This window comes from Streptomyces sp. NPDC093586 (genome assembly GCF_044764905.1).
In the GTDB taxonomy this organism is placed as follows: domain Bacteria; phylum Actinomycetota; class Actinomycetes; order Streptomycetales; family Streptomycetaceae; genus Streptomyces.
On record NZ_JBIWJA010000036.1, the window covers coordinates 1 to 55,137 of the forward strand.

At 73.5% G+C, this 55,137-nt stretch carries 53 protein-coding genes and 1 pseudogene (1 of these 54 only partly in view); 29 read left to right on the forward strand and 25 right to left on the reverse strand.

Annotated features, from left to right (window positions below; translation table 11 throughout):
* Positions 1 to 104: pseudogene (locus ACIRFH_RS28905) on the reverse strand (cyanate hydratase); the annotation flags it as partial.
* Between the two features lie 161 nt (positions 105 to 265).
* A complete protein-coding gene (locus tag ACIRFH_RS28910; protein WP_403526930.1) occupies positions 266 to 742 on the reverse strand; it encodes a MerR family transcriptional regulator in 477 nt (158 codons plus the stop codon).
* A gap of 156 nt (positions 743 to 898) precedes the next feature.
* On the opposite strand from ACIRFH_RS28910, the gene ACIRFH_RS28915 reads away from it, so the two are divergent.
* The 5 genes from ACIRFH_RS28915 to ACIRFH_RS28935 all read left to right on the forward strand — a co-directional run bounded on the left by ACIRFH_RS28915 (position 899) and on the right by ACIRFH_RS28935 (position 8,952).
* Positions 899 to 1,972 (forward strand): alkene reductase, encoded by a 1,074-nt coding sequence (locus ACIRFH_RS28915; protein ID WP_403526933.1) that lies wholly within the window; start codon positions 899 to 901, stop codon positions 1,970 to 1,972.
* Between the two features lie 486 nt (positions 1,973 to 2,458).
* Entirely contained in the window at positions 2,459 to 5,074 is a 2,616-nt protein-coding gene (gene lanKC / locus ACIRFH_RS28920; protein ID WP_403526936.1) for a class III lanthionine synthetase LanKC, read from the forward strand.
* A gap of 35 nt (positions 5,075 to 5,109) precedes the next feature.
* Complete coding sequence (locus tag ACIRFH_RS28925; RefSeq protein ID WP_003972313.1) at positions 5,110 to 5,238, forward strand: SapB/AmfS family lanthipeptide; 129 nt, start codon at positions 5,110 to 5,112, stop codon at positions 5,236 to 5,238.
* Between the two features lie 133 nt (positions 5,239 to 5,371).
* Positions 5,372 to 7,168, forward strand: coding sequence for an ABC transporter ATP-binding protein (locus tag ACIRFH_RS28930; RefSeq protein WP_403526939.1), 1,797 nt, complete (start codon positions 5,372 to 5,374; stop codon positions 7,166 to 7,168).
* The gene (locus ACIRFH_RS28935; RefSeq protein WP_403526942.1) at positions 7,165 to 8,952 is read left to right on the forward strand and encodes an ATP-binding cassette domain-containing protein; all 1,788 of its coding nucleotides are present in this window, start codon (positions 7,165 to 7,167) and stop codon (positions 8,950 to 8,952) included. The genes ACIRFH_RS28930 and ACIRFH_RS28935 overlap by 4 nt, the downstream gene beginning before the upstream one ends.
* Before the next feature lie 28 nt (positions 8,953 to 8,980).
* Here the strand turns inward: ACIRFH_RS28935 and ACIRFH_RS28940 are convergent, their stop codons facing one another.
* Both ACIRFH_RS28940 and ACIRFH_RS28945 read right to left on the reverse strand, forming a co-directional pair.
* Entirely contained in the window at positions 8,981 to 9,577 is a 597-nt protein-coding gene (locus tag ACIRFH_RS28940) for a LuxR C-terminal-related transcriptional regulator (RefSeq protein WP_403526945.1), read from the reverse strand.
* Positions 9,578 to 10,035: 458 nt separating this feature from the next.
* Entirely contained in the window at positions 10,036 to 10,272 is a 237-nt protein-coding gene (locus tag ACIRFH_RS28945; RefSeq protein WP_403526948.1) for a hypothetical protein, read from the reverse strand.
* Between the two features lie 165 nt (positions 10,273 to 10,437).
* Between ACIRFH_RS28945 and ACIRFH_RS28950 the strand changes: the two genes are divergently transcribed.
* The 3 genes from ACIRFH_RS28950 (at position 10,438) to ACIRFH_RS28960 (ending at position 12,498) form a co-directional block, all read left to right on the forward strand.
* Positions 10,438 to 10,524, forward strand: a complete 87-nt coding sequence (locus tag ACIRFH_RS28950) for a putative leader peptide (protein WP_350721800.1) — start codon at positions 10,438 to 10,440, stop codon at positions 10,522 to 10,524.
* A 207-nt stretch (positions 10,525 to 10,731) separates the two neighbouring features.
* Positions 10,732 to 11,286, forward strand: coding sequence for an NADPH-dependent FMN reductase (gene ssuE / locus ACIRFH_RS28955; protein ID WP_403526951.1), 555 nt, complete (start codon positions 10,732 to 10,734; stop codon positions 11,284 to 11,286).
* 39 nt (positions 11,287 to 11,325) lie between these two features.
* Entirely contained in the window at positions 11,326 to 12,498 is a 1,173-nt protein-coding gene (locus ACIRFH_RS28960) for an LLM class flavin-dependent oxidoreductase (protein WP_403526954.1), read from the forward strand.
* 35 nt (positions 12,499 to 12,533) lie between these two features.
* Here ACIRFH_RS28960 and ACIRFH_RS28965 read toward each other — a convergent pair whose 3' ends face one another.
* A complete protein-coding gene (locus ACIRFH_RS28965) occupies positions 12,534 to 12,959 on the reverse strand; it encodes a PPOX class F420-dependent oxidoreductase (RefSeq protein ID WP_403526961.1) in 426 nt (141 codons plus the stop codon).
* A gap of 83 nt (positions 12,960 to 13,042) precedes the next feature.
* Complete coding sequence (locus ACIRFH_RS28970) at positions 13,043 to 13,933, reverse strand: NAD(P)-dependent oxidoreductase (RefSeq protein ID WP_403526963.1); 891 nt, start codon at positions 13,931 to 13,933, stop codon at positions 13,043 to 13,045.
* Between the two features lie 131 nt (positions 13,934 to 14,064).
* Between ACIRFH_RS28970 and ACIRFH_RS28975 the strand changes: the two genes are divergently transcribed.
* Complete coding sequence (locus tag ACIRFH_RS28975) at positions 14,065 to 14,529, forward strand: type II toxin-antitoxin system PemK/MazF family toxin (RefSeq protein WP_403526966.1); 465 nt, start codon at positions 14,065 to 14,067, stop codon at positions 14,527 to 14,529.
* On the opposite strand, the gene ACIRFH_RS28980 is transcribed toward ACIRFH_RS28975, so the two are convergent.
* On the reverse strand, positions 14,514 to 15,353 hold the full coding sequence (locus tag ACIRFH_RS28980; protein ID WP_403526969.1) for a TIGR02452 family protein: 840 nt from the start codon (positions 15,351 to 15,353) through the stop codon (positions 14,514 to 14,516). The two genes, ACIRFH_RS28975 and ACIRFH_RS28980, sit on opposite strands and share 16 nt — an antisense overlap.
* Positions 15,354 to 15,641: 288 nt before the next feature.
* Here ACIRFH_RS28980 and egtA point away from each other — a divergent pair, with 288 nt between their 5' ends.
* The 4 genes from egtA to egtD are packed head-to-tail and all read left to right on the forward strand — an operon-like array spanning position 15,642 to position 20,090.
* Positions 15,642 to 16,943 (forward strand): ergothioneine biosynthesis glutamate--cysteine ligase EgtA, encoded by a 1,302-nt coding sequence (egtA, locus tag ACIRFH_RS28985; RefSeq protein WP_403526971.1) that lies wholly within the window; start codon positions 15,642 to 15,644, stop codon positions 16,941 to 16,943.
* Positions 16,940 to 18,319, forward strand: a complete 1,380-nt coding sequence (gene egtB, locus ACIRFH_RS28990; protein ID WP_403526974.1) for an ergothioneine biosynthesis protein EgtB — start codon at positions 16,940 to 16,942, stop codon at positions 18,317 to 18,319. Before egtA ends, egtB begins: the two co-directional genes overlap by 4 nt.
* Positions 18,319 to 19,131 (forward strand): ergothioneine biosynthesis protein EgtC, encoded by an 813-nt coding sequence (gene egtC / locus ACIRFH_RS28995; protein ID WP_403526977.1) that lies wholly within the window; start codon positions 18,319 to 18,321, stop codon positions 19,129 to 19,131. The genes egtB and egtC overlap by 1 nt, the downstream gene beginning before the upstream one ends.
* Positions 19,128 to 20,090, forward strand: coding sequence for an L-histidine N(alpha)-methyltransferase (gene egtD / locus ACIRFH_RS29000; protein WP_403526980.1), 963 nt, complete (start codon positions 19,128 to 19,130; stop codon positions 20,088 to 20,090). Before egtC ends, egtD begins: the two co-directional genes overlap by 4 nt.
* A 62-nt stretch (positions 20,091 to 20,152) precedes the next feature.
* On the opposite strand, the gene ACIRFH_RS29005 is transcribed toward egtD, so the two are convergent.
* Positions 20,153 to 21,418 (reverse strand): extracellular solute-binding protein, encoded by a 1,266-nt coding sequence (locus ACIRFH_RS29005; protein WP_403526983.1) that lies wholly within the window; start codon positions 21,416 to 21,418, stop codon positions 20,153 to 20,155.
* 277 nt (positions 21,419 to 21,695) lie between these two features.
* Between ACIRFH_RS29005 and ACIRFH_RS29010 the strand changes: the two genes are divergently transcribed.
* The gene (locus ACIRFH_RS29010; protein ID WP_403526986.1) at positions 21,696 to 21,911 is read left to right on the forward strand and encodes a dodecin; all 216 of its coding nucleotides are present in this window, start codon (positions 21,696 to 21,698) and stop codon (positions 21,909 to 21,911) included.
* Between the two features lie 258 nt (positions 21,912 to 22,169).
* Here ACIRFH_RS29010 and ACIRFH_RS29015 read toward each other — a convergent pair whose 3' ends face one another.
* Entirely contained in the window at positions 22,170 to 22,661 is a 492-nt protein-coding gene (locus ACIRFH_RS29015) for a hypothetical protein (RefSeq protein WP_403526989.1), read from the reverse strand.
* Positions 22,662 to 22,764: 103 nt separating this feature from the next.
* On the opposite strand from ACIRFH_RS29015, the gene rpmF reads away from it, so the two are divergent.
* The 3 genes from rpmF to ACIRFH_RS29030 are packed head-to-tail and all read left to right on the forward strand — an operon-like array spanning position 22,765 to position 26,428.
* A complete protein-coding gene (gene rpmF, locus ACIRFH_RS29020) occupies positions 22,765 to 22,935 on the forward strand; it encodes a 50S ribosomal protein L32 (protein WP_030896418.1) in 171 nt (56 codons plus the stop codon).
* A 60-nt stretch (positions 22,936 to 22,995) separates the two neighbouring features.
* Positions 22,996 to 24,015, forward strand: a complete 1,020-nt coding sequence (locus ACIRFH_RS29025; protein ID WP_403526992.1) for an LLM class flavin-dependent oxidoreductase — start codon at positions 22,996 to 22,998, stop codon at positions 24,013 to 24,015.
* 55 nt (positions 24,016 to 24,070) lie between these two features.
* Complete coding sequence (locus tag ACIRFH_RS29030) at positions 24,071 to 26,428, forward strand: ATP-binding cassette domain-containing protein (RefSeq protein WP_403526995.1); 2,358 nt, start codon at positions 24,071 to 24,073, stop codon at positions 26,426 to 26,428.
* Positions 26,429 to 26,468: 40 nt separating this feature from the next.
* Here ACIRFH_RS29030 and ACIRFH_RS29035 read toward each other — a convergent pair whose 3' ends face one another.
* From ACIRFH_RS29035 to ACIRFH_RS29050, 4 genes are all read right to left on the reverse strand, one after another.
* On the reverse strand, positions 26,469 to 27,332 hold the full coding sequence (locus tag ACIRFH_RS29035; RefSeq protein ID WP_403526998.1) for a DUF2382 domain-containing protein: 864 nt from the start codon (positions 27,330 to 27,332) through the stop codon (positions 26,469 to 26,471).
* A 208-nt stretch (positions 27,333 to 27,540) separates the two neighbouring features.
* On the reverse strand, positions 27,541 to 28,290 hold the full coding sequence (locus ACIRFH_RS29040) for a succinate dehydrogenase/fumarate reductase iron-sulfur subunit (RefSeq protein ID WP_403527001.1): 750 nt from the start codon (positions 28,288 to 28,290) through the stop codon (positions 27,541 to 27,543).
* Entirely contained in the window at positions 28,287 to 30,236 is a 1,950-nt protein-coding gene (locus ACIRFH_RS29045; RefSeq protein WP_403527004.1) for a fumarate reductase/succinate dehydrogenase flavoprotein subunit, read from the reverse strand. Before ACIRFH_RS29045 ends, ACIRFH_RS29040 begins: the two co-directional genes overlap by 4 nt.
* Before the next feature lies 1 nt (position 30,237).
* Complete coding sequence (locus tag ACIRFH_RS29050) at positions 30,238 to 30,909, reverse strand: succinate dehydrogenase (protein ID WP_403527123.1); 672 nt, start codon at positions 30,907 to 30,909, stop codon at positions 30,238 to 30,240.
* A gap of 131 nt (positions 30,910 to 31,040) precedes the next feature.
* Between ACIRFH_RS29050 and ACIRFH_RS29055 the strand changes: the two genes are divergently transcribed.
* Entirely contained in the window at positions 31,041 to 31,925 is an 885-nt protein-coding gene (locus tag ACIRFH_RS29055) for a LysR family transcriptional regulator (RefSeq protein ID WP_403527007.1), read from the forward strand.
* A gap of 177 nt (positions 31,926 to 32,102) precedes the next feature.
* Here the strand turns inward: ACIRFH_RS29055 and ACIRFH_RS29060 are convergent, their stop codons facing one another.
* From ACIRFH_RS29060 to ACIRFH_RS29070, 3 genes are all read right to left on the reverse strand, one after another.
* A complete protein-coding gene (locus ACIRFH_RS29060) occupies positions 32,103 to 34,247 on the reverse strand; it encodes a putative bifunctional diguanylate cyclase/phosphodiesterase (RefSeq protein ID WP_403527010.1) in 2,145 nt (714 codons plus the stop codon).
* Positions 34,244 to 35,056 (reverse strand): SAM-dependent methyltransferase, encoded by an 813-nt coding sequence (locus tag ACIRFH_RS29065; protein ID WP_403527013.1) that lies wholly within the window; start codon positions 35,054 to 35,056, stop codon positions 34,244 to 34,246. Before ACIRFH_RS29065 ends, ACIRFH_RS29060 begins: the two co-directional genes overlap by 4 nt.
* Positions 35,057 to 35,289: 233 nt before the next feature.
* Positions 35,290 to 36,228 carry an SCO0930 family lipoprotein gene (locus ACIRFH_RS29070; RefSeq protein WP_403527016.1) on the reverse strand — a complete coding sequence of 313 codons (939 nt, stop codon included), beginning with the start codon at positions 36,226 to 36,228 and terminating at the stop codon, positions 35,290 to 35,292.
* An 855-nt stretch (positions 36,229 to 37,083) separates the two neighbouring features.
* Between ACIRFH_RS29070 and ACIRFH_RS29075 the strand changes: the two genes are divergently transcribed.
* Both ACIRFH_RS29075 and ACIRFH_RS29080 read left to right on the forward strand, forming a co-directional pair.
* On the forward strand, positions 37,084 to 37,215 hold the full coding sequence (locus ACIRFH_RS29075; RefSeq protein WP_403527019.1) for a hypothetical protein: 132 nt from the start codon (positions 37,084 to 37,086) through the stop codon (positions 37,213 to 37,215).
* A gap of 16 nt (positions 37,216 to 37,231) precedes the next feature.
* Complete coding sequence (locus ACIRFH_RS29080; RefSeq protein ID WP_403527022.1) at positions 37,232 to 37,996, forward strand: hypothetical protein; 765 nt, start codon at positions 37,232 to 37,234, stop codon at positions 37,994 to 37,996.
* A gap of 168 nt (positions 37,997 to 38,164) precedes the next feature.
* Here ACIRFH_RS29080 and ACIRFH_RS29085 read toward each other — a convergent pair whose 3' ends face one another.
* A complete protein-coding gene (locus ACIRFH_RS29085; protein WP_403527025.1) occupies positions 38,165 to 38,659 on the reverse strand; it encodes a hypothetical protein in 495 nt (164 codons plus the stop codon).
* 332 nt (positions 38,660 to 38,991) lie between these two features.
* On the opposite strand from ACIRFH_RS29085, the gene ACIRFH_RS29090 reads away from it, so the two are divergent.
* Positions 38,992 to 39,657: a class F sortase gene (locus ACIRFH_RS29090; RefSeq protein WP_403527126.1), complete on the forward strand. Its 666-nt coding sequence runs from the start codon at positions 38,992 to 38,994 to the stop codon at positions 39,655 to 39,657.
* A gap of 30 nt (positions 39,658 to 39,687) precedes the next feature.
* On the opposite strand, the gene ACIRFH_RS29095 is transcribed toward ACIRFH_RS29090, so the two are convergent.
* Positions 39,688 to 40,530, reverse strand: a complete 843-nt coding sequence (locus ACIRFH_RS29095; protein WP_403527028.1) for a polysaccharide deacetylase family protein — start codon at positions 40,528 to 40,530, stop codon at positions 39,688 to 39,690.
* A 169-nt stretch (positions 40,531 to 40,699) separates the two neighbouring features.
* Here ACIRFH_RS29095 and ACIRFH_RS29100 point away from each other — a divergent pair, with 169 nt between their 5' ends.
* Both ACIRFH_RS29100 and ACIRFH_RS29105 read left to right on the forward strand, forming a co-directional pair.
* Complete coding sequence (locus tag ACIRFH_RS29100; protein WP_403527031.1) at positions 40,700 to 41,161, forward strand: universal stress protein; 462 nt, start codon at positions 40,700 to 40,702, stop codon at positions 41,159 to 41,161.
* A 102-nt stretch (positions 41,162 to 41,263) separates the two neighbouring features.
* Complete coding sequence (locus ACIRFH_RS29105) at positions 41,264 to 42,676, forward strand: amino acid permease (RefSeq protein WP_403527034.1); 1,413 nt, start codon at positions 41,264 to 41,266, stop codon at positions 42,674 to 42,676.
* On the opposite strand, the gene ACIRFH_RS29110 is transcribed toward ACIRFH_RS29105, so the two are convergent.
* Entirely contained in the window at positions 42,673 to 43,488 is an 816-nt protein-coding gene (locus ACIRFH_RS29110) for an alpha/beta fold hydrolase (RefSeq protein ID WP_403527037.1), read from the reverse strand. The genes ACIRFH_RS29105 and ACIRFH_RS29110 overlap by 4 nt on opposite strands.
* A 75-nt stretch (positions 43,489 to 43,563) precedes the next feature.
* On the opposite strand from ACIRFH_RS29110, the gene ACIRFH_RS29115 reads away from it, so the two are divergent.
* Positions 43,564 to 44,037 carry a MarR family winged helix-turn-helix transcriptional regulator gene (locus ACIRFH_RS29115; protein ID WP_403527129.1) on the forward strand — a complete coding sequence of 158 codons (474 nt, stop codon included), beginning with the start codon at positions 43,564 to 43,566 and terminating at the stop codon, positions 44,035 to 44,037.
* A gap of 22 nt (positions 44,038 to 44,059) precedes the next feature.
* Here ACIRFH_RS29115 and ACIRFH_RS29120 read toward each other — a convergent pair whose 3' ends face one another.
* Positions 44,060 to 45,226: a CapA family protein gene (locus tag ACIRFH_RS29120; protein WP_403527040.1), complete on the reverse strand. Its 1,167-nt coding sequence runs from the start codon at positions 45,224 to 45,226 to the stop codon at positions 44,060 to 44,062.
* A gap of 230 nt (positions 45,227 to 45,456) precedes the next feature.
* On the opposite strand from ACIRFH_RS29120, the gene ACIRFH_RS29125 reads away from it, so the two are divergent.
* From ACIRFH_RS29125 to ACIRFH_RS29135, 3 genes are all read left to right on the forward strand, one after another.
* Complete coding sequence (locus tag ACIRFH_RS29125; RefSeq protein WP_403527043.1) at positions 45,457 to 46,002, forward strand: sigma-70 family RNA polymerase sigma factor; 546 nt, start codon at positions 45,457 to 45,459, stop codon at positions 46,000 to 46,002.
* A gap of 141 nt (positions 46,003 to 46,143) precedes the next feature.
* On the forward strand, positions 46,144 to 46,659 hold the full coding sequence (locus tag ACIRFH_RS29130) for a hypothetical protein (protein WP_403527046.1): 516 nt from the start codon (positions 46,144 to 46,146) through the stop codon (positions 46,657 to 46,659).
* Positions 46,660 to 47,037: 378 nt separating this feature from the next.
* Positions 47,038 to 47,688: a zf-HC2 domain-containing protein gene (locus ACIRFH_RS29135; protein ID WP_403527049.1), complete on the forward strand. Its 651-nt coding sequence runs from the start codon at positions 47,038 to 47,040 to the stop codon at positions 47,686 to 47,688.
* Positions 47,689 to 47,701: 13 nt separating this feature from the next.
* On the opposite strand, the gene ACIRFH_RS29140 is transcribed toward ACIRFH_RS29135, so the two are convergent.
* Together ACIRFH_RS29140 and ACIRFH_RS29145 are read right to left on the reverse strand one after the other, a co-directional pair.
* On the reverse strand, positions 47,702 to 47,899 hold the full coding sequence (locus ACIRFH_RS29140) for a sigma factor-like helix-turn-helix DNA-binding protein (protein WP_403527052.1): 198 nt from the start codon (positions 47,897 to 47,899) through the stop codon (positions 47,702 to 47,704).
* 249 nt (positions 47,900 to 48,148) lie between these two features.
* Positions 48,149 to 50,233 carry a SpoIIE family protein phosphatase gene (locus ACIRFH_RS29145; protein WP_403527054.1) on the reverse strand — a complete coding sequence of 695 codons (2,085 nt, stop codon included), beginning with the start codon at positions 50,231 to 50,233 and terminating at the stop codon, positions 48,149 to 48,151.
* Positions 50,234 to 50,350: 117 nt separating this feature from the next.
* On the opposite strand from ACIRFH_RS29145, the gene ACIRFH_RS29150 reads away from it, so the two are divergent.
* The gene (locus tag ACIRFH_RS29150) at positions 50,351 to 51,772 is read left to right on the forward strand and encodes a lipase maturation factor family protein (RefSeq protein ID WP_403527057.1); all 1,422 of its coding nucleotides are present in this window, start codon (positions 50,351 to 50,353) and stop codon (positions 51,770 to 51,772) included.
* 148 nt (positions 51,773 to 51,920) lie between these two features.
* Here ACIRFH_RS29150 and ACIRFH_RS29155 read toward each other — a convergent pair whose 3' ends face one another.
* On the reverse strand, positions 51,921 to 52,403 hold the full coding sequence (locus tag ACIRFH_RS29155) for a GNAT family N-acetyltransferase (RefSeq protein WP_403527060.1): 483 nt from the start codon (positions 52,401 to 52,403) through the stop codon (positions 51,921 to 51,923).
* Positions 52,404 to 52,449: 46 nt separating this feature from the next.
* Complete coding sequence (locus ACIRFH_RS29160; RefSeq protein WP_403527063.1) at positions 52,450 to 52,626, reverse strand: hypothetical protein; 177 nt, start codon at positions 52,624 to 52,626, stop codon at positions 52,450 to 52,452.
* Between the two features lie 474 nt (positions 52,627 to 53,100).
* On the opposite strand from ACIRFH_RS29160, the gene ACIRFH_RS29165 reads away from it, so the two are divergent.
* A complete protein-coding gene (locus tag ACIRFH_RS29165; protein WP_403527066.1) occupies positions 53,101 to 53,544 on the forward strand; it encodes a hypothetical protein in 444 nt (147 codons plus the stop codon).
* A gap of 211 nt (positions 53,545 to 53,755) precedes the next feature.
* Here the strand turns inward: ACIRFH_RS29165 and ACIRFH_RS29170 are convergent, their stop codons facing one another.
* Positions 53,756 to 55,137, reverse strand: partial view of an SDR family NAD(P)-dependent oxidoreductase gene (locus tag ACIRFH_RS29170; RefSeq protein ID WP_403527069.1) — the 3' portion only. It continues 136 nt past the right edge of the window; only the last 1,382 of its 1,518 coding nucleotides appear in the window; its start codon lies beyond the right edge, outside the window; the stop codon is at positions 53,756 to 53,758.

A 55,137-nucleotide genomic window follows, 5' to 3' on the forward strand; every position in this document is an offset into this window, starting at 1 on the left:
CCGAGGACGGCGGCGGTGGTGAAGGCCACCGACAGGCCGGAGGCGTCGGCGATCTGCTGCCAGGAGAGGTTCTTGACGGTCTTGGCCTCCACGGCATCAGCGGCCGAGTCGTCGCGGGGCCCCGGGCCGCCAAGTCCCGTAAGCCGTACAGAGGTTCAATCTTTACAGCCGCCTCCGGAGCCCCCGGGTCCTCCGATCCCACGAATGACCAGAGCGGACCCGCCTCTTGGAGGCAGGACAACCTCTGGTGATCCGAGTCGAGGATTCATCTGCGTGGACGAGAAGTCGCAGACCGACGTGTCGGCGAGTGTCGCGTGCGGCACGACGAGTGCGGCGTGGAGTCCTGGAGCACCGCCGGTCCGTCCGCGGCAGGGGCCGGCCGCAGCAAGGACTCGCGGTGGGCCCGGGCCACGGCCGCCATCTCGTCGAGGGCGTCCCGGGCCCGCAGGAGCTCGTCGATCTGCGCCGTGATCCGCTCGCGTTCGCGGGCCAACCGCTCCAGTGCCGCGTCGGAGTTGCGCGTGCTCGGGGAGTCGGTGCACGGCAGGAGTTCGGCGATGGTGCGGCTGGAGAGGTCGGCCGCATACAGCCCCTGGACGAGGCGGACGCGGTCCACGTCCTGCTCCGTGTACTGCCGCTGTCCGCCCGGCGTGCGGGTGCTGGTGAGCAGTCCCTGCTGCTCGTAGTAGCGCAACGACCGCACACTCACCCCGGCACGTGCCGCGAGCTCCCCGATCCGCACGACTGTCTCCCCTGGTGATCCACAGCACCGCGGCTCCTGTGACGCGCCCCACACGGATTCGCGGTGTTCTCCGGTTGCATCTGACACGGATGTCAGGTCTTAGCGTACTCGTGTGCTCCGGCCGACGGAGCACACGAGCACATGAGGAGAATCGACATGCCCTCCCTGTTCAGCAGTTACCGCCTCGGCGGGCTCACTTTGCCCAACCGGACCGTCATGGCCCCCATGAGCCGCGTCCGGGCCGCCGACGGCGGCCTGGCCACCCCCTCGATGGCCACCTACTACGCGCAGCGTGCCACGGCCGGCCTGATCGTCACGGAGGGCGTCCAGCCCAGCCTCGTCGGGCAGTCCAACCCGGGCACGCCCGGCCTGTACACCGACGAACAGACGGATTCCTGGCGGCAGGTGACCGACGCCGTCCACGCCAACGGCGGACGCGTCTTCGCCCAGATCATGCACGGCGGCCGGGTCTCGCACCACGAGACCACGGGCCTGCAGCCGGTCGGCCCGTCGGCCGTGCCCGCCCCGGGCAGCGTGTTCACCCCGAGCGGTCCGCAGCCGATACCCGTGCCGCGGGCCCTGGAGACCGACGAGGTCCCCGAGCACGTCCTCTCCTTCGCGCTCGCCGCCCGCCGCGCCGTCGACGCGGGCTTCGACGGGGTCGAACTGCACGGCGCCACCGGCTACCTGATCTCCCAGTTCCTGTCGTCCAACGCCAACCTGCGCAACGACCGCTACGGCGGCTCGATCACCAACCGGATCCGCTTCGCCGTCGAGGCCGCCGCCGCCACCGTCGAGGCCGTGGGCGCCGCCCGTACGGGCATCCGCCTGTCGCCCGGGGGCGGTATCTGGGGGGTGACCGAGGACGACGCGGCCGAGCTGAACATCGCCCTTCTGACGGAGCTGGCCCGCCTCGACCTCGCCTACGTGCACCTGGAGGCCACCACCGACGAGGAAACCCTTCTCCGACTGCGCAAGACCTGGCCGGGCACCCTCATCATGAACCCCACCCTGCCCGGCGGCCCGAAGCAGACCGGGCGGGCGGAGGCCGACCACTGGCTGGACCTGGGCGCCGACCTGATCTCCTTCGGCCGCGGCTTCCTCGCCAACCCCGACCTGGTCGAACGCCTGCGCTCGAACCTGCCCGTCGCGCCCGCCGACGAGAACACCTTCTACCAGGGGGGCGACGCCGGGTACATCACCTACCCGACGTACCAGCACACGGCCTGAGCGTGTCACCGCGGGCGACGGAGGCGGCCCGGCTTCGCCCGCCCGGGCGCGGCCGGTGACGCCGGGCCGTCCGCGCCTGTCGGAGCGACGGCCCGTTCCACGCCGGAGCGCGACGCCACCGCCTCCGCCCGTCCGCCCGTCCGCCCGTCCGCCCGTCCGCCCGTCCGCCCGTCCGCCCGTCCGCCACCGAACTGCTCCCCAACGGTGAGGACATGCGCCACCACGACATCCCGCCCGGGCTTCTCACCGGCCCGTTCGAAGGAGCCCACGCCCCGTCCGGGCACGGTTCCGCGAGCGAGGACACCACACCCGCCCCCGCCGGCGCCGACAGCCGCCGGCGGGAGCGGTGGCGAGGGCCCCTCCGGACTCGGGGCCCTGAAGTTACCTGTGCGTTCCGCACGTCGGAGAGGTGACAGCGGTGACTGTCCCGGGTGCGGCGGTGCGTGGCAGCGTCTTCTTCGGCACCGACCGGTGGAGGGAGAGGGCGTGAACAAGGGCTACGCCGTGTACTGCGACGCGGACCCGCACTTCTACGACGCGCCGCACCGCACGGCCCCCGGCACCGCGGCGGCCGGTACCCGGTACGCGGCGGCCACCGAACCCGTCCCGGCCGGATGGCAGCGTGGTGAGAGCGGCGACTGGCTGGCGCTGCGGCCGCTGGACGCCGAACTGCCGGCACAGGGCTGGAAGATCCACGTCTCCGCCTGTCTGGACAACGCCGAGTCCGTGCTGGAGCGCGTACGGCGGTACTGCTTCGACCACGGTGTCGCCTTCAAGTTCGTCCCGAGCCGCTATCTGCTCCACCAGCGCAACGCCAAGTACGCCGACCGGGCGGGCAGCGGCAAGTTCATCACCGTGTACCCGGCGGACGAGGAGCGGTTCGAGCGCCTCGCGGGCGAGCTGAGCGACCTGCTGGCCGGCGAGCCAGGACCGCACATCCTGAGCGACCTCCGGCTCGGCGACGGCCCGGTGCACGTGCGCTACGGCAGCTTCACCCGGCGCAACTGCTACGACGAGGACGGCGAGCTGCGGCCGGCGGTCGCGGACCCCGACGGGGTGCTCGTCCCGGACCCGCGCGGCCCGGTGTTCCGGGTGCCCGAGTGGGTGAGCGTGCCGGAGTTCCTGCGGCCCCACCTCGAGGCGCGGGCCACGGTGACGCTGACCGGCATCCCCTACGCCGTCGAGTCGGCGCTGCACTTCTCCAACGGCGGCGGCGTCTACCGGGCGCGGGACACGCGCACCGGCGAGCTCGTGGTCCTCAAGGAGGCCCGTCCGCACGCGGGGCTGGCGGCCGACGGGGCGGACGCGGTGACGCGGCTGGAGCGCGAGCGCCGGGCCCTGGAGATGCTGTCCGGTCTGGACTGCACCCCCGAGGTGCGGGACACGTTCACCGTCGGGGAGCACCACTTCCTGGTCCTGGAGCACCTGGACGGCAAGCCGCTCAACACCTTCTTCGCCCGACGTCATCCCCTCATCGAGGCCGACCCCGGCGAGGAGCGGCTCGCCGAGTACACCGCGTGGGCCCTCGACGTCCACGCCCAGGTCGAGCGGGCCGTCACGCAGGTGCACGAGCGGGGCGTGGTCTTCAACGACCTGCACCTGTTCAACATCATGATCCGCGACGACGGGCGAGTGGCCCTGCTGGACTTCGAGGCCGCCCACCACGTCGACGAACCGGGCCGGCAGACCGTCGCCCATCCCGGGTTCGTGGCGCCGCCCGGTAGGCGGGGCCCGGCCGTGGACCGGTACGCGCTGGCCTGTCTGCGGCTGGCCCTGTTCCTGCCCCTGACCAGCCTGCTGGCGCTGGACCGGAGCAAGGCGGAACATCTCGCCGAGGTGGTGGCGCGGCAGTTCCCGGTGCCGCGGGCGTTCCTGGACGCGGCGGTCGCCGAGATCACCGGTGAGCCGGCCCGTTCGGCGGCGCGCCGGAGCGACAACGGCTTCGTCCCGGTGGAACCGGGCGACTGGCCCCGCAGCCGGGACTCGATGGCGGCGGCCATCCGCGCGTCGGCGACCCCGTCGCGCGACGACCGTCTGTTCCCCGGCGACGTCGCCCAGTTCGCCACCGCCGGCGGGGGCCTGTCGTTCGGCCACGGGGCGGCCGGCGTGCTCTACGCCCTCGCCGAGAGCGGGGCGGGACGCGACGAGGGCGGGGAGCAGTGGCTGCTGGAGCGGACGAAGGAGCCGCCGTCGGGCATGCCGCTGGGTTTCCACGACGGGATCGCGGGGACCGCTTGGACGCTGGACCGCCTCGGGCACCGGGCCAGGGCGCTCGACCTGACCGCGACCCTCCTCGAGCACCCCCTCGACGGGCTCGCCCCGGACCTGCACAGCGGCACGGCCGGCATCGGCCTGGCGCTGGACTCCCTGGCCGCCTCCACCGGGGACACGGCCCTGCGCGCCGCCGCCCTGCGGTGCGCCGAGCTGAGCGCCCGGAGCACACCGGCCGGCGCACCGGACCGGGGGTCCGGCCGCCGGGCCCGTGCCGGTCTGCTGCACGGCGCGACGGGCAGCGCCCTGCTGTTCCTGCGCCTGTACGAACGCACCGGGGACACCGCCCTGCTGGACCTCGCCGGTGACGCGCTGCGCCGGGACCTCGCGCGCTGCGTCCGTGGTGCGGGCGGCGCCCTCCAGGTGGACGAGGGCTGGCGCACCATGCCGTACCTGGGGGCCGGCAGCGTGGGCATCGGCATGGTGCTCGACGACTACCTGGCGCACCGCGCCGACGAGGAGTTCGAGCGGGCGCGGAGCGAGATCGTGCGCGCGGCGCAGGCCATGTTCTACGCCCAGCCCGGGCTCTACCGGGGTGTCGCCGGCATGGTGCTGTACCTGGGCCGGACGACGGCGCCCGGCCCGGGCACCGGACCGGAGGCCGTCCGGCGCCAGATCGACGCGCTGGCCTGGCACGCCATGTCCTACCGCGGCCTGCTCGCCTTCCCCGGCGAGCAGATGATGCGCCTGTCGATGGACCTGTCCACCGGGACGGCCGGCTGTCTGCTGGCCCTCGCGTCCGTGTGCGGCGACCGGCCCGCCGGTCTGCCGTTCCTCCCCCCGCCGCGGCCCGAGCCGCGGCCCACGAGCCGGCCCCACCAGGGGCCGTGAAGAAACACCCGTTGTCCGTACGAAGGGATGAGCACATGAACCTGTTCGACCTGCAGTCGATGGAGACCCCGAAGGAAGAGGCCATGGGGGACGTCGAGACCGGCAGCCGCGCCAGCCTCCTGCTCTGCGGCGACAGCAGCCTCAGCATCACGACCTGTAACTGACGTCCGAGGCGGCCCGTCGCGGTCACCGCGGCGGGCCGCACGGTCCGGTACCGGCGTCCCGGCCTCACCGCCGGGGCGCCGGTGCCGTGTCCCGCCGCCGCGTGCGGCGCCGACCTGGAGGAGGGGGCGGACGGTGGACACCACCCCGGCCCGGCGACGACGGAAGCGTCCGGTGCCCGGCGCGGATCCCGGCCGTGCGCCCGAACTGCTGGTGCTGGTCTGCTCGGTGGCCGCGGCGGCCGCTGCGGTCGCGCAGCCCCTGGTCCTCGGCCGGGCGCTGGACCTGCTGCTGTACGACGGGAGCGCCGGTCCCTGGCTCGCGGCGAGCGTGGTCCTGCTCGTCGGCGAGGTGCTCCTCGACGGCCTGACCGCGCTGCTCACCGGCCGGTGCACCGCCGGCTGGACGGCGTCGATCCGCTCCCACGCCCTCACCGGCCTGCTGCGCGCCGTACCGGAGGCGACGCGTCCGTACTCCGCGGGAGACGTCGCGACGCGGCTCACCCTCAACGCCTCCGACGCGGGTGGCGCACCGGCGGCCCGGGCCGCGCTGGCCGCCTCGCTGATCACCCCGGCCGGCGCGCTCGTCGCGCTGGCCTTCGTCGACGTGTGGGTCGCCGGGTGCGTCCTGGCCGGACTGCCCGCCCTGGCGCTGGTGCTGCGGGTCTTCGCACGCGACACGGGGGCCTCGGTGCGCGCCTACCAGCGTGTGCAGTCGGACATCGCGGGCCGGCTGCTGGAGGCCCTGGAGGGCGTGGAGACCATCGCCGCCGCCGGGACGGCGGACCGCGAACGCGAGCGGGTGCTCCGGCCGTTGGCGCGGCTCGGCGCGTTGGGCGAGCGCATGTGGGCCCTGCACGGGCGGGCGCTGGCCACCGGCGGTGTCCTCGTCCCGCTGCTGACGCTGGCGGCCACGGCCGTCGGCGGGCTCCGGCTGGGCGCGGGCGCCCTGAGCGTCGGCGAGCTGCTGGCCGTGTGCCGCTACGCGCAGCTGGCCGCCGGCTTCGGCAGTGCGGCCACGCTGCTCGGCGGGCTGGTCCGGGGCCGGACGGCGCGGGAGCGCACCACGACCCTGGAGCGGCTGCCCGCCCTGCCCCACGGCGACCGGACCCTGCCCCCCGGCGGCCCGGGCGTCCTCGCGCTGCGCGGCGTACGCGTCCTGCGGGAGGGGACGGAGGTGCTGCGGGCGGACGACGTGGTGGTGCCCGGTGGGGCGACGGCCGCGGTCGTGGGCCGCAGCGGCGCCGGCAAGTCCGTCCTGGCCGCCGTGGCGGGCCGGCTGATCGACCCCGACGAGGGAGAGGTCCTGCTGGACGGGGCCCCGCTGCGCTCCCTGACCCGTGCGAGCCTGCGCACCGAGGTCGGTTTCGCCTTCGCGCGTCCGGTGCTCGGTGACGGCACCGTGGCCGAGGCGGTCGCGGCCGGGGTACGCCCCGCGACGGAGCACCGGGTGCGGGAGGCGGTCCGCGTCGCGGGCGCCGACGCCTTCGTACGCCGGCTGCCGCGGACGTACGACACCCCGCTCGCCGACGTCCCGCTGTCCGGCGGGGAGTACCAACGCCTGGGGCTGGCCCGGGCGTTCGCCCACGCGGGCCGGCTGCTCGTGATGGACGACGCGACCTCCAGCCTCGACACCGCCACCGAGCACGCCGTGGACCGGGCGGTGCGCCACGCGCTCGAGGGCACCACCCGCCTGGTCGTGGCGCACCGCCCGTCGGTCGCGGCGCGGGCGGACCTGGTGATCTGGCTGGAGGACGGACGGGTGCGGGCGGTCGGCCCCCATCGGCGGCTCTGGGAACGGGCCGCCTACCGGGCGGTGTTCGCCACCGGCACGGACCCCGGTGCCACCGGCGCGGATCCCGTCGCCGGCGAGGCGGAGGCCGGGCCCGCGGGCGTCCGGGCCACCTCCCTGCACGGCGAGGTGCGGTCGTGACCGCCGCCGACGGCAGCCGGACGGTGTGGTCCGGCCGGGAACCCGGCCCGCTGCGCCGGGTCTGGCCGCACGCCCGGCACTTCCTGGCCGGGCGCAAGGGCGTCCTCGCACGGCTCGGGGCGTGGTCGGTGGCCGAGTCGGCGCAGACCTTCCTGGTCGGGTACGGCGTCGCCCGGGCCGTCGACCGGGGCTTCCTGGCCGGTGACACGGCCGCGGGGCTCGGCTGGCTCGCGGTCGCCGCCGTCGCCGTGCTGCTCGGGGCGCCCGTGGTCAGGGGAGTCTTCGCCCAACTGGCCGGCCTGACCGAGCCGTTGCGGGACCGTCTGGTGCGGCGGGCGGTCGTGCGGTCCATGGCGGACGCGCAGACCCGCCCCGGTGGCCGGGACCGTGCCGCCGTCTCGCGGCTCACGAACCAGGTCGAGATCGTGCGGGACAGCTTCGCCGGGCTCGTGCTGACCCTGCGCTCGTTCGTCTTCACCGCCGCGGGCGCGCTGCTCGGACTGTTCTCGCTGGATCCGGCGCTGCTGGTGGTGGTCGTACCGCCCCTCGCCGGGGGCCTGGCGCTGTTCCTGGTCACGCTGCGGCCCATGGCGGCGGCGCAGCGGCGGGCCCTGGCCGCCGACGAGGCGCTGGGCGACCACGCGGCGCGGACCCGGGGAGCGCTGCGCGACATCACCGCCTGCGGCACGCAGGAGGAGGTGGCGCACCGCGGTGAACGACTCGTCGCGGAGGCCGCCGCCGCCGCGCGCGTCCTCGCCCGCTGGGCCGCGGTGCGCACGCTGGCCCTCGGTGTCGCGGGCCAACTGCCGGTCCTGCTCCTGCTGGTGTGCGTGCCGTGGCTGCGCGGCAAGGGGGTCACCACCGGTGCGCTGCTGGGCGCCTTCACCTACCTCGCCCAGGCCCTGCTGCCCGCCCTGCACACCCTCATGACGGCGATCGGCGCGGCGGGGACGCGGTTGCTCGTGGTCCTGGACCGCTTCACCGGCACGGGACCGCGTGCGCCCCTGACCGGCACGGCGCCGGCCACGCCCACCCCGGACGCGGACCGGCGGACGGGGTCACCGGCACCCGCCGTGGAACTGCGGTCGGTGACGCTGTCCTACGGGGCGCGGGCGGAGCCGGTCCTCGACGGGCTCGACCTGCGCGTCGAGGACGGCGAGCACCTGGCCGTCGTCGGCCCCAGCGGCATCGGCAAGTCGACCCTCACCCGCCTGGTCGCCGGGACACTGGCTCCGAGCGGCGGTGTGGTCGAGGTGGCCGGCCGTGCGGTCACCGGCCGCGACCCGGCCGAACTCTCCGCCCTGCGCGTCCTGCTGCCCCAGCAGGCGTACGTCTTCACCGCGACGGTGCGGGACAACCTCACCTATCTGCGCCCGGACGCCTCCGAGGCCGGCATCCGGGCCGCCGTGCGCGAGCTCGGTGCCGACGCCCTCGTCGAGCGCCTGGGCGGGCTCGACGCGCCGCTCGCTCCGGGCGACCTCTCCGAAGGCGAGCGCCAACTGCTCGTGCTGGTACGGGCGTACCTGTCCACGGCTCGGCTGCTCCTGCTCGACGAGGCGACCTGTCACCTCGATCCGGCCGCCGAGGCACGGGCCGAGGAGGCTCTCGCCCGGCGTCCGGGGGCGCTGGTCGTGGTGGCCCACCGCATGTCGTCGGCGCTGCGGGCCGACCGCGTCCTCGTACTGGACGGTGTCGGTGCGGCCTGCGGGACGCACCGGGAACTCCTCGGCCGGTCGCCGCTCTACCGCGATCTGGTGGGGCACTGGGGCGAGACCCGGACGTGACCCCGGCACGCCCCCGTGCCCCGCCGCCTCACATCCAGCCGGCGCTCTGGACTATGCGTATGGCGTCCACCCGGTTGCGTGCGCCGACCTTCCGTATCGCACTGGCCATGTAGTTGCGGACCGTTCCCCGCGACAGGTGCAGGGCACCGGCGATCTCGGCGATGGAGGAGCCCTGCGCGGCCTGCGCCACCACGGCGAGCTCCCGGGCCGTCAGCGGCGTCCGGGACGCCTTGAGGAGGGGGACGGTGAGTCGCTCGTCGAGGAAACGTTCCCCCTTCGCGACGGCGTGCACGGCGGCTATCAGACGGTCGGACGGGGCGTTCTTGGCGACGAAACCGAGCGCTCCCGCGTCGAACGCCCTGCGCAGCACGCCCGGCCGTTCCGGATCCGCGAGGACGACCAGCCGGGCCCCGCACCGGTCCCAGTAGGGTGCGCGGCACAGCTCTTCGGTCCCGTCCAGACAGTCCCCGTCCACGACGCACGCGTCCACGGGTAAGTCGTCCTCGCCGGGTGCCTCGCCCCGGGAGGACATGGCCGAGACCTCGAGCCCGTCGGTGGACAGGAGTAGCTGCGCCAGTGCCGAACGCAGCAGCAGCGCGTCGTGCACCACGAGAACACGAACCATGTGCGACCCCCAAGGTCTCCCGGCCGTCCTCGCGGACCACCGGGCTCGTCCCCCAGTTTCCCCAGCCGTCTGCCCCAGGGTCCCGCCGAAGAAGCACGGAGTACGGCGCACCCGCGGGGCAACGACGTCAACACGCCGTTCTCGGCGGCGTCGGCCGCCGCTGCCGGAGCGGGCGAACAGGCCGGATCGCGCCCTCGGCCCGGGGACCGGTCACGGATCGGTCGCGGGCCGACCGCGGCGAGCTCCCCCAACTCACCGTCTGCTACGGGACGTTACGCTCCGAAAGCGGGAAGGGCAGGGGAAGGGGATACGGAAGGAACGTCTCCGCCCCGGGCCTCACAGGCCGAAAACCGCCGAAGTGAATGTGGCTCGAAAGACCAGCGTCCGGACCGCTCCGACTTGCCCCGCCCGGCCCTGTCCGGTCCGCGTCACGCCGTACCCGGACACCCACCGCGGCGCTACTCGGCGGCGTGCCCCCGCCGGCGCTCCCGCGCCCGCTCACCCGCCCGCCGGGCCGTGGCCATGAGCCGGTCCCGCCCCGAGGACAGCAGCAGGGCCAGGGGCGTCACGAACAGGGCGATCAGCAGTGCCGGGCCCCAGTCCATGCCGTCGCGCCGGTACCGCAGGATCAGCACGACGCAGGTATAGGTCAGCACGACGATCAACGCGTTCTTGAGCGGCCTGGACAGCGTCATGCAGGTTCGAGTACCCCGGGGGGCGGCCCCGCATGGCGCACGGGGCCGGACCGCCCTCACCGTTTCGGCGCCCATGTCACGCCCATGTGAAATCCCCCGGCCGGGAGCCGGTGACGGCCGGCCGTTCCTTGACGGCCGCGCGGACCGGCTGCCACGATCGCCGTCATGAAGCAGACGCGACCGGACCTCACGCGGCGACGCCACGTCGACCTCGCGCGTGTCTCCAGCGCCTGCTGTCGCCGCCCGGTCTGACGCTCCCACCGGCAGGTCCCCTCTCCCCGGCGGCGGCGCGGGACCCGCGGCGACCGCCGCCCTCCCGCGCGAGCCGTCCCCGCCGGCGCGCGTACGGCGAGCCGGCTCCCCGCCCGGGTCCACGCGCGCCGGCCCTCATGTCCCCTCCCGGACCCCCGCGTGCCCCGGTACGCGCAGATGTCCCGGCGTTCCCGAAAGAGGTCCCCCATGGCCACCGTCCTGTCCGTCTCCGGCAGCCCCTCCGCCTCCTCCCGCACCAACCGCCTGCTGCGCCACCTCGACGAGCGGCTCGTCGCGCAGGGCCACCGGGTGATCCCGCTCGACGTCCGCGCCATCCCCGCCGAGGCGCTGCTGGGCGCCGACTTCACGCACCCGGCCGTCGTCGAGGCCACCGAACTGTTCGCCGCCGCGGACGGCGTGGTCGTCGGCACCCCGGTCTACAAGGCCGCGTACTCCGGTGTGCTGAAGGCGCTGCTGGACCTGCTCCCCCAGTACGCGCTCACCGGCAAGACCGTGCTGCCGCTCGCGACCGGTGGCAGCGTCGCCCATGTGCTGGCCATCGACTACGCCCTGCGACCGGTGCTCACCTCGATGGGCGCGCGGCACATCGTCCAGGGCTGGTTCACCCTCGACCGGGACATCACCCGGCACGAGGACGGGTCCGTTTCGGTCGCCCCGGCCGCCGCCGAGGCGCTCGCCCAGGTGGTCGACCAGTTCTCGGCCGCCCTCGGGCACGCCCCGGTGCTCGCCGCGGCGAGCTGATCCCGGCCCCCTCCAAGACTCCCCCTGATCGGAAACAGCGTGGCCCTGACCTTCCACTGGTTCCTGCCCACCAACGGCGACAGCCGCGACGTCGTCGGCGGCGGCCACGGCACACCGGTCACCACGTCCGGCCGGGACCGGCCGCCGACGGTGGCGTATCTGAGCCAGATCGCCCGTGCCGCGGAGGACCTCGGTTTCACCGGCGCGCTCACCCCCACCGGTGCCTGGTGCGAGGACGCCTGGCTGACCACGGCCATGGTCAGCCGGCACACCGAGCGCCTGAAGTTCCTGGTGGCCTTCCGGCCCGGGTTCCTGTCGCCGACGCTCGCCGCGCAGATGGCCGCCACCTTCCAGCGGCAGACCGGCGGACGGCTGCTGCTGAACGTGGTCACCGGCGGCGAGAGCCGGGAGCAGCGTGCCTACGGCGACTTCCTCGACAAGGACGCCCGCTACCGCCGTACCGGCGAATTCCTGAGCGTCGTCCGGCGGTTGTGGGACGGCGGGAGCGTCGATCTGCACGGCGAGCACGTCCGGGTGGAGGACGCGAGGCTGGCCCGTGTGCCCGATCCGGTGCCCGAGGTCTACTTCGGCGGCTCCTCGCCCGCCGCGCTCGAGGTCGCCGCGCGGCACGTCGACGTCTACCTCACCTGGGGGGAGCCGCCCGCACAGGTCGCCGAGAAGATCGCCCGGGTGCGAAAGCTCGCCGCGAAGGAGGGCCGCACCCTGCGCTTCGGCATCCGGCTGCACGTCATCACCCGCGACACCTCGACGCAGGCCTGGGCGGAGGCGGAACGGCTGCTGTCCGGCTTCGACCCGGACACGGTACGGGCCGTGCAGGAGGGGCTGGCACGCAGCGAGTCGGAGGGGCAGCGGCGCATGCTCGCCCTGCACGGTGGCGCCCGCGACGGCCTGGAGATCCATCCCAACCTGTGGGCCGGCATCGGCCTGGTGCGCGGCGGCGCGGGCACCGCCCTGGTCGGCAGCCACGAGGAGGTCGCCGGGCGGATCGAGGAGTACGCGTCCCTGGGCATCGAGGAGTTCGTGCTCTCCGGCTACCCGCACCTGGAGGAGGCGTACTGGTTCGGCGAGGGCGTCCTGCCGCGGCTGGCCGCGCGGGGTGTGTGGCGGCACCCGTCCGACGGGCCGGCCGCTGCCCCTCCGGCGCGGGTGGCGCAGCCGGCACCGGCGGCGCGGGCGGCTTTCGCGAGCTGAGCCCGGCCGGTGCGGGGGACCGGCCGGGCCGGCCCTCAGCTCGACGCCTGGTCGCTGTCCTTGAGCGACCCCCAGCCGTGCCAGCGCTCGACCTCGATCCACGCGCTCACCCGGGCCCGCACCCGGTTCGGGTAGGGGTTGCCGGTGTAGTGCGTGGAGAGCCGGTCGATGTCGGCCAGGCCCTCGTCGTCGCGCATCTCGGCCACGCGGCCGATGAGGGTGACGTGCGTGTACCAGTCGTCGCCGTCCAGGACGGTGAGGGTCACGCGCGGGTCCCGGCGCAGGTGCTCGAGGCGTACGCGGCCCTCGTCGAGGTTGACCAGGACGCGGCCGTCGTCCTCCCACAGGTACCAGGTGGGTGTGGAGACGGGGCCGCCGTCCGAGCGGAGGGTGGCCATCACGCACGGGTTGGGGCGGCGCAGCAGGTCGACGGCCTCGGGCGGCAGCGGGGGCTTGGACATGGGGACTCCTTCGTGTCGTGGTCGTTCGGAGGCTGCTTCGACGGCGTTCCGTCACCTCCGCTCATCCGGTACCCCGGCTGCGCTCAGTCGGACGGCTTCTCGTCGAAACTGGCGTAGTAGGCCGCGGCCATGTCCTCGTCGCCGTGTCCCTGGGCCGCGGCGCGCTCCAGGCGTTCGGCGCTCGCGGCGGCGACGTCCAGGCGTACGCCGCCCCGCTCGCCCGCCTCGACGATCAGGCGGGCGTCCTTCGCGGCGGTGGTGACGGCGAACTGGGGCGGGGTGAGGGCGCCGTCGCGGATCAGGCCGGCCTTGGCGCGCAGGTAGCCCATGTCGAGGGGGCCGCCGGCGATGGCGTCGAAGAAGGCGTCGGGGTCCACGCCCAGCGCCTGCGACAGCGCCAGGACCTCGCCGACCGCGTTGGTGGTGGCGAGGACCCAGCTGTTGGCCACGAGCTTGAGCCGGGTGGCGCTGCCGGCGGCGCCGTCCTCGCCGGTCCACACCGTGCGGGAGCCGACCGCGTCGAAGACCGGCGTCACCGCGGCGCGCGCGTCGGCCGGGCCGGCGGCCAGGACGAGCAACTGGCCGGCCTCGGCGGGCTGGCGGGTGCCGAGCACGGGGGCGTCGAAGAAGACCAGGCCGTGCTCGCGGGCGAAGGCTGCCAGCTCGCCGACCGCGTCGAGGCCGGCGGTGGTCGACTGCACCCACGCGGTGCCGGCGCGCAGGCCGGGGGCGGCGCGGCGCATGACGTCCAGGGCGGCCGGGCCGTCGTGGAGCACGGTGAGGACGACGTCGGCGTCGCGCACCGCCTCCTCGGGGCTGCCGGCGACGTGCACGCCGTCGGCGGCCAGCGGCTCGGCCTTGTCCCGGCTGCGGTTCCAGGCGCGGACGGTGAGTCCGGCGCGGGCGAGGTTGCGCGCCATCGCGGCGCCCATGATGCCGGTGCCCAGGACGCTCACGGTGAGCTTGTCGGTCATGACGTCGGCTTCCTGTTCTCGTGCGCGTGATGGTGCTCGTACAAAGAGTGGCCGGGAACAGCCTGCCATCCGGCCGGGGTCCGCGCCGACCGGCCCGGCGGCTCCGGAAAGGCGTCGCGTACGGTACGGCCGTGGACTCCTTCACCCGCAGGACCGACGACAGCGACGTGTACGCCCCCGGCCGCCACGGCCCTTCCGCGACCACGCAGGCGGACCCGCGGGACGTGGGCCGGGTGCGTACCGAGTACGCACCCGCGTGCGACGGGGACCCGGATCCGGGCGAGATCGTCTGGACGTGGGTGCCGTACGAGGAGAACGACGGGCGCGGCAAGGACCGTCCCGTGCTCGTCGTCGCGCGGGAGGCGGCGGGCACGCTGCTCGCCGTGCGGCTCTCCAGCAAGCGGCACGACCACGACCGGGAGTGGGTGCCGATCGGGAGCGGGCCGTGGGACCGGTCGGGGCGGGATTCCTGGGTGGACGTGGACCGGGTGCTGCGGCTGCACGAGGCCGGTATGCGCCGGGAGGCGTGCGCGCTGGACCGGATGCGGTTCGACCGCGTACGGCAGCGGCTGCGGGAGCGCTACGGCTGGAGCTGACGCCCGCCCTCGACGGCTTCCGGGAAGGTCCGCTCGAACGCCGCGCGGACCGTGCCGCCCGGTGTGCGGTCCAGGATGCCGAACGTCACCCGTTCGAACGCGGAGGCGAACCGTCCGCCGGGTCCGAGCAGCGTCCGGAAGGCTCCCGCGACCTGGGCCGGGTCGTTGCGGAACACGCCGCAGCCCCAGGCGCCGAGCACCAGGTGCCGGTAGCCGTGGGCCACGGCCGTCTCCAGCACCCGTTCGGCGCGGGCGGCCAGCGCGGCGCCCAGCTCGCCGGCGCGCTCGGGTGCGGTGCGCAGCACCACGCCCGCGTTCGGCGCGGCGGCGGTGAGGAACCCGGCCGTGTACGGCTCCTCCAGCAGCCGTCCGCGGTCGTCGCGGAAGACCGGCACGGCGGGTGAGTGGATGACGCGGTCCGTGTAGAACGGGTCGCGGTGGGCCCGGTGGTGGTCGTAGAACGCGCGGGCCCGCAGCAGGCAGGTGTGGAGCGCGGAGGCCCGGCACAGGGCCTCCTCCTGGGCCTGGGCGCCGTTGAGGTACCCGCCGCCCGGATTGCGGGCGGAGGCGAAGTTCAGCACGGCGACCTCGCCGCCGAGCCGGCGGGCGGCCTCCAGGCTGCTCTCGCCCGTGACCTCGAAGACCGTGGCCACCGGGGCGTACGGCGGCACCCCGACCGGCCCCGGGCCGTGCATCCGGGTGCCCTCGCGGGCCGCCTCGACCGCCGCCGCGATCCGCACCTCGCGCCCGCCGGGCGTGCGGTAGGCCCCCGCCGTGACGATCTGCTCGGTCTGCTGCGCGATGCCACGCAGGCGCGCGCTCATGGCGCCACCCCCGTGGACGCCGTGACCGCGCGCCGCGCGGCCTCCCCCGTCGTGCTCATGCGGGAATCCTGGGTGATGCTGGTGATGCGGCGCAACGGCATTTCCCGGCCCGGGAAACAACGGGGAAAGTCCCCGGAAACGGTCGGGTCGTGAAGACAGCCGAGCGATAACGTCCCGATATGTACCCTTGTGCGGAGCGGCGCGAGGGTCTTGGGTGGGACGAGTGTGCCGACCCGGCCCACCACGAACGGGGTCGGCGACATGGTGGAATCTCAGGAGGATCCCGACATGTCCGAAGCGGTAGGTGGCTGTACGCGGCCACGCCCCACCGTCACGGAAGCCGAGGTCGAGGCGCTGGTCCACGGCATCTGTTTCAAGACCGGTCCGCCCGCGCGCCTCGGTGTCGAGGTGGAGTGGCTGATCCACGAGCCGCGCGAGCCGCGGCTCCCCGTGACGGACGAAAGACTCGACGCGGTCTACTCCGCCCTGCGGACCGCGCCCCTGAACTCGCCGCTCACCGTCGAGCCCGGGGGCCAGCTGGAACTGAGTTCGCTGCCCGCCGCCTCCCTGATGGAGTGCGTCGACACCGTCGCCGCCGATCTGGACGCCGTCCGGGCGGTCCTGCGGGAGGAGGATCTCGCCCTCGTCGGCCTCGGCCACGACCCCTGGCGCTCTCCCCGCCGGTTCCTGCGTCGGCCGCGCTACGACGCCATGGAGGCCTGTCTCGACCGCACCGGCCCCGCGGGCCGCTTCATGATGTGCGCCACCGCCTCCGTGCAGGTCTGCCTGGACGCGGGGCACGAGGAGCCCGGCCCGCTCGGTCACGTACGCCGCTGGTGGCTCGCCCACCAGCTGGGCGCGGTCCTGCTGGCCGCGTTCGCCAACTCCCCGCTGTCCGGCGGCAGGCCCACCGGCTGGCGGTCCACGCGGCAACTGCGGTGGACGCAGATCGGCACCGGCCGGGCGGGCGGCCCCCCGCTGGACGCCGACCCGCGCCGCGCCTGGGCCCGCCATGTGCTGGACGCCCCGGTGATGTGCGTACGCCGGGACCAGGGACGCTGGGACGTGCCGGAGGGCATGACCTTCCGGGAGTGGACCAGGACCCGGTCACCGCGGCCGCCGACCCGGGAGGACCTCGACTACCACCTCACCACCCTGTTCCCGCCGGTGAGACCGCGCGGGCATCTGGAGCTACGCATGATCGACGCCCAGCCCGGGGACGACGGCTGGATCGTTCCGCTCGCCGTGACGGCGGCGCTGTTCGACGACCAGGAGGCCTCCGAGACCGCCTACCGGGCCGTTAAGCCCCTCGCGGAGCGCACCTCCGGCCGGCCCGCCCCGCACAACCCGCTGTACCGGGACGCGGCCCGCGACGCCCTCACCGATCCGGAGCTGCGCGACGTGGCCGGCGTGTGCTTCACGGCGGCGCTCGCCGCGCTGCCCCGGCTCGGCGCCAGCACCGGGGTGACGGACGCCGTCGCGGCGTTCCTGGACCGCTACGTCGCCCGTGGCCGCTGCCCCGCCGACGACCTGCTGGACACGTACGACGGCACGGGCCACGGCCCGCACGGGAGGGAGACCCGCCCATGACCGACTCCGCCACGGACACCGCCGGCGGCCCGACCGCCGGCCGCACCGCCGAACCCGCCGCCGACTCCCGCGTGGACCCCGAGGCGCTCCGCGAGCGGGCCCTGGCCACGCTCGTCACGGCACGTGAGCGCACCACGCTGCTGACCAGCTGCGTGGAGGGCCCCGACCTGACCGCCCAGGTGTCGCCGCTGATGTCCCCGCTGGTGTGGGACCTCGCGCACATCGGCAACCAGGAGGAGCAGTGGCTGCTGCGCGCCGTCGGCGGCCAGGAGGCGATACGGCCCGAGATAGACAGCCTGTACGACGCCTTCGAGCATCCGCGCGCCGAACGCCCCTCGCTGCCGCTGCTGCCGCCGGACGAGGCCCGTCGGTACGCGGCGGACGTGCGCGGCCGGGCCCTGGACGTGCTGGAGCGCGCCGCGTTCGACGGGTCGCGGCTGACGGAGGCGGGCTTCGCCTTCGGGATGATCGCCCAGCACGAGCAGCAGCACGACGAGACGATGCTGATCACCCACCAGCTCCGCAGGGGTCCGCAGGTCCTGACCGCCCCGGACCCGGATCCCGCGCCGCTGTTCACCGGACCGGCGGAGGTCCTGGTGCCCGGCGGCCCGTTCACGATGGGCACCTCGGCCGAGCCGTGGGCCCTGGACAACGAACGGCCCGCGCACCGGCGCGAGGTGGCCCCCTTCCTCATCGACACCACGCCGGTGACGAACGCCGCGTACCAGGCATTCATCGAGGACGGCGGCTACGACGACCCGCGCTGGTGGGCCCCGGAGGGCTGGGAGCACATCCGCCGCCACTCCATCACCGCCCCGCTGTTCTGGCGCCGGGACGGCGGGCAGTGGCTGCGGCGGCGCTTCGGCGTCACCGAGGTGGTGCCGCCCGACGAGCCGGTGGTGCACGTGTGCTGGTACGAGGCCGACGCGTGGGCCCGCTGGGCCGGGCGGCGGCTGCCCACCGAGGCCGAGTGGGAGAAGGCCGCCCGGCACGACCCGGCCGGCGACCGCTCGACGCGCTATCCGTGGGGCGACGCGGACCCGGGCCCGGAGCACGCCAACCTCGGCCAGCGGCACCTGCGCCCGGCGCCCGCGGGCAGCTATCCGGCCGGCGAGTCCCCGCTCGGGGTGCGGCAGCTGATCGGTGACGTCTGGGAGTGGACGTCGAGCGACTTCGCCCCGTACCCCGGGTTCCGCGCGTTCCCCTACCGGGAGTACTCGGAGGTGTTCTTCGGACCGGACTACAAAGTGCTGCGCGGCGGTTCGTTCGCCGTGGACGCGGTGGCCTGCCGGGGGACGTTCCGCAACTGGGACTACCCGATCCGGCGGCAGATCTTCTCCGGGTTCCGCACCGCCCGCTCCGCGGAGGGCTCCTGATGTGCCGTCACCTGGCCTACGCGGGCCCCGCGGTGCCGCTCGGCCGGCTCCTGGTGGAGCCGGCGCACGCCCTGTACCGCCAGTCCTGGGCGCCCCGGTGCCAGCGGTACGGCACGGTCAACGCCGACGGGTTCGGCGTCGGATGGTACGCGGAGGACGACCCGGTGCCGGCGCGCTACCGCCGGGCCGGGCCGATCTGGGCCGACCAGTCCTTCGCCGACCTGGCCCGGGTGGTGCGGACCGGCGCGCTGCTGGCCGCCGTGCGGGACGCGACGCTGGCGGGCGCTGACGCGGAGGCCGCGGCGGCACCGTTCGCCGCGGGGCCCTGGCTGTTCAGCCACAACGGTGCCGTGGCGGGCTGGCCCGGCTCACTGGAGCGGGTGGCCCAGGCCCTGCCGGCAAGGGAGTTGCTGTCGCTGGAGGCCCGCAACGACTCGGCGCTCGTGTGGGCCCTGGTCCTGCACCGGCTGCGTGCCGGGGACGACATGGGCACGGCGCTGGCCGACACGGTGCTGGAGGTCGCCGCGGCCTCCCCCGCCTCCCGGCTCAACCTGCTGCTCACGGACGGCGGGACCATCGCGGCCACCGCCTGGGGCGACACCCTCTGGTACCTGGCCCGGCCCGGCGGCGGCACGGTCGTCGCCTCCGAACCGTACGACGACGATCCGCGCTGGCGAGAGGTCCCCGACCGCACCCTGCTCGCGGCGAGCGGCGCGGACGTGCTGCTGACCCCGATCGAGGAGCCGCGCGATCACGCCCTGGTGCCCGCGGCCACGGCCGCTTCCGTAACCGCGAAGGAGCCCCGCACGTGAGCCCGTTCCGCCTCACCCGCACGCTGCCCGAGGACGCCACGGACGCCGCCCTGCGCGCCGACGTCCTGACGGGCCTGACGGGTACGCCCAAATCGCTGCCGCCCAAGTGGTTCTACGACGCCCGGGGCAGCGAGCTGTTCGAGGAGATCACCGGGCTGCCCGAGTACTACCCCACCCGGGCCGAGCGGGAGATCCTCGCCGTCCGGGCCGGGGAGATCGCCGCCGCGACCGGCGCCCGCACCCTGGTCGAACTGGGTTCGGGCTCCTCGGAGAAGACGCGGCACCTGCTCGACGCGCTGACCGGGCTGGACGCGTACGTGCCGGTCGACGTCAGCGAGAGCGCCCTCACGCAGGCCGGGCGGGCGATCGTCGCCGAACGGCCGGGGCTGCGGGTGCACGCGCTGATCGCCGACTTCACCGCCGGGCTCACGCTCCCGGACACGCCGGGGCCCCGGCTGGTGGCGTTCCTCGGCGGCACGATCGGCAACCTGCTGCCCACCGAACGGGCCGCGTTCCTGGCGTCCGTCCGGGCGCTGCTCTCGCCCGGCGACGCGCTGCTGCTGGGCACGGACCTGGTCAAGGACGAGCGGGTGCTGGTGAGGGCGTACGACGACGCGGCCGGGGTGACGGCCGCGTTCGACAAGAACGTCCTCGCGGTGATCAACCGCGAACTGGGTGCCGACTTCGTGCCCGCGGCCTTCGACCACGTCGCGGTGTGGGACGCGGAGCGCGAGTGGATCGAGATGCGGCTGCGCTCGCGCACGGCGCAGACGGTGAAGGTCCAGGCGCTCGACCTGGCCGTGGACTTCGCCGCCGGGGAGGAGATGCGCACCGAGGTGTCCGCGAAGTTCCGCCGGGAGGGCGTGCGGGCGGAACTGTCCGCGGCCGGCCTGGACCTCACCCACTGGTGGACCGACGGCGAGGAACGCTTCGCGCTGTCGCTGAGCCGGGCGCGCTGATGCGGGCGCGCTGATGCGGGCGCGTCGAGCCGGAGACGCTGTTTCCGGGACCCGGTGCCGCGTCAGCGGGTGTCGGGGTCCAGGAGTTCGGTGATGCGGCCGGAGGCCCGTTCGGCCTCCGGCCGCGCCTCGGCGCCTTCGAGGACCTCGGTCATGTACTCCTTGATCGGGTTGTCCGCCTCGACGGCACCCCACAGCGGTGTACTGGGGGTCGCACGGCCCCGCGCGGCACCGGCGGCCATCGCCGCGACCCCTTCCTCGCCCGCGACGTCCGCGGCCAGCGACGCCTTGTTGGGGACGTAGTTCATGGTGCGGGCCAGATCGGTGTTCCACTTGGCCCCGGTGAGGGCCTCCACCACGGCGACGGCGCCGTCCCGGTCGTCGGTGTTCGCCGGGACGACGAGGTCGGAGCCGCCGGTGAACACGGCCCCGGGCCTGTCGGCGCTCTTGCCGGGCACGGGGAAGAAACCCAGCTTGTCCTCGAGAGCGGGGTTCTCGCGCAGGACGGACTGGACGAGCCCCGGAACCGCGATGATCTGGGCCACCCGGCCCTTGGCGAACACCCCGGCCTGCGGGGGGTGTTCCTCGTCGGCGTCGGCGGGTCCCTCGCCCAGGGCCTGCAGTTCACGGTAGAAGTCCATGCCGCGCAGGGCGGCCGGGCTGTCCAGCGCGCCCGTCCAGACGCCGCCGTTCTCCTCGGCGAGGTCGCCGCCCTCGTCCCAGATGAAGCCGGACAGCGTGTACCAGTCCTGTCCGGCCAGGTAGATGCCCTGGCCGGCGCCCCGGTCGAGTTTCCCGGTGACGGTGAGCCACTCCTCGCGGGTGCGCGGCGGCCGGGTGACGCCGGCCTGCTCGAACAGGTCCTTGCGGTAGATGACGACGCGGTTGGCGGCGTACCAGGGGATGCCGAACTGGCGGGACAGGTACTCCCCCGGTTCGGCGAGGCCGGGCAGCCAGTCGCGGATCCCCCAGTCCCGCATCGACTCGAGCGTCAGGTCCTCCAGCCGGCCGCTCTCGGCGTACTGCGGGACCTGGGTGTTGCCGACCTCGATGACGTCCGGCCGCCCGTCGCCGCCGTCGGACTCCAGCGCGGTCTGTGTCTTCTCGCCGATGCCGGTCCACTCCTGGATGCGGACGTCGAGGTCCAGACCGGGATGCTCACGCTCGAAGTCCTCGGTGAAACGCTTCAGGAAGTCCTCCGAGGCGCTGCCCTTCATCAGCCACACGGTGACGGCGCGCCGCCCGCTCCCGCCGTCCGAGGGCATCAGACCGCAGCCGCCGAGCAGGGAGGCGGAGACACAGAGGAGGGCGAGGATGCGACGTCTCACGAGGGGTCCTTCTGGTCGGACAGGTGTCGGTGACGGACCGGTCGGTCCCGCGCACGCGAAGGGAGACCCGACGTGGGGGGACGAGCGTGAGGCTCGTACGGGTGTCTGGGATTTTGGTATGGACCAATGCGAAGGTCAAGGGCGAGGCCCGGCCGGGAGGACGGCGGGCGGCCGGCGGGGACGCCGACGCCTCGCGCTCCGCCGTCGCGTGGGGCACGGTGGAGTGACGCGCGGCACGCGCGACACCGCCGTCCGTCCCGCGGAAGGGAGCACCCGCATGTCGAACCACACCTACCGGGTCACCGAGATCGTCGGCACCTCGCCCGACGGCGTCGACCAGGCCGTCCGCAACGGCATCTCCCGCGCCTCGCAGACCGTGCGCAACCTGGACTGGTTCGAGGTCACGCAGGTACGCGGCCAGATCGAGGACGGGGAGGTCGCCCACTGGCAGGTGGGCCTGAAGCTCGGCTTCCGCCTGGAGGACTCGGCCTGACGCCCCGGCGGGCCCGGACGCTGTCGGCGAACCCCTGAGCCGGGTGCCGGTCGGAGCCAACGCCCCAGCGACACGCCGCCCGCACGTTGCGCTGCTGAGACATTCGCTCCGGTCGAGAGGGACCGGAGGATCCACCTGACAGCCGCCGGGTGAATTCGCCGGCAGCATCGACCCGGACCGGGGCTCACGGAGAACGGACCGGGGCTCATGGAGAACGGGCAGGGGCCCGCGGAGAACGGACAGGGGCCGCCGGGATGGTCAGGTGCGCCCCTGCCGCTCCTGGGCATCCCTCAGCTCGGCCGACCGGGCGGCCCAGTCCGCGCGGACGACGGTGAACCCGGCCCGTTCGGCGTCGTCGCACACCAGCGCGTCGTCGTCCACCAGGACGCGGATCTCGCGGGTGCGGGCGAGCCGGCCGAGGACCTCCAGCTTGGTGCGGCGGGCGGGCCGGCGGTCGGTGTCGCGCCGCATGTGCACCCGCCCTTCGGGGAGCCCCTGCGCGGCCAGCCAGTCGAGCGTGTCACGACGGCAGCGCTCGGGCCGTCCGGTCAGGTAGACGATCTCGCACTCCCCGGCGCTCGCGCGCACCAGCGCGATGCCCTCCGGCAGCGGCGGGTCCTGGGGCGCGGCGGCGAAGAAGGCGTCCCAGTCACGCGGCCGGCGCTCCAGGAAACGCTGCCGGTGCGCGGTGTCGGCGAGGGTGTTGTCCAGGTCGAACACGGCCAGCGGAGGCCTGCTTCGGTCGGTCACGCCCCCACCCTAGAGCGCGGCCGCGACCGGCGGCACCCACCGCTTGTTAATGGGATCCATTTTCATGTAGCGTCCCGACGGTCACCGACCGAAGGGAAGCCCCATGGCCGTTCCGAAGCGGAAGATGTCCCGCAGCAACACCCGCCACCGCCGCGCCCAATGGAAGGCGGCCACGCCGGCGCTCGTGCCCGTCACCGTCGACGGCGTCCGCCACCTCGTACCGCAGCACCTGGTGCGGGCCTACGAGCGCGGACTGCTGCGGCCCGAGGGCTGACCGGGACCCGTCGCGCACCGGGCCCGGGAATCCTCGCGCCGCGCACGCGTTGAACCCCGTGTGAGCTCAGTGATCGCGACGACCCGCTTCTCCGTCCTCGACCGCTCCCGCATCCGCGAGGGCCGCACCGGCGCCGAGGCGCTGCGCGACACCGTGGCGCTGGCACGGGAGGCGGAGCGGCTCGGCTACCACCGGTTCTGGGTGGCGGAGCACCACGGCGTGCCCGGGGTGGCCGGCTCCGCGCCGACCGTGCTGGCCGCCGCCGTCGCCGGCGCCACGCACCGCATCCGGGTCGGCACCGGCGGCGTGATGCTGCCCAACCACCGGCCCCTGGTCGTCGCCGAGCAGTTCGGCGTGCTGGAGTCGCTGTTCCCGGGCCGGATCGACATGGGCCTCGGCCGGTCGGTGGGGTTCACCGACGGCGTACGCAGGGCGCTGGGCCGGGACAAGGACGACGCCGAGGACTTCGACGCGCAACTGGCCGAACTGCTCGGCTGGTTCCGGGGCACCTCCCCGACGGGTGCGCACGCCCGCCCCGCGGAGGGGCTGACCGTGCCGCCGTTCGTGCTGGCCATGGGCGAGGGAGCGGCCGTCGCCGCCCGTGCGGGCCTGCCGATGGTCATCGGAGACCTGCGCGACCGGGACCGGATGCGGCGCGGCATCGACCGCTACCGCGCCGCCTTCCGCCCCTCCGCGTGGAGCCGGGAGCCGTACGTCGTCGTCTCGGGCACCGTCGCCGTGGCCGGCACCCCCGAGGCCGCCCGGCGCCTCCTGCTCCCGGAGGCCTGGTCCATGGCCCACGCGCGCACCCGCGGCACCTTCCCGCCACTGCCGCCGGCCGAGGACGTCGAGGCCCGGACGATGACCGCCAAGGAGCGCGAGCTGTACGAGTCCGGTCTGAACGGCCACATCGCGGGTACCGAGGAACAGGTCGCCGGCGAACTGGAGACGCTCCTGACGGAGACGGGCGCCCAGGAGGTGCTGGTGACCACCAGCACCTACGACCGCGAGGCCCTGCTGGAGTCCTACCGGCGGCTCGCCCGCGTCACCGGCGCGGGGCCCCGGGCCACCCCGGCGTAGAATCGCTGGGTTTGTCCCGCCGGCCGTGACCGAAGACCCTACGGAGTTCCCCGCGATGCACAGCCCCCACGACCCGTACGTGCGCGTCCGCGGCGCCCGTGAGCACAACCTCAAGGGCGTGGACGTCGACGTCCCGCGGGACGTGGTGGCCGTGTTCACCGGTGTGTCCGGCTCCGGCAAGTCCTCGCTCGCCTTCGGCACCGTCTACGCGGAGGCGCAGCGGCGCTACTTCGAGTCGGTCGCGCCCTACGCCCGCCGGCTGATCCAGCAGGTCGGCGCCCCGAAGGTCGGCGAGATCACCGGGCTGCCGCCCGCCGTGTCGCTCCAGCAGCGCCGGGCGGCGCCGACGTCCCGTTCGTCGGTCGGGACGGTCACCAACCTGTCCAACTCCCTGCGGATGCTGTTCTCGCGCGCCGGCGACTACCCGCCGGGCGCCGCGCGGCTGGACTCCGACGCCTTCTCGCCCAACACGGCGGCCGGGGCGTGCCCCGAGTGCCACGGGCTCGGCCGGGTGCACCGTACGACCGAGGACCTGCTCGTCCCCGACCCGTCGCTGTCGGTCCGGGACGGCGCGATCGCCGCGTGGCCCGGCGCCTGGCAGGGCAAGAACCTGCGGGACGTCCTCGACGCGCTCGGCTACGACGTGGACCGGCCGTGGCGCGACCTGCCCGCCGAGCAGCGGGAGTGGATCCTGTTCACGGACGAGCAGCCCGTGGTCACCGTGCATCCGGTGCGGGAGGCCGGGCGCATCCAACGGCCGTACCAGGGCACGTATATGAGCGCCCGCCGGTATGTGATGAAGACGTTCTCGGACTCGAAGAGCCCGGCGCTGCGGGCGAAGGCCGAGCGGTTCCTCACCAGCGCGCCCTGCCCCGTCTGCGGCGGCGGCCGGCTGCGGCCGGAGGCCCTGGCGGTGACCGTCGGCGGCCGGACCATCGCCGAGCTGGCCGCGCTGCCGCTCACGGAGCTCGCCGCGCTGCTGCCGACGGGCGACGAGACGGCCCGGGTGCTCACCGCCGACCTGATCTCCCGCATCACGCCCGTGGTCGAGCTGGGTCTCGGCTATCTGAGCCTCGACCGCCCCGCGCCCACGCTCTCGGCGGGCGAGCTGCAGCGGCTGCGGCTGGCGACGCAGCTGCGCTCGGGGCTGTTCGGCGTCGTGTACGTCCTCGACGAGCCGTCCGCGGGCCTGCATCCGGCGGACACCGAGGCCCTGCTGGCGGTGCTGGAGCGGCTGAAGTCGGCGGGCAACTCGGTGTTCGTGGTGGAGCACCACCTCGAGGTGATGCGCGGCGCCGACTGGATCGTGGACGTCGGTCCGCGGGCCGGCGAGCACGGCGGGCGGGTGCTGTACAGCGGCCCGGTGGCCGGGCTGGCCGAGGTCGCGGAGTCGGCGACGGCCCGCCACCTCTTCGACCGCTCCCCCGCCCCGGCCCGCGCGGTGCGGAAGCCCCGGGGCACCCTGACGGTCGGTCCGGTCACCCGGCACAACCTGCGCGGGGTGAGCGCCGCGTTCCCGCTGGGTGTCCTCACGGCGGTGACCGGCGTGTCCGGGTCCGGGAAGTCGACGCTCATCGGCGCGATCACCCAGGAGACGCCGGGTGTGGAGCGGTTGGTCTCGGTGGACCAGAAGCCGATCGGCCGCACCCCGCGGTCCAACCTGGCGACGTACACGGGCCTGTTCGACGTCGTGCGGAAGGTGTTCGCGGCCACCGACGCGGCACGCGAGCGGGGGTACGGCGTCGGCCGGTTCTCCTTCAACGTGGCGGGAGGGCGCTGCGAGACCTGCCAGGGCGAGGGGTTCGTCAGCGTCGAGCTGCTGTTCCTGCCGAGCACGTACGCGCCGTGCCCGGACTGCGGCGGGGCACGCTACAACCCCGAGACGCTGGAAGTGACGTACCGGGAACGGAACATCGCCGAGGTGCTGGACCTGACGGTGGAGGCGGCGGCGGAGTTCTTCGCGGACACCCCGGCGGTGGCGCGCAGCCTGGCCGCGCTGCTCGACGTCGGGCTCGGCTATCTGCGGCTCGGCCAGCCCGCTACGGAGCTGTCCGGCGGGGAGGCGCAGCGCATCAAGCTGGCGAGCGAGCTGCAGCGGGGCCGCCGCGGCCACACCCTGTACCTGCTGGACGAACCGACGACCGGTCTGCATCCCGCCGACGTGGAGGTGCTGATGCGGCAGCTGCACGGTCTGGTCGACGCCGGGCACACGGTGATCGTGGTGGAGCACGACATGGCCGTGGTGGCGGGCGCCGACTGGGTGATCGACCTGGGACCGGGCGGCGGCGACGCGGGCGGGCGGATCGTCGCCGCGGGCCCGCCGGCCGAGGTGGCGCGGGTGCGGGGCAGCGCCACCGCGCCGTATCTGGCGCGGCTCGTGGCCGGCGGGACGGACGGCGGGACGCGCCGGTGAGATCGTTCACCGGTGCGCCCCGCCGGACGGTGGCCCGCGGTTACTCGCGGTTCCGCCGGATGTCCTCCTCGGTCATGCCCTCCGTCTCGGCCTCGATGCGCTCCTTGCGGACCTGCCCGCGCACGGTCTCGTCCTCGATGTGCTCCTCCGTGGTCATTCGTACGCGTTCGACCGGCACCGTCTCGGTCTCCACGACGGGGCGTTCCTCGTGCAGGGTGACCTCGTGCTCGGCCTCGCTGATCTCCGGACCGGAGAGCGCCTGGTCACGGTTGGCGTCCGTGATCGGTTCGCGCTCCACGCGCACCTCCTCGTGGCGCACCGGGACGGTCTGCTGGACCTCCTCGGTGACCACGTACTTGCGCAGCCTGGCCCGGCCGGCCTCGTGCCGCTCGACGCCGACGTGCATCCGCTCCTCCGAGCGGGTCATGGCGTCGTCGCCGCGCATGCCTCCGCGGTCCGCCGCGTCCTGGCGACCGGTGGTGCCCGCGGTGCCTGCCGCGCCCGCCATACCGGCCGTGCCCGCCGTGCCGGGGCCCGCGGCCCAGCGGCCGTCGTCGGTGCGCTCCGCCTCGGACAGCACGCTGTCCCAGTTGATGCCGTAGTAGTCGTAGAGCCGGTGCTCCTCGGACTCCGACAGATGGCCGCCCGCGTCGACGTCGACGTGGGGCGCGTCCTTGACCTGGTCCTTGCGGTACGGGACCTCGATGTGGTCCTCCACCAGCGAGGCGTCGCGGATGGGCACGAACGACTCGTGGGAGCCGAACATGCCGGTCTTGACGCTCACCCACTCGGGGCGCCCGGTCATGTCGTCGAAGAAAATGTGCTTGGCGTCGCCGATCTTGTTGCCGTCCCCGTCGTAGACCGGATGATCCAGGACGTCGGCCAGCTCTTCACGGGTGATCATCTGGCATCACCCTCCTTCCGGAGTGCCTGCAGTCCGTCTGTCCTCATCAACACTCCGAAAACAGGACATAAGGCATAAAGTGCGCGAACTTTTCGAATGCGCTTCCTCCTGGTGACCGTCCGGACGGGTCGGACATACGAGACGGGGCCGGGAGGAGCACCTCTCCCGGCCCCGTCCGTCCGCACCGATCGGCGAACGTCCGTCGCTGCTACCGCTTCGACACCTTGCGGGTCGCCCGCAGCCACTCCTTGTTCATGCTGGTGATGGAGAACAGCGGGATGCCCTTCGGGCAGGCCGTCGCGCACTCGCCCGCGAGCGTGCAGCCGCCGAAGCCCTCCTCGTCCATCTGCGCCACCATGTCCAGCACCCGCGTCTCCCGCTCGGGCGCCCCCTGCGGCAGGACGTTCAGGTGGTTGATCTTCGCCGACGTGAACAGCATCGCCGCCCCGTTCGGGCACGCGGCGACGCACGCGCCGCAGCCGATGCACTCGGCGTGCTCGAAGGCGAAGTCGGCGTCCGGCTTCGGCACCGGCGTGGCGTGCGCCTCCGGCGCGGCACCCGTGGGGGCGGTGATGTAGCCGCCGGCCTGGATGATGCGGTCGAAGGCCGAGCGGTCGACGACCAGGTCCTTCACGACCGGGAAGGCGGCGGCCCGCCACGGCTCGACGTCGATGGTGTCGCCGTCCTCGAAGGACCGCATGTGCAGCTGGCAGGTGGTGGTGCGCTCGGGGCCGTGGGCGTCGCCGTTGATGACCAGCGAGCAGGCGCCGCAGATGCCCTCGCGGCAGTCGTGGTCGAAGGCGACAGGCTCCTCACCCTTGAGGATCAGCTCCTCGTTGAGGGTGTCGAGCATCTCCAGGAAGGACATGTCCGGCGAGATCCCGTCCACCTCGTACGTGGACATGGCGCCTTCGGCGTCGGCGTTCTTCTGGCGCCAGACGCGCAGGGTGAGCTTCATGCGTAGCTCCGCTGGGTGGGGTGGACGTACTCGAAGACCAGGTCTTCCTTGTGCAGGGTCGGGGCCTCGCCCGTTCCCGTGAACTCCCAGGCGGCGGCGTAGGAGAACTCGTCGTCCTTGCGGGCGGCCTCGCCGTCCGGGGTCTGGGACTCCTCGCGGAAGTGGCCGCCGCAGGACTCGGAGCGGTGCAGCGCGTCGAGGCACATCAGCTCGGCGAGCTCCAGGTAGTCGACGATGCGGTTGGCCTTCTCCAGCGACTGGTTGAACTCCTCGCCGGTGCCGGGCACCTTGATGCGCCGCCAGAACTCCTCGCGGATCCGCGGGATGCGTTCCAGGGCCTTGCGCAGGCCGGATTCGTTCCGGGCCATGCCGCAGAACTCCCACATGAGTTCGCCCAGTTCGCGGTGGAAGGAGTCGGGGGTGCGGTCACCGTCGACGGACAGCAGCAGGTTGATCCGGTCCTCGGTCTCGGCCAGCACCTCCCGCACCACCGGGTGATCGTCGTCGACCTCGTCCTGGTGCGGGTTGCGGGCGAGGTAGTCGTTGATGGTGGCCGGGAGGACGAAGTAGCCGTCCGCCAGGCCCTGCATCAGCGCGGAGGCGCCGAGCCGGTTGGCGCCGTGGTCGGAGAAGTTGGCCTCACCGATCGCGAACAGGCCGGGGACGGTGGTCTGCAGGTCGTAGTCGACCCACAGTCCGCCCATCGTGTAGTGCACCGCGGGGTAGATCCGCATGGGCACCCGGTACGGGTCCTCGTCGGTGATCCGCTGGTACATGTCGAAGAGGTTGCCGTACTTGGCCTCGACGGCCTTGCGCCCCATGCGCTCGATGGCGTCGGCGAAGTCCAGGTACACGCCCTGGCCGCCGGGGCCCACTCCCCTGCCCTCGTCGCAGACGTTCTTCGCGGCGCGGGAGGCGATGTCGCGGGGCACCAGGTTGCCGAAGGACGGGTAGATGCGCTCCAGGTAGTAGTCGCGCTCGTCCTCGGGGATCTTGTTCGGCGGACGGTCGTCGCCCTTGGCCTTCGGCACCCAGATCCGGCCGTCGTTGCGCAGCGACTCGCTCATCAGCGTCAGTTTCGACTGGTGGTCGCCGGTGCGCGGGATGCAGGTCGGGTGGATCTGCGTGAAGCAGGGGTTGGCGAAGTACGCGCCGCGCCGGTGCGCCCGCCACACGGCGGTCGCGTTGGAGTTCATGGCGTTGGTCGACAGGTAGAAGACGTTGCCGTAGCCGCCGGAGGCGAGCACCACGGCGTCCGCGAAGTACGTGTCGATCTTCCCGGTGATCAGGTCCCGGGCGACGATGCCGCGCGCCCGCCCGTCCACGACGATCAGGTCGAGCATCTCGGTGCGCGGGTGCATCTCGATGTTGCCGGCCGCGATCTGCCGGGACAGCGCCTGGTAGGCGCCGAGCAGCAGCTGCTGGCCCGTCTGACCGCGGGCGTAGAACGTACGGGAGACCTGGACGCCGCCGAAGGAGCGGGTGTCGAGGAGGCCGCCGTACTCGCGGGCGAAGGGCACGCCCTGCGCCACGCACTGGTCGATGATCTCGACGGAGATCTGCGCGAGCCGGTGCACGTTGGACTCGCGGGAGCGGAAGTCGCCGCCCTTGACGGTGTCGTAGAACAGGCGGTGGACCGAGTCGCCGTCGTTGCGGTAGTTCTTCGCGGCGTTGATGCCGCCCTGCGCGGCGATGGAGTGAGCGCGGCGCGGGGAGTCCTGGTAGCAGAACTGGACGACGCGGTAGCCCTGTTCGGCGAGGGTCGCGCCGGCGGAGCCGCCCGCGAGGCCGGTGCCGACGACGATGACCGTCTGCTTGCGCCGGTTGGCGGGGTTGACCAGCTTCGCCTCGAAACGGCGCTTGTCCCAGCGCTCGTTGACGGGCCCCGCCGGGGCCTTGGTGTCGACGACCGGCTCTCCGGTCGTGTAGTCGGCGTAGGTTGTCATGTCAGCTCACCACTCCGGTCATGACGCCCACGGGCACGGCGATGAAGCCTGCCGTGAGCAGCAGCGCGAGGACGTTCGCGACGGTCTTCAGGGCGCGGTCGCGGCTGCGGCTGCCGGCACCGAGGGTCTGGGCGGCGGACCAGAAGCCGTGCCGGATGTGCAGGCCGAGGGCGAGCATCGCGACGATGTAGATCACGTTGCCGTACCAGGTGGAGAAGGTGTCCACGACGTTCTGGTAGGGCTTGCCCGTCTCGAAGCCGCCGGAGTGCACGGTGCCGGTGGTCAGGTCCAGGATGTGCCAGACGATGAACAGGCCGAGGATGATCCCGCCCCAGCGCATGGTGCGCGTCGCGTAGCTCGAACCCGGCTTCTTGTGCACGTACTTGCTGGGCCGAGCCTTGATGTCGCGGCGGCTGAGCTGGTACGCGGACGTGGCGTGGGCGACCACGGCGACGACCAGCACGACGCGGATCAGCCACAGCGTCCACTCGTAGTGCATGAACGGCTCGCCGACCGTGCGCAGCCAGTGGGCGTAGTGGTTGAACTCGCTCGTCCCGAAGAAGATCTTCAGGTTACCGATCATGTGGGCGACCAGGTAGAGCAGCATGACGAGACCGCTGACCGCCATCACTGTCTTCTTGCCGACGGACGAGTCCCACACGGTGCGCGCCATGGACGGCCGTCGGTCCGTCCGCGTTGCCAGAGCCATGCCACCGACGCTACGGGGGTGAGGGGCAATCGGTCCAAGACATGGTACGGCTTGTTTCCATAGGATCCGGCTATCGACCGTCGTATGCTTGCGGCATGCAGTTCCAGCAGCTCCAGTACTTCGTGGCGGTCGCCGAGACCCGCCACTTCACGCGGGCCGCGGAGAGCGTGCACGTGGCGCAGCCGTCGCTGTCGCAGCAGATCAAGGCGCTGGAGCGGGAGCTCGGCGCGGATCTGTTCCTGCGGGCGCGGGGCAACATCACGCTGACCGACGCCGGGGAGGCGCTGCTGCCGCTGGCCCGGCGCATCCTGGCCGACGCGGACACCGCGCGGCACGAGGTACTGGAGCTGGTGCAGCTGCGCAGCGGGCGGGTCCGGCTGGGTGCCACGCCGAGCCTGTGCACGGGGCTGCTCCCCGACGTGCTGCGGGCGTTCCACGACCGCTACCCCGGCGTCCGGCTGCTGATCGAGGAGAGCGGCTCGCACGACCTGGTACGGGAACTGGCCCGCGGCGCGCTCGACCTGGCGCTGGTGGTCCTGCCGCTGCCCACCGCGTCGCCGGCGCTGACCACGGTGGAGCTGCTGCGGGAGGACCTGGTGGTGGTGTCGTCGCCGGAGGCGCCCCGGCCGGGCGGCGGGCGGCGGGCGGTGCGGATCGCCGACCTGGAGGGCGAGCGACTGGTGATGTTCCGGCACGGCTACGACCTGCGGGAGCTGACGGTGGCCGCGTGCCGCTCCGCGGGGTTCGAGCCGGACCTCGCGGTGGAGGGCGGGGAGATGGACGCGGTACTGGGGTTCGTGCGGGCGGGGCTGGGCATGGCGGTCGTCCCCCGGATGGTGGCGGCGCGGTCGGGGCGCGGTCTACGGGTGACACCGCTGGCCCGCCCGGGCCTGCACCGGACCATCGCCCTGGCCCACCGCAGCGACGTGGCCCCGCCGAGGGCCGCGCGGGAGCTCCAGCGGATGCTGCTGGAGAGGTGAGGCCCGGCCCCGTACCGGGCCGGAGGCCGGGACGTCGCCGTCCCGGGCGCGGGACTCCGGACGCGCCTGGCCCCGGGAGTCCCGCTCGACCGCCACCGCGGCCCTCGTGCGCGTGGCGGCCGAGGTGGCCGGGGCCGCCCGCGACGGAGCGTAGGCGGCCCGGGGCCGGAGCCCGGTTCAGCCCGTGGCGTCCACCAGGGCCAGTTCGTGCAGGCGCTCCGGCGGGCCCGGGCGGGCGTAGTACCAGCCCTGGGCCGTGTCGCAGCCCAGGACGCGCAGCTGCTCGGCCTGGGCACCGGTCTCCACGCCCTCCACCGTGACGGTCAGGTCGAGGCTGTGGGCCAGGGCGACGATGCCCTCCACGATCTTGAGGTCGACCGGGTCCGCCGGGAACCGCTGCATGCTCTGCGTGAAGGAGCGGTCCAGCTTGAGGACGCTCACCGGCAGCCGGCGCAGGTTGGCGAGGTTGGAGTAGCCGGTGCCGAAGTCGTCCAGGGCGATGTCGACGCCCATCTCGGCCAGCCGGCGCAGTGGCTTCAGCAGGTCGTCGTCCGCGCCGATCAGCGCGGACTCCGTCACCTCCAGGCAGAGCGCGTCGGGTGCGACGCCGATGCGTTCCAGGATCTCGACGGTGTCCTGGACCAGCCCGGGGTGGGTGAGCTGGCAGGGCGAGAGGTTGACGTTGATGCGCAGCGGGCCCGCGGCGGTCGCCTCGCCGTACCGCTCCCGCCACGTACGCGCCTGCCGCACGGACTGCTCCAGCACCCAGCGGCCCAGCGGGACGATGAGCCCGGTGCGCTCGGCGAGCGGGATGAAGCGGTCCGGGCCGAGCACGCCGTGCTGCGGGTGCAGCCAGCGCACCAGGGCCTCGGCGCCGTGCACGCTGCCGTCGTCGAGGTGCACCAGCGGCTGGTACTCGATGAAGAACTCGCCCCGCTCCAGGGCCGCCGGCAGCGCGGTCGTCAGCCCGTGCCGGGTGATGACGCGGGCGTCGGCCTCGGGGTCGGCGAGCTCGAAGCGGTTGCCGCCCGCGGACTTGGCCCGGTACATGGTGATGTCGGCGCTGCGCAGCACCTCCGCCGGACTGCGTTCCCCGGCCGGACCCTCGACGATGCCGATGCTGCCGCGCACGGTCAGTTCACGGCCGTCGACGTTGATGGGGGCGAGCAGCGCGTTCATGATGCGCCCGGCGAGCTCGTCCACCTCGCGCCGGGTGTCCGGGCCGGTGGTCAGCGCCACGAACTCGTCGCCGCCGAGCCGGGCGACCATCTCGCCGGGCGCGGTGGCGCAGGCCTGGAGCCGGTCGGCGACCTCCACGAGCAGCCGGTCGCCGGCCGCGTGGCCGAGGCTGTCGTTGACGGTCTTGAAGCCGTCGAGGTCGAGGTAGCACAGGCCGAACCGCTGGCCCGGGCCCGCGCCGAGGGCCTTCTCCAGGCGCTCGAAGAAGAAACTGCGGTTGGGCAGGCCGGTGAGCGCGTCGTGGGTGGCCTCGTAGCGCAGCCGCAGGTTGAGCAGGCGGCGCTCGGTGGTGTCCTCCATCAGCGCGAGCTGGTACTGCGGGCTGCCGTCGGGGTCGCGCAGCAGGGAGACGGTCAGGTTGGTCCACAGGACCGTGCCGTCGGGCCGGTAGAAGGCCTTCTCGCAGTGGTAGGCCTCGCGTTCGCCGCTCACCAGCTCCTGGTAGAGCCGCCAGGTCTGCGGCGCGTCGTCGGGGTGGGTCCACTCCCTGACGTTGCGGCCGCGCAGCGAGAGGTCGGTCAGGCCGAACATGCGGGTCAGGGCGCCGTTGACCTGGAGGATGTTGCCGTCGAGGTCGGCGATGCCGATGCCTATGGCGGCGCCCTCGAAGACCGCGCGGAAGCGGGCCTCGCTGGCGTGCAGGGCCTCGGCCACCACGCCCTGCGCCTTCAGGGCGGCCTGCGCGATGGCCTCCTGCTCGGCGAGCGTGCGGTCGCGCAGCGCCCCGGCGAACCCGGCCGCCATGGCGTGCTGGAGTCGCGCCGAACGCGCCCGCAGGGCCTCGGGGTCGCCGTCCTCGCCGCAGTACAGCACCAGGTAGGCGTCCACGCAGTCCAGCGTGCGGGCGAGGGCGTCGGGGTCGGTGCAGTGCACGTCGACGAGTGCCGCGCCGACGGCCTTCGCCTCCTCGGTGTCCAGGCTCCGGGCCCGCAGCAGCTCGCTCAGCCGGCGGGCCAGCGGCATCAGTTCTTCCTCGAACTCGGGCCGGGTCGACGACGTCGAGGTCACCGGGAACACCGCGCGGCTCCAGATCGTCGCGAACCTGCGGAGTCTGTCCTCCGGCCCGCCCGGCTCCGCGGTCACGCCGTACGCCCCACGCCCGCGAAGCCGGAGAAGGCGTACGGGTCCTCGTCCTCCGGCGCCGTCTCGGGCCGCCAGCGCGGCATGGGAACCAGTCCGGGTTCCACCATGTCGTACCCCTCGAAGAACCGGGCGATCTCGTCGCGCGAACGCATGATCAGCGGATTGCGGATGTCCTTGTAGACGTCCACCGCGCCCCCGGCCCGTTCGGCGGGCAGCGGGATCCCCTCGTACGAGGCGTGCGTGAGGACGAGCAGGCTGCCGGGTGCGAGCGCGTCGCGCAGTTCGGCAACCGCCGCGTAGGGGTCGTCCGCGTCTTCCACGAAGTGCAGTATGGCAACGAGGAGGAGGGCCACCGGCCGATTCAGGTCGATCAGCCGCTCCACCTGGGGGCTGTCGAGGATGTCCCGCGGCTTGAGCAGGTCCGCGGCCACGACGTCCGCGTCCTCGGCGCCCGCCAGGACCGCCTGGCTGTGCGCGACCGCGACCGGGTCGTGGTCGACGTACACCACGCGGGCACCGGGCCGGGCCGCCCGGGCCACCTCGTGGACGTTGCCGAAGGTGGGGATGCCGGAGCCGATGTCCAGGAACTGGTCGATGCCCTCACCGGCCGCGAAGCGCACGGCGCGGCGCAGGAACGCCCGGTTCGCCTGCATGATCTTGGGGAGCCCCGGCATGAACTCCATGGCCCTGCGGGCCGCTTCGCGGTCGACCTCGAAGTTGTGCGAACCGCCCAGGTAGAAGTCGTAGATGCGGGACACGCTCGGCACCGAGATGTCGATGCTCCATGGGGCCCAGGCGGGGCGCTCCATCTGTCTCTCCAAGGCTCGGGCGATCCGGTGTTCGAGCTGAGGCTACTGATCGCCCGCCGAAGGGGCGAGCCCGAGCGGGGATCGACCGTCCGTTCCCGGTCACTGCCCGCGGCACGTGCCGGGCGCCAAGGCGTGCCAAAGCGCGCGAATGGGGCCGTCCCCTCCGCCGGGAAACGGAGGGGACGGCGCCGGAAGGCCCTGGGGCCCTGGAGAGGAGGCCCGGGGAGAGGCTGCTATTTCTTCGGCGCGCCGACCGGCTTCCCGTCGGGCGCGACGGCGTACCAAGTGCCGCCGACACCCTGGCCGTTGGTGTCGCCGGCCTTCTTGTCACCTGCGAAGGTGTAGATCGGCCAGCAGTCGACCGTCTGCTGCGCGGCACCGTCGGGCCGGGTGAAGCCCATCAGGCCCTTCTTCACCACCCCCTTGGTGTCGTTCGCCTCCACCGGGGCCACGACCGGCCACTTCTCCAGGCAGGCCCCGGTGCACGCGGAGACCGGTTCCGGCCACGCCTCGTCCTTCATGAAGCGGTAGACGGTCATGCCGTTCTCGTCGACGACGATCTCGCCGAGCTCGGGGTCGTCGCGGGTGGACAGTCCCGCCGGGTCGGCCGCCCCGGCCTTCTTGCCGTCGGGGGCGAGCGCGTACCACTTCCCGCCGACGCCCTGGCCCTTGACCTCCCCGACGGCGTCCTTGGCGTAGCGGTACGCCGGCCGGCCGCCGATGGTCAGCTGCTTGGTGCCGTCGGCGCGGGTGACCTCGCCGAGCAGCGACTTGTCGATGCCCTCGCCGGCGATGGCGTCGTCCGCGGCCACCGGCGGCCAGGCCGTGGCGCAGCCGGCCTCGCACGTCGTCCTGGGCGGCTGGGCGGTGTCCTGGTCGAACCGGTAGAGGGTGCGGCCCCCGCCGTCGGTCACGAGCTCGCCGAGCTCGGCGTTCGCGGAGACGGACAGCTTGCCGGCGGACACGGGCGGAGCCGCGGATGCCTGCCCGCCCTCGGCGCCGAGGCCGTCGCCGACTCCGGTGCCGAGGGTGCCGACGTCACCGGGGGCGGCCGTCGCGCCCACGTTCTGGCTGCCCGAGGCGGCGCCGCCGTCCTGACCGCACGCCGTCGTCAGCGCCAGCACCGCCGCGGCGCCCGCCACGAGTGAGGCGTTCCGCCAGGAGGTCTTCATGGTCGATCCCCGATCATCGCAAAGGTGTTGCGGCGCCCTGCTGAGTCGCCGCACGACACTGGGTACGCACGACGGCGCGGGTTGTGTTCAGCCGGGGCGGGGAATTCTTTCCGGCCGGGACTCGCCCGCCCCGGTACCGGCGAGCGGAGAGCGGACCTCCCTCCGACGGGACCTCCGTCCACCGGGACCGCCGTCCACCGGAGCCTCCGTCCGAGAGGGCCTCCGCCCCGCTCCTCCGCGCACGCGCGTACGAATCCGTGCGCGGGCGGCCGACCGCCGGTCAAACCGCCGACCGGCCCGTGTCCCTCCTTCGGGGCAATCACCGGATTCTCCCGCGTGGCACCGCGCACCAAGCCTGATGATCTCGTCGTGCACGGACCCGAACCGACCCAATCCACCGCCGCCTGCAGGGTGTTGGCCCTGGTGACGCTGACGTTCGCACTCGTCGGCACACCGGTCGGCACGGCGCAGGCCGACGCCTGCGCGTGGGCCTCGACCGGCCCGGGGGGCATCGAAGCGGTGGCGGTCGCCGGGAGTGCCTCCTGGCCCACCTTCCCACCGTGCCCGGAGCCCACTCCCCCACCGCCGCCCACGCCCACCCCGACCCCGCCTCCGAAGCCCACGCCGCCGAAGCCCACACCCCCACCGCCGCCCACGCCGAAACCTCCGCCTCCACCCGCCCCGAAACCCGAGCCGCCACCGCCGCCGCCCCCGCGCCCGGCGCCGCCCCGCCCCACGCCCACCCCTACGCCGACACCGTCACCGACGCCCGCACCGACGCCGCCACCGGTCCGGCCGCCCGTTCCCGCGCCCGCCCCGTCGGCCACGCCGACGCCCCGCCCGTCACTGACCCCGGTGCACTACCCGCGGTACCGCACCGCCCGGGTGCAGCAGCGGTCCTCACGCGGGGCCGCCTCACCCCTCGTCTTCGTCCTGCTCATCACGGTGCCCGCGCTGGTCGCCGTCGCCGCGCTGCGCGCGCGCTGATCCCTGGAGGCTCCTCTTGCCGGAATGGCTTGTTCTCATCCTCGCGATGCTGGCCGCGTGCGCCGTCGTCGTCATCATCACCTTCCTGCGGCACCGCACAGCCTCCGACGACGAGGACATCACCGAGACCCCGGACGTCATCGAGTACATGACGATGTGGATCGGCGTGGTGTACGCCATCGTCCTGGGCCTGGCCATCGCCGGTGTCTGGGAGGCACGCAGCGCCGCCGAGGACCACGTGCAGGCGGAGGCCGTCGCGCTGCACGAGATCTCCGAGCGCGTCCGGGTCTATCCGCCCGACGTCCGTGACCGCATCCGGGAGGATGTCAACGCCTATGTCGGACACGTCGTGACGACCGAGTGGAAGTCCATGGCCGACGAGGGCCGGGTCACCGAGCGCGGCACCGAGCTGCTCGACCGGGTCCGCGCGGACGTCACCGACTACGAGCCGCGTTCGGACTTCGAGGCCCAGGCCTACCAGCCGCTCGTCGACCAGGTGGCCGCCGCGGACCAGGCCCGTACCTCCCGGGCGGAGTCGACCGGAGCCACGATGCCGGGGGTGGTGTGGTTCGGGCTCATCACCGGTGCCGTCGTCACGATCGGCATGGTCTTCGCCCTGCAGATCCGGCGCACCGCGCGGGAGTTGGTCCTCGCCGGGCTGTTCTCCGCGCTGATCGCCTTCCTGCTCTTCCTGATCTGGGACTTCGACGCGCCCTACAGCCGCGGGGTCGCGGCGTCGACGGATCCGTTCCTGAGCCTCTTCCCGGGCGTCAAGGGCTGACGGACCCGCACAGGCCCGCCCCCGGCCGCCGCGCCCCGCGCACAGGGCGTCGCCCCGGTTCCCCTGGGGGCCCGGGGCGGCGGCCTGCCGATGTGGGCCGTCACGAGGGCGGTGACGGGCGGGCCCTCTCCCCGACGGTGGAGCCCGCACGATCCCGGTGGGGCGGGGTCAGATCCGGCGCTCGGACCGACGGCGCATCCAGAACAGGCCCCCGCCGGCGACGGCCGCGGCCACGAGCCCGCCGCCGATCGCGACGTCCGCCGGCGTCGCCCCGGTCGAACTGCCACCGCCGAGACCGCCGCGGACACCGCCGATGACGGTGAACGCGGCCGGGCGGGTCAGCGTCCTGCCCGAGCAGTTGACCCTGATGTCGTAGGAGCCGGGCCGGACGTCGTGCCTGATGGTGGCGGTGCCCCTGGAGGTCTCGTTGGCCCCTCGGACCGGGGTCAGGTGCGCCCTGCCGAACGCCTCCGAGGTCATCGTCCCGCCCTGCGGGCAGCCGTCGACCGTGACGGTCATCTGGCCGCCGCGCGCGATGACGCTGGGCAGGGCGACGATGTTGCTCGGCGTGTTGTGGTCGCCGCCGGCGGTGGCCGTGGGGGCGGCCAGCCCGAGAACGGCGACCGCCGCACCCGCGGCCGCCAGGGCACGAAAGTTGCGCATGTCATCCTCCGCGGAAGACGCCCCGGGACCCGTCCCCGGTCGATCGGCGAGAAAGCGCCTCCCAGAAAGACCCTCAGTTGCCGTGCCCACCACCGCATTTCGGGAATGGTCCGTCCCGGTGAGAGGGCGTACCGGGCCGGAACCGGGCGAGTGGACAACACCGCAGGTCACGGACCGTCAGGAGATTCCGGCCGGGCGTGTCCCGGATGGCTCACCACCGGAGGCCCGCACCACCCGTTCGCATGCGTCCCGTCGCCGCGGGGATGCGCCGCGCTTAGCGTTCTCGTATGCGCGAGCGACACGGCGACGGCCGTGCCGAGAGGGGAAGGCGAATGTACGGGTCCGAGGAACTGGCCGAGGAGGAGCGGCGGAGGAAGCGCGCTCCCTGGGGCGTGATAGCGCTGGTTCTGCTGACCGGACTCGCGCTCATCCGCAACGGTTCGGGCGAGTTCGACGTGGGCCCGCCGCAACCCGCTTCGGCGGCCGCCTCGGACACGCGCGCCGCCGGCGGGGGCAAGACCGTCGCGGGACCCGCCCCGCTGGCGTACGCGGTTCCCGACCGGATCAGGATCCCCGCCATCCAGGTCGACGCGCCGGTCATGCCGGTGGGCCTGGACGCGGACGGCTGGGTCGGCGCGCCGCCGCCGGAGGACCCGAATCTGGCCGGCTGGTTCACCGGCGCGGTCTCCCCCGGGGAGAAGGGCACGGCGGTGGTGGTCGGCCATGTCGACAACAAGCAGGGCCCCGCCGTCTTCTACGGGCTCGGGGCCCTGAGGAAGGGAAACAGGATCGAGGTGTCCCGTCAGGACGGGAAGACCGCGGTGTTCGAGATCTACGGCATCGAGGTGTTCGCGAAGGACGACTTCCCCGGCGACCGGGTCTACGCCTCCAAGGGCGCCCCCGAACTGCGGGTCATCACCTGCGGCGGCGATTTCACCAAGCAGAGCGGCTACGACGGGAACGTCGTGGCTTTCGCCCGCCTGGCCGAGGCCCGCTGAGCGGACCCGGCCGGGCGGGCGCGGCGCGTCTCACGCGTGCTGCCGCCGGGGGACGGTGAGGTGATAGCCGGAGTCGAGCAGCTGCGGCAGATAGGTACGCAGGGCGCGCACGGTCTGCGAGCGGTCGCCCCCGGCGTCGTGCGAGAGCACCACGACGCCGGGGGCGGCGCCGCCCTCGATCCGGTCGATGATGGTGGCGGTGCCGGGGGTGGTCCAGTCGAGGGAGTCGACGGTCCAGGCGAGGGGTTCCATGCCGAGTTCGGCGCCGAGCTGGAAGACGGCGCGGTTCCACGCCCCGTACGGTGCGCGGAACCAGCGGGGCGGCTCGCCGTAGGCCTTCTCGACGATCTCGCAGGTGCTTTCCATCTCGGAGCGGATGCGGCGCCGGGTGAGCTTGGTCAGCAGGGGGTGGGACCAGGTGTGGTTGCCGACCACGTGTCCCTCGTCGGCCATCCGGGTCAGCAGGTCCCTGTTGTCGTCGGCCATCTCCCCGCACACGAAGAACGTCGCGCGCACGTCGTACTCGGCCAGCGTGTCCAGGATCCGGGGGGTGTAGCGGGGGTCGGGTCCGTCGTCGAAGGTGAGCATCATGGTGCGGCCCCGTCCGGACATGCGCAGGATCGGCTCGCTGCGCGCCGGGGGCCGACGGTGGGGTCCGGCCCCCGGCGTGCCGTATCCGGCCAGGGGCTGGAGGCGGTAGGCGGAGGGAGCCAGTGGACGCCGCGCCGGGGCGCCCGGAGCGGGGGCGGCCGCCGGCCGGGCCGGTCCGTGGTCCCGGCCCACCGCGAGCACACCGGCGGTACCGGCCGCTCCGACCGCCGCAGCGCCGGCGAGCAGCACGCGGCGCCGCGTGAGCAACTGATCCTTCTTCATGACTCATGACTCGCCCGGGCAGGATCCGACGCCCCTGAACGACACCGGTGCGGCGGCACGGAACCACCCGGCCGGCCCAGTGGGCGTACCCGGTGGCGGCTCGCCCCGGGGTGGCGTGGGACGGGCGGCCGGGGCCGGGCGGATCCGGGGCTTCCGATAACCTCGCCGCGTGACGCAACAGCACTCCCCTCAGTTCGAACGGGGCACGGACGGGCCGAAGGTCATCGTGGTCGGGGTGGACGGCTCCGACTCCTCGCTCCGCGCGGCGGCCTACGCCGGCGGTCTGGCCCGGCGGCAGCGCGCGCTGCTCGCCGTGGTGTACGTGCAGCCGGTGCTGGCGGCGGGGGCGGCGCTGGGCGCGCCGGTGGCGGAGACGACCGACGAGATCGCCGAGGACCTGGTGGCCCAGATCCGGGCGGCGACGGAGCGGTCCAAGGGGATATTCGACGTGCGCTGGGAGTTCCACACCTTCCGCGGTGATCCCTACAACGGTCTGGTGAAGGCGGCCGACGAGCTGCGGGCGGACGCCGTGGTCGTCGGCGCGTCCGAGCAGGCCGGGCACCGTATCGTGGGTTCGGTGGCGGTGCGGCTGGTGAAGGCGGGACGCTGGCCGGTGACCGTGGTGCCGTAGCGCCCGTCGGTCCGGTGCGTGCGTCGTGCCTTCCGTCGGGGACGCGAGTGAGTCATCATGATCCACCGTCAGCCGTTTGCCGATCACGAAGAGGTGAGGCGCATGGCCGGATTCCGCATGGGCGAGGGCGTTCTCCGCCGCAAACCCATCGAGCACATCGAGGACACCGAGGCCGGACAGGGCGCCGGCCTGGTGCGGTCGCTGGGACTGTGGCAGCTGACGGCCATCGGCGTGGGCGGCATCATCGGTGCCGGCATCTTCACGCTGGCCGGCACCGTGGCCAACGGCACCGCGGGCCCGGCGGTCCTGATCTCCTTCCTCATCGCGGGCATGGCGAGCGCGGCGGCGGCGCTGTCGTACGCGGAGTTCGCCGGGCTGATCCCGAAGGCGGGATCGGCCTACACGTACGGCTACGCGGTCCTCGGTGAGCTGGTCGGCTGGTTCATCGGCTGGGACCTGCTGCTGGAGTACACGGCGATCGTGGCGGTGGTCGCCATCGGCATCTCCGGCTACTTCAGCTTCCTGGTCGGCGAGATGGGAGCCGACCTGCCGAACTGGATGCTGGGCGCGCCGGGCACCGGTGACGGGCACAAGGTCGACCTGTTCGCGGCACTGCTGTGTCTGCTGATCGCCTATCTGCTGACGCTCGGCATCAAGAACGCGGCCCGCTTCGAGATGGTCGTGGTCGTACTGAAGGTGCTGGTGGTGCTGGTGGTGATCGCCGTCGGCTTCTTCCACATCACCACCTCGAACTACCACCCGTTCTTCCCGTTCGGGGTCGGCGGGGCCTTCACGGGCGCGGCGACGGTGTTCTTCGCGGTCTTCGGCTACGACGCCATGTCGACGGCGGCCGAGGAGTCCAAGGACGCCCAGCGGCACATGCCGAAGGCGATCATCTACTCGCTGGTCATCTCGATGGTGCTGTACGTGGCGGCCTGTCTGGTGCTGACCGGCATGCAGAACTACAAGGAGATCGACCCCGAGAGCGGCTTCTCGACGGCGTTCAAGTCGGTGGGGCTCAGTGGTCTGGCCGACGTCATCGCGGTGGGCGCGATCATCGGCATCCTCACCGTCATGTTCACGTTCATGCTGGGTGTCACGCGCGTGTGGTTCAGCATGAGCCGGGACGGTCTGCTGCCCAAGTGGTTCGCCAAGACGCACCCGACGCGGCACGTGCCGACCCGGGTCACCTGGATCGTCGGGTTCGCGTCGGCCGCGATCGCCGGGTTCCTGCCGATCGGCGAGGCGGCCGAGCTGACCAACATCGGCATCCTGCTGGCGTTCGTGGTGGTGTGCGCGGCGGTGATCGTGCTGCGCTACCGGCAGCCGGACCTGCCGCGCACCTTCCGTACGCCGTGGATGCCGGTCGTGCCGGCGCTGGGCATCGTCTTCTCGATCTGGCTGATCACGTTCCTGCAGTGGCAGACCTGGGTGCGCTTCGCCGTCTGGTTCCTGGTCGGCATGGTGGTCTACTTCGGCTACTCCTACCGGAGGTCGGAGCTGGCGGGCCGTTAGAGCCCGCGCAGGAAGTCGAGCACGATCCGGTTGAACTCCTCGGGCCGCTCCATGTTCGGGTAGTGCGCGGTGCCCTCGATGCTCACGCAGCGGCCGTCCCGGACCGTACGGGCGAGCCGTTCCGCCTCCGCGACCAGGTCGGGGGCGTCGAGGGCGCCGTTGACGGCGAGGAGCGGGACGTCGATCTTCGGGACGCGGGCCCAGGTGTCGGTCATGGGCACGTGCCGGTTCTCCTCGTCCGGCGTGTGCTTGGCGAGGGTGCCGAGGGCCATCTCGCGCAGCCGGCGCAGGACGTCCGGGTCGACGTCCTCGATCGTGCGGTGCTCGCCGGGCACGAAGCGCAGGAAGGCCGTGAGCCAGCCCTCGATGTCACCGGCCGCCAGGGCCCTGCCCTGCTCGGCCTGCACGCCGCGGACCCAGGGGTCGGTGTACGCGAACTCACTGGTGGCCGCGCCGCACACGACGACGCCCCGGACCAGCTCCGGGTACTCCAGCACGGTGTCGGTGGCGATGGCCCCGCCCATCGAGACACCGACGAGCACCGCGGGGCCCGTGTCGAGGTGCCGGAGCAGGGCGGCGAGGTCGTCGGCCCAGCGGAAGGGCCGGGTGGCGTTGGCCGAGGAGCCGTGGCCGCGGACGTCGGGCGCGATCACGCGGTGGGTGGCGGCCAGGGCCGGTATCTGGGCGTCGAAGACCCGGTGGTCGGCGAATCCGGAGTGCAACAGGACGACCGGGGCGCCCGTGCCGGTGTCGCGGTAGGCGAGGTCGCCGTCGGCGGAGGTGAAGAAGCGCGGATCCGAAGCAGCATTCATGACAACCAAGGTGTCATCTTGGCGAGGGTTTGGCAACTGGGTTGTCATGGTGACGGAATGGGCGACACTGACGGGATGGACGACACCGCCTCCCCCCTGCCCCCGGACGAACTCGCCCGGCGCCTGACCGAGGTCTACGACCTGGTCGGCCCCCTCTACCGGCGCGCCCAGCGCAGCGTCGAGCAGGGGCTGGCCCGCGACGGCGTGTCCGTCGGCGTCCGCGCCGTGCTGACCCTGCTGCACCGGGGCGGTCCGATGACCGTGCCGCAGATGGGCCGGGCACAGGCGATCAGCCGTCAGTTCGTGCAGCGCATGGTGAACGACGCGGCGGCCCACGGCCTGGTGGAGAGCATCCCGAACCCCGCCCACCGCCGGTCGTCGCTGATCCGGCTCACCGACGCGGGCCGGAGCACGATCTCCGGGATCCTCGACCGCGAGCACGCCGTGCTCCGCGCGGTCGGCGGCGCGCTCACGGCGGCCGACGTGACGGCCTGCCTGCGGGTGCTGGACGAGATGCTGCGCGCCCTCGACCACGTCGACGACGACTGACGCCCGGGCGCGACCGGACGTACTACTCCCCCATCACCAGCCCGTCCTCGGCGGCGCCCCGGCTGAGCACCACGTCCCGGATGCGGTCGCGCACGGCACGCGCCTCGGCGCCCTTGCCCAGGGCCCGGTTGAGGTTCACCACCCGGCCGGCGTCGACGTCGAAGAACTGCGGGACGAACTCGGCCCTCGTCACCCGCCAGCGTTCGCCGGGACGGGCGGGCGGGGCGAAGGTGAAGCGGCCGATGCTCGACTGGTTGCTGCGCGGATCGCGCTCGCCGTCCCCGTTGATCATCTCGCTGGAGATCTGGTTGCCCATCCCGTAGATCACCCAGGTGCCGTTGACCTTCTCGTACGCCTGCGGGACATGGGCGTGCGTGCCGATGATCAGGTCGATGGCGGGGCGGTCGCCGCTGCGGGCGGCGGTCAGGCTCTCGGCCAGGGCCGTCTGGTCGTCGTCGGGCTCGTCCTGCCACTCGGTGCCCCAGTGCACGGACACGACGACGACGTCGGCGCCCGCCTTCCGGGCGGCCCGCGCGTCCGTGACGATCCGGTCCTCGTCGATCAGCTGGACCGCCCACGGCTGCCCCTGCGGCGCCGGGCGGCCGTTGGTGTCGAAGGTGTAGGCGAGGTGGGCGACCTGGGCCGCGCCCGCCCGCAGGATCGTCGTGGTGCGTGCCTCCTCCTCGGTACGGGCGGACCCGGCGTGCCGTACGCCGGCGCGGTCCAGGGCGTCCAGGGTGCGGCGGATGCCGTCCGCGCCGTCGTCGAAGGTGTGGTTGGAGGCGGTGGAGCAGCCGTCGTAGCCGGTAGCGGCCAGGCCCGCCGCCACCTCGGGCGGGGACCGGAAGAGGGGGTATCCGCTGTAGTCGCCGTTCGCGCCGTACACCGTCTCCATGTGGCACAGGGCGAGGTCGGCGCGGGCGACGACGGACTTCGCGCCGGCGAGCATGGGGCGGAAGTCGTAACCGGTGCCGCCCGCGTCGAAGCGCGCCCGCTCGATGATCGAGTCGTGGGGCAGGACGTCGCCGGAGGCGACGAGCGTGAAGGCGCCTGCGGGAGTGGCGGTCGGGGCCGCGGACGGGGCGGGGGCCGGTCGCGCCGGCGGCTCGTGATCGCGCGCCCGGCAGGCCGCGCCCGCGGCGAGGAGGACGGTCAGGGCCAGGGCCACCTGCCGACTGCGTGTGATCATCCGTTCACTCCGCTGTAGTCGCATGCACGAGAAAAATCACATTTACACACAAACAGGTAAAGAGAATGGGGCCGTCACAGGAGGCTCCGACACGCCCATTAGCCCGTCCGGCGTGCGCGAAAGAGGGGCGCCGACCGTTCGTCGGACCGTTCACCGACGCGATCGACCGTCCGTCGCAGACCCGTGCGCGCGCCCTGTCCCCGTGCGGGACCCTGCGGTGCCATACGCCCATGACGGCCGGAACCACCCTCCCCGACACGACGACCGCCGAGCACGAGCTCGCCGCGCTGCAGCGCGAGCACGGCCGGCCGCTCTTCGCGCTGCTGCTGCGGCTCAGCGACGGCGACCGCCAGCGTGCCGAGGACCTCGTCCAGGAGACCCTGGTGCGCGCCTGGCAGCACCTCGAGGCACTGCGCGCCGACGCCTTCGACTCGGTACGGCCCTGGCTGCTCACCGTGGCCCGGCGGCTGGCCATCGACGCGCGCCGGGCCCGGCAGGCGCGGCCGGCCGAGGTCGGCGACGCGGTGCTGGAGAACGCGCCGGTCTGCGCCGACCACGCCGAACGGGCCGCCGCCGCCCTCGATGTGCGGGAGGCTGTGAAGACACTCACTCCGGAGCACCGTGAAGTCCTGGTGCTGGTGTACTTCCAGGGGGCGAGTGTGGCGGAAGCCGCGACGGCCCTCGGCATCCCGCCCGGTACCGTGAAGTCCCGCGCGTACTACGCGCTGCGCGCCCTGCGCAGGGTGCTACCGGGATACGCCGCCGACCTGCGGTGAAACCGACCCCATGGTCAAGCCTCCGTAAAGCGCCTTGCCGTGGACCCCGGTTGAGTAATCGGCTGTCCTCATCCGTGTTCCGGACGGGGGCCCATGACCCGGGTCGGGCGACGCGCACGCACCGGAGGAAGGCAGGAAGGGATGCTGCACAGAGGTCAAGAGAGCACGGACGGCGCCGGCGGAGGCGAACTGACCGTCCCGATGGCGTGGTTGTACGCCGAGTACATCGCCGACGAACTGCTGCGGACCGGCGACCTGATGCCGCCGACGTCCTTCGAGTTCCGCGCCGGACGCGACGCGCTGGCACTGACCGTCTTCCTGTCCGACACCGAGAACGAGCTGAGCGGCATCCGGGTCGTCACCCACCTGGAGACCTGGCTGTCCCTCACGGCCTACGACCAGCCGTGGCACGAGTGGGTGCGCGAGCGGCTGGCCGAGGTCACGGCCGACGTCGACGCCGACGGCCGGCACTCGCCGGACCTGGAGCTGGCCCGGGCGGCCTGGCGCTGGCTCCAGGAGACCGAACTGCTCGCCCCGGACCTGAACGCGGTGCCCGGCGGCGCCCCGGGCGCCGGGGAGGACGAGGGACCGAAGGTGTGGACCCCGGCCTGGCAACTGGGACTGCCGCTCGGCCACCTCGCCATCCACCTCTTCTAGTGCCGCGGCAGGCGACGTTCGCCCGGTGAGGAGCGGCGTCCGGTGCGTGCTCCGGGGGTCCCCCCGGCCGGAGGCTGGGGGGAGTGCCGGCCGGAAGCCCTCGCACTGGACGTACTCGGGCTTCCGGCCGATGCGGCGAGCGGGGGCACCCCCTCCGGGGGAGCGTGCCGGGCGTCGCGACGGGACGCACGTCGCCTGCCGCGGCACCAGGAGCCGCCCGGCCGGGGCACCGTCGCGCACGGCCCCCTCCACGGGCTCGGCCGCTCCGGACCCGTCGGTGGCGATTTGTGTGCGTGGCTTGAATGATTCGGCCGTCCGGTGCGTACCGGTGGGGGCGCGGAGCAACCCCACCCGCACCCGGCGGCACGAGGATTCGGCATGAGGTCCCTGGAGAGGCATCGTGACGCCGGCACCTATGTGCTCGGCGTGCTGGACGAGGCGGACGCGTTCCGCTTCGAGGACCACCTCGTGGAATGCCCCCGGTGCACGGCGCAGGTGACGGAATTCGGCCCTGCCGCCCGCCAGTTGATGTTGTACCGGCGGGCGACACCGCGCCTCGTCCACCCCCTGACCCGGCCCGGCCCGAAGCTGCTGGACCGCCTGCTGTCGGAGGTGGCGGCACGCAACCGGGCCGGTCGCCGGCGGCTGCTGTACGCCGCGGCCGCCGCCGCGGCGTGCGCGGTGGCCGGGCCCGGCCTCGCGACCCACGCCCAGCAGGCCGCGCCGGGTGTGCGGCTCACCGCGGCCGACGAGCGGACGGGGGTGTGGGCGCGGGTCACAGCCGCGGAGGAGGCCTGGGGCAGCGACGTGGAGGTCGAGGTCAGGGACGGGGCGGGCCCGCGCTCCTGCCGGCTCGTCGCCGTCGGCCGCGACGGCACCGAGGAGACCGTCACCACCTGGAGCGTCCCCGGTCACGACGGCCGGCCGGACACCCTGCGCGGCGGCGCGGCGCTGCGCCCCGGCCAGACCGCCCGCTACGAGGTGCGGACCGTGGACGGGGAGCGCCTGGTGACGCTCCCCGTCGGATGAGCCGGACGAGCGGTCACCGCGCGGCGGGGGTCTCGTGCCGGACGCGGGCACAGGTCCGGGTGGGCAGCGGGGGGACGTGTGTCCGGGAGCCGCCCGTCCGCCGGACGACGCGGCTCTGCGACCAGTCCTCGAAGAAGCGCGGGTGGAGAACGGCCCGCTCGCGCGACGGCAGCCGGCGCACCGCCTCCTCGACGCTCTCTCGGCCGACCATGAGCCGGAAGGCCCGCCAGGCCCCCCCGGGGCGTCCACGAGGCTCGGCCGGCCTCGCCCGAGTCGCCGTTCCCGGCGCCCGGGGAGAGCGCTCGGCGGCTCTCCAGGGCCTCGCTGCCCTCTCCGCCGGTGAGCAGGAGGTACCGGGCCGGCTGCTCGGGCGGTCGCGTCGGTCTCCGGCGTGCCGCCCGGGACCGGCGGCGCCGGCCGCGGCACGCACCCGCGGCAGCGCGGCATCAGCGGTGCGGCGTCAGTCGTGCGGCATGACGAACTCCGACCACACGCACTTGCCGCTGCCGCGCGCCTCCACGCCCCACACGTCCGCGAGCGTGTCGACCAGGCGCAGCCCCCGTCCGGAGACCCCGGAGTCCCCGGGGTCCCGGCGGCGCGGCAGGGCGCTGGAGGCGTCCTCGACCTCGACGCGCAGCCGGCGGTCGGTGCCGGACAGGAACCGCAGGGTGACGATCGCGGAGCCCTCGGTGTGCATGAGGGCGTTGGTCATCAGCTCGTCGGCGACCAGTTCGATCGCGTCGGCGTGCTCCTCGTCGCCCCAGACGCGGACCGCGGCGCGGATCATGTGCCGGGCCTCGCGGAGTGCCTCAGGATCGCCCGGGGCGACGTGCTGGCGGACCCGGCCGCCGATCCGGGGCGTGTCCGGGGTGCGGCGGCGCAGCACGAGCAGGGCCACGTCGTCGTCGCCGCGGCGCTCGTCGGCGGCCTCGATCAGCCGGTCGGCGAGTTCCCGTACGTCCTGCGGACCGGAGGCGACCAGCTCCGCGAGGGCGAGCATCCCGTCGTCGAGGTCGGCGCCGGGCTCCTCGACCAGGCCGTCGGTGCACAGCACCAGGGTGTTTCCCGGGTCCAGCTCGATGGTGCCGACCGGGTAGGCGAGGCGCCCGAACTCGGCGGACAGACCGAGCGGCAGCCCGCCCTCCACGGGGGCCCGGCGGCAGCTGCCGTCGCCGTGCCGCAGCAGCGGGTCGAGGTGCCCGGCGCGGACCACCTGAACCACTCCGGTGGTCAGGTCGGCCTCCGCGTACAGGCAGGTCGCGAAGCGGTCGGTGTCGAGCTCGTGGAGGAAGACCGAGGCCCGCGCCATCACGGTGGCCGGGGGGTGGCCCTCGGCGGCGTAGGCGCGCAGCACGATGCGCAGCTGGCCCATGACGGCGGCGGCGTGCGTGTCGTGGCCCTGGACGTCGCCGATGACGGCGCCGACGCGCCCGCCGGGCAGCGGGATCAGGTCGTACCAGTCGCCGCCGATGTCGCGGCCGAAGGCGCCGCCGACGGTGGCGGCGCGGTAGCGGACGGCGATGTCGCAGCCGGGGACGCTGGGGATGGTGCGCGGCAGCATGGCCTGCTGCAGGCCCTCGGCGAGGTCCATCTCCTGCTCGTAGAGCATGGCGCGCTGCAGGCTCTGCGCGATGCTGCTGCCGAGGGCGACGAGCACGTTGCGGTCCTCGGGCGAGAAGCCGTACCGGTCGCTGTAGAGCAGCCCGATGGCGCCGATCGGCCGGGCCTGAGCGATCAGCGGCAGATAGGCCGCCGAGGTGACGTTCAGGCCGGTGATGTGGGGCCACAGGACCGGATAGCGTTCCGCGAACTCCTGCGGCGACTCGATGAAGCGCGGGCTGAGCGTGCGGACGGCCTCGCTCATCGGGTAGGCCTCGTCGATCCCGGTGACGCGGGTGCCGTGGACGGAGCTGCCGTCGGGCCCCTCGGCGACCAGCACGATGCGGTCGGCCTCCACCAGACCCATGACGATGCTGGTGGCGCCCAGATGGGTGAGGCCCTGGGTGTCCTTGAGGACGTCGATGACGTCGTCCACGGTGCGCGCGTGCGCGAGGGCGGCCGTGGTGAGCTGCACGACGTTGGTCTGCTGTCGGCGGGCCTCGTCCAGGGCGGCCTGCTCGCGGCGGGCCTCGATCTCGTCGAGTTCCTGGGTGGCGTCGCGCAGGATGCCGATGATGCGGCGTGGCCGACCGGTCTCGTCGCGGCGGATGTAGCCCTGGGTGTGGGTCCAGCGCAGGGTGCCGTCGCGGCAGCGCATGCGGAAGTAGGTGCCGTAGTTCTCGCTGCCGTCCTTCATCGCCCGGGCGACCAGGGCGTCCAGGCGGGCGCTCTCCGACGCCGGGACGCGGACCGACAGCGACTCGGGGCGGCCGTCGTACTCGTCCGGGCGCAGGTCGAACACCTCGTGCGCCTGGGCGTCCATGTGGAACAGCCCGGAGTCCAGGTCCCAGTCGAAGCTCCCCATGCGGTTGAGCGCCAGGATCGGGTCCGGGTGGGCGGGCCAGTCGTCCGGGAGTGACAGGGCGCTCGCTCCCCGATCAACCATGCGCCCCACCTTGCCAGGATCTGCCCGATTATTCGACTCCGGGTCCGCTGCCCGGAGGCCGGGAGGGGCGCCGGGCGGCCGGGGTACCCGGGGCGTGGCACGAGAGGAGGGCGAGCCGTGGAGTGGTTCACCGCACCCGACTACTGGCTGAGCCGGCTGGTCTTCCAGAAGGCCCTGGCCGTCATGTACCTGGTCGCGTTCCTGACGGCGGTCCTGCAGTTCCGCGCGCTGATCGGCGAGCGCGGCATGCTGCCGGTGCCCCGGTTCGTCGAGCGGGTGCCGTTCGGGCGGGCGCCCAGCCTGTTCCAGCTGCGCTACTCGGACCGCTTCTTCGCGGGCTGCGCCTGGACGGGCTGCGCGGTGTCGGCGGCGCTGGTGGCGGGGCTGGACTCGCTGCTGCCGCTGTGGGGGGCCATGCTGCTGTGGCTGGTGCCGTGGGCGCTGTACCTGTCCGTCGTCAACGTCGGGCAGACCTGGTACTCGTTCGGCTGGGAGTCGCTGCTGCTGGAGACCGGGTTCCTCGCCGTCTTCCTCGGCAACGACGAGGTGGCGCCGCCGGTCGTCGTGCTGTTCCTGCTGCGCTGGCTGCTCTTCCGCGTCGAGTTCGGGGCGGGGCTGATCAAGATGCGCGGCGACGAGTGCTGGCGGAAACTGACCTGTCTGGACCACCATCACGAGACCCAGCCGATGCCGGGGCCGCTGAGCTGGTTCTTCCACCACCTGCCCCGGCCGCTGCACCGCGTGGAGGTGGCGGCGAACCACGTCACGCAGTTGGTGGTGCCCTTCCTGCTGTTCGCGCCGCAGCCCGTCGCGACCGCCGCCGCGGCACTCATGATCATCACCCAGCTGTGGCTCGTGCTGTCGGGCAACTTCGCCTGGCTGAACTGGATCACCATCGTGCTGGCCCTGTCGGCGGTCCGGTTCCCGGCGCGTCCGCCGTCCGTGCCGGACGCTCCGCTGTGGTACGTGGTGGTCGTCCTCGCGGTGGCGGCGCTGCTGGTCTTCCTCAGCCACCGGCCGGTCCTCAACATGATCTCCCGCCGGCAGGTGATGAACCGGTCCTTCGACCCGCTCCACCTGGTCAACACCTACGGCGCCTTCGGCAGCGTCAGCCGGGTCCGCTACGAGGTGGTGATCGAGGGCACCGCCGACGGGGTGGCGCGCGAGGACTCGGACTGGCGGGAGTACGAGTTCAAGGGCAAGCCCGGTGATCCGCGGCGCTGGCCGCGCCAGTTCGCGCCGTACCACCTGCGGCTGGACTGGCTGATGTGGTTCGCCGCGCTGTCGCCGTCGTACGCCGGACCGTGGTTCGGCACCCTGGTGGAACGGCTGCTGGAGAACGACCGGGCGACGCTGAGACTGCTGCGCCGCTCCCCGTTCCCGCCCGACGCGCCGCCGCGCTTCGTCCGGGCCCGCCTGTTCCGCTACCGGTACACGACCTGGCGCGAGCTGCGGGAGACGGGAGCGTGCTGGGAGCGCACGTACGTCCGGGAGTTCCTGCCGCCGACCCGGCTGGCGGGAGCGGCGCGGAAGGCATAAACCCGGGAGGCCGGGACCCGGCCGGGTGCCGCGGAGGAGCGGGTCTCGGCACGGAGGTGTCCGGGGGCGGAGGCGGCGCTGCCGGAGCCGGCGGAGCGGATCGGGGCGCTGCGTCCGTGGCGGCGCGGGGCGCCTCTGGACCGACGGCCTACAGGGCGCGGTACATGATGTGCAGGCCGACCGGTCCGTGCCGCGGGTGGTCGAAGGCGTCCGGCACCGTGCCGAGGATCGTGAATCCGAGGGAGGTCCAGAGCCTGACGGCCGGGTTGGTCTCGACGACGGCGTTGAAGACCATGCCCCGGTATCCGTCGGCCCTGGCGGCTTCCAGGACGTACTCGGCGAGGGCCCGCCCGGTGCCCCGGCCGGCCCGGTCCGGGACGACCATGAAGCCCGCGTTGGCGATACGGGCGGCGGGGCCGCCGTAGTTGGGGGTGACGTAGGCGGAGGCGATGACGGCGCCGGTGTCGTCCTCGACGACGTGGACGCGTTTGGCGGGGCTCATCCACAGGGCCCGGGCCACGTCCTCGGGGGTGGCCGGGTCCCAGGCGTACGTCTCGCCGGCCGCGACGATGCGGTGCCAGAAGGGCCAGATCCGCGGCCAGTCGGCGGCCGTCGCTTCCCTGATCAGCATGGGCGTGATTTTCGCACGCCCATGCGTCCGGCGGTCCTGCGGCGGGTCAGTCCACGCTGGGCAGGATGTGCGGCTCGGCGAGGTCTTCCTCGTACCCCGCGAGGCGGATGGGGGCGGAACGCGCCCACACGTCGAGGCTGCCGATCTCTCCGGGCCGGCGGCCCGCGCGCTCGGCGCGTTCCTTGGGTCGTTGGTCGGGATTCGTCATCGTCTCCGGTGTCACCGCGCACTCCTTATGTGTCGGGTCACCCTCGGGGCCTGCCGACCGGTCTGCCGTCCGGTCCCTGGCGCCCGCTCGGGTCTGTGTCTCATGCAGTTCGGACGCGGTGGCGCCGGTAACGCGTGCGGCGACAGGCCGTTGTGGACGGCTCGCCCCGCGGACGGACCGTGGGTGTGGGTAGGCACCCGGTCCTGCTCGTCCGCCCGCACCAGATTAACCAAATGAGCGGGGGTGTGCTCTATGGGGCTCGAAACATGGGACAACCATTGCCCATCACTCGCGCACAGTTGGGGACAGTCTGCTCCGTTTCATCACCTTTCGCCCCGCCCTCAACTCACCCGTTCGGTGGATATCACCGGCCGTGCTTTCGCGTACGGACGGTACGTGGCCGTGCCGTTCAGTTGCCGTTGGCCGCGTCGCAAGCTCGCCATGGTGCCCTGGCGGTCCGCAACGGCTGTCTCGTGGGAGGACCGGGGCATGGAACTGCGCAGCGTCGAGGGACTGATGGCCCTGTTGGCCGCCTGCCGGGGCGTGCGGCCGTCCGCCGGTCGCGACGGCGGCCCCGCGGACCCGCACGGGCACGCCCTGCGGACCGCCGCGCTGCTGCGCCGGCGGCGGCCCGCCGACAAGGAGCTCCAGGTGGCCGGCCTGGTGTCCGTGGTGGGGACGCTGTTGTGGCCCGGCGGTCCGGCCGGCCGCACGGCCGAGGCGGTACGGCCCCTGCTCGGCCCGCGCGTCGCCCACCTGCTGCACGGGTACGCCCTCGCGGACGCCCGGTGCCACGACGACGACCTGCTCAGCCTGCGCCGGGCCGACGAGGAGGCCCGTACCGCCGTCTTCGACGCCGGGGTCCTGGAGGACTGGCGCACGGTGCTGGAACTGGTGGCGGCGCGCGCCTCACGGCTGGGAGCGGTCGACTGACCGGACCCGCCGCGGGTGCGCGCGGGGCGTGCCCGAGATCAGGGTGGCCGCGCGGTGCCCCCCCGACGGGGCGACAGGCCCACGGATGGGCCTGCTGGGGTCGAACCAGGAAGTACGCGGGGCCGGCGCACCGGGCACGCCGGCGCACCCCCATGGTAGGGCAGCGCCCGGTGAACGGGCCGGCGGATTACGGCTGCCGGCCCGGCGACCGTCACCACTTGCCGGGCGCGTAGTCCTTGAGGAAGACGCCGTACAGGTCCTCGCCCGCTTCTCCGCGCACGACCGGGTCGTAGACGCGGGCGGCGCCGTCCACCAGGTCGAGCGGGGCGTGGAAACCGGCCTCGGCCAGGCGCAGCTTGTCGTAGTGGGGACGTTCGTCGGTGATCCATCCGGTGTCGACCGAGGTCATCAGGATGCGGTCGGTGTCGAACATCTCCTGGGCGCTGGTCCGCGTCACCATGTTCATCGCGGCCTTGGCCGCGTTGGTGTTCGGGTGGCCCGCGCCCTTGTAGCCGCGGGCGAACACGCCTTCCATCGCCGAGACGTTGACGACGTAGGCGCGCCCGGAGGACGCCCTGCGCGCGGCCTCGGCCATCGCCGGCCGCAGCTTGCTGATGAGGATGAACGGCGAGGTGTAGTTGCACAGCTGGGTCTCGAGCAGCTCCACCGGGGAGATCTGCTCGATGGTCTGCACCCAGGTGTTGGTGTCGACGACGTCGGGGAGCAGGCCGCCCGCGTCGATGGCGGTGCCCTCGCGGTGCCGGACCACGCTGGCGTTGCCGGCGACCAGGGCGAGGTCGGCCACCTTCTGCGCGTCCAGCCCCGAGACACCGGCGGGCAGCGCGGCCAGTCCGTCCACGGCGCCGGAGCCGAAGGCGCCGATGACGTGGTGGGCGGGCAGTTCACCGGCCGGCAGCGGGGCGCTCTCGCCCTCGACGAGGGCCGCGTACGCGGAGGGCAGGCGACGCACGGTCTGGGTGGCGTTGTTGATCAGGATGTCGAGCGGGCCCTGCTCGGCGACCTGGTCGGCCAGGGCCACGGCCTGGGCGGGATCGCGCAGGTCGATGCCGACGACCTCCAGGCGGTGGATCCAGTCGGCGGAGTCGTCCATGGCCTTGAAGCGGCGGATGGCGTCCTTGGGGAAGCGGGTGGTGATCGTGGTGTGCGCGCCGTCCCGCAGCAGCCGGAGCGCGATGTACATGCCGATCTTGGCGCGGCCACCGGTGAGCAGCGCGCGCTTGCCGGTGAGGTCGGCGCGGGCGTCGCGCCGGGCCCGGTTCTCGGCGGCGCAGGTCTGGCAGAGCTGGTGGTAGAAGTAGTCGACCTCGACGTAGCGCTGCTTGCAGATGTAGCAGGAGCGCGGGCGCTGGAGTATCCCCGCGATCGTGCCCTCCTCGGTGCGGGAGGAGGGCAGGATGCCCTCGGTCTCGTCGTCGATGCGCTCGGCGGACCCGGTGGCGGTGGCCTCGGTGACCGCCCTGTCGTGGGCGGTCTTGGCGGCCCGGCGCTCCTGGCGGCGGCGCTGCTTGACCATGCGGTAGATGTGCGAGGTGGCCCGGCGGACCGCGATCGCGTCGGGGTGGTCGACGTCGA

Coding starts and splice junctions, on each gene's coding strand:
- ACIRFH_RS28915 (WP_403526933.1), top strand. CDS start 899: ATGCCCTCCCTGTTCAGCAGTTACCGCCTCGGCGGGCTCACTTTGCCC.
- ACIRFH_RS28925 (WP_003972313.1), top strand. CDS start 5,110: ATGAACCTGTTCGACCTGCAGTCGATGGAGACCCCGAAGGAAGAGGCC.
- ACIRFH_RS28940 (WP_403526945.1), bottom strand. CDS start 9,577: ATGGTTCGTGTTCTCGTGGTGCACGACGCGCTGCTGCTGCGTTCGGCA.
- ACIRFH_RS28945 (WP_403526948.1), bottom strand. CDS start 10,272: ATGACGCTGTCCAGGCCGCTCAAGAACGCGTTGATCGTCGTGCTGACC.
- ACIRFH_RS28950 (WP_350721800.1), top strand. CDS start 10,438: ATGAAGCAGACGCGACCGGACCTCACGCGGCGACGCCACGTCGACCTC.
- ssuE (WP_403526951.1), top strand. CDS start 10,732: ATGGCCACCGTCCTGTCCGTCTCCGGCAGCCCCTCCGCCTCCTCCCGC.
- ACIRFH_RS28965 (WP_403526961.1), bottom strand. CDS start 12,959: ATGTCCAAGCCCCCGCTGCCGCCCGAGGCCGTCGACCTGCTGCGCCGC.
- ACIRFH_RS28970 (WP_403526963.1), bottom strand. CDS start 13,933: ATGACCGACAAGCTCACCGTGAGCGTCCTGGGCACCGGCATCATGGGC.
- ACIRFH_RS28980 (WP_403526969.1), bottom strand. CDS start 15,353: ATGAGCGCGCGCCTGCGTGGCATCGCGCAGCAGACCGAGCAGATCGTC.
- egtA (WP_403526971.1), top strand. CDS start 15,642: ATGTCCGAAGCGGTAGGTGGCTGTACGCGGCCACGCCCCACCGTCACG.
- egtB (WP_403526974.1), top strand. CDS start 16,940: ATGACCGACTCCGCCACGGACACCGCCGGCGGCCCGACCGCCGGCCGC.
- egtC (WP_403526977.1), top strand. CDS start 18,319: ATGTGCCGTCACCTGGCCTACGCGGGCCCCGCGGTGCCGCTCGGCCGG.
- ACIRFH_RS29010 (WP_403526986.1), top strand. CDS start 21,696: ATGTCGAACCACACCTACCGGGTCACCGAGATCGTCGGCACCTCGCCC.
- rpmF (WP_030896418.1), top strand. CDS start 22,765: ATGGCCGTTCCGAAGCGGAAGATGTCCCGCAGCAACACCCGCCACCGC.
- ACIRFH_RS29030 (WP_403526995.1), top strand. CDS start 24,071: ATGCACAGCCCCCACGACCCGTACGTGCGCGTCCGCGGCGCCCGTGAG.
- ACIRFH_RS29035 (WP_403526998.1), bottom strand. CDS start 27,332: ATGATCACCCGTGAAGAGCTGGCCGACGTCCTGGATCATCCGGTCTAC.
- ACIRFH_RS29040 (WP_403527001.1), bottom strand. CDS start 28,290: ATGAAGCTCACCCTGCGCGTCTGGCGCCAGAAGAACGCCGACGCCGAA.
- ACIRFH_RS29045 (WP_403527004.1), bottom strand. CDS start 30,236: ATGACAACCTACGCCGACTACACGACCGGAGAGCCGGTCGTCGACACC.
- ACIRFH_RS29050 (WP_403527123.1), bottom strand. CDS start 30,909: ATGGCGCGCACCGTGTGGGACTCGTCCGTCGGCAAGAAGACAGTGATG.
- ACIRFH_RS29055 (WP_403527007.1), top strand. CDS start 31,041: ATGCAGTTCCAGCAGCTCCAGTACTTCGTGGCGGTCGCCGAGACCCGC.
- ACIRFH_RS29065 (WP_403527013.1), bottom strand. CDS start 35,056: ATGGAGCGCCCCGCCTGGGCCCCATGGAGCATCGACATCTCGGTGCCG.
- ACIRFH_RS29070 (WP_403527016.1), bottom strand. CDS start 36,228: ATGAAGACCTCCTGGCGGAACGCCTCACTCGTGGCGGGCGCCGCGGCG.
- ACIRFH_RS29085 (WP_403527025.1), bottom strand. CDS start 38,659: ATGCGCAACTTTCGTGCCCTGGCGGCCGCGGGTGCGGCGGTCGCCGTT.
- ACIRFH_RS29090 (WP_403527126.1), top strand. CDS start 38,992: ATGTACGGGTCCGAGGAACTGGCCGAGGAGGAGCGGCGGAGGAAGCGC.
- ACIRFH_RS29095 (WP_403527028.1), bottom strand. CDS start 40,530: ATGAAGAAGGATCAGTTGCTCACGCGGCGCCGCGTGCTGCTCGCCGGC.
- ACIRFH_RS29105 (WP_403527034.1), top strand. CDS start 41,264: ATGGCCGGATTCCGCATGGGCGAGGGCGTTCTCCGCCGCAAACCCATC.
- ACIRFH_RS29110 (WP_403527037.1), bottom strand. CDS start 43,488: ATGAATGCTGCTTCGGATCCGCGCTTCTTCACCTCCGCCGACGGCGAC.
- ACIRFH_RS29115 (WP_403527129.1), top strand. CDS start 43,564: ATGGACGACACCGCCTCCCCCCTGCCCCCGGACGAACTCGCCCGGCGC.
- ACIRFH_RS29120 (WP_403527040.1), bottom strand. CDS start 45,226: ATGATCACACGCAGTCGGCAGGTGGCCCTGGCCCTGACCGTCCTCCTC.
- ACIRFH_RS29125 (WP_403527043.1), top strand. CDS start 45,457: ATGACGGCCGGAACCACCCTCCCCGACACGACGACCGCCGAGCACGAG.
- ACIRFH_RS29130 (WP_403527046.1), top strand. CDS start 46,144: ATGCTGCACAGAGGTCAAGAGAGCACGGACGGCGCCGGCGGAGGCGAA.
- ACIRFH_RS29135 (WP_403527049.1), top strand. CDS start 47,038: ATGAGGTCCCTGGAGAGGCATCGTGACGCCGGCACCTATGTGCTCGGC.
- ACIRFH_RS29140 (WP_403527052.1), bottom strand. CDS start 47,899: ATGGTCGGCCGAGAGAGCGTCGAGGAGGCGGTGCGCCGGCTGCCGTCG.
- ACIRFH_RS29145 (WP_403527054.1), bottom strand. CDS start 50,233: ATGGTTGATCGGGGAGCGAGCGCCCTGTCACTCCCGGACGACTGGCCC.
- ACIRFH_RS29155 (WP_403527060.1), bottom strand. CDS start 52,403: ATGCTGATCAGGGAAGCGACGGCCGCCGACTGGCCGCGGATCTGGCCC.
- ACIRFH_RS29165 (WP_403527066.1), top strand. CDS start 53,101: ATGGAACTGCGCAGCGTCGAGGGACTGATGGCCCTGTTGGCCGCCTGC.